Annotated in this window: 61 protein-coding genes, 1 tRNA gene and 1 pseudogene; 29 read left to right on the plus strand and 34 right to left on the minus strand. The window is 65.7% G+C overall.

Annotation, left to right across the window (positions count from 1 at the left end; all coding sequences use genetic code 11):
• Positions 1 to 100: 100 nt before the first annotated feature.
• The 14 genes and pseudogenes from IEV62_RS13490 to IEV62_RS13550 form a co-directional block, all read right to left on the minus strand.
• On the minus strand, positions 101 to 844 hold the full coding sequence (locus IEV62_RS13490) for an SDR family NAD(P)-dependent oxidoreductase (RefSeq protein WP_229733161.1): 744 nt from the start codon (positions 842 to 844) through the stop codon (positions 101 to 103).
• A gap of 32 nt (positions 845 to 876) precedes the next feature.
• Positions 877 to 952 (minus strand) — tRNA-Phe (locus IEV62_RS13495).
• 30 nt (positions 953 to 982) lie between these two features.
• A complete protein-coding gene (locus IEV62_RS13500; RefSeq protein WP_188448348.1) occupies positions 983 to 1168 on the minus strand; it encodes a DNA gyrase inhibitor YacG in 186 nt (61 codons plus the stop codon).
• Positions 1168 to 2124 carry a ribonuclease gene (locus IEV62_RS13505; protein ID WP_188448350.1) on the minus strand — a complete coding sequence of 319 codons (957 nt, stop codon included), beginning with the start codon at positions 2122 to 2124 and terminating at the stop codon, positions 1168 to 1170. The genes IEV62_RS13500 and IEV62_RS13505 overlap by 1 nt, the downstream gene beginning before the upstream one ends.
• Positions 2117 to 2698, minus strand: coding sequence for a Maf family protein (locus tag IEV62_RS13510; protein ID WP_188448352.1), 582 nt, complete (start codon positions 2696 to 2698; stop codon positions 2117 to 2119). Before IEV62_RS13510 ends, IEV62_RS13505 begins: the two co-directional genes overlap by 8 nt.
• A gap of 154 nt (positions 2699 to 2852) precedes the next feature.
• Positions 2853 to 3071, minus strand: coding sequence for a translation initiation factor IF-1 (gene infA, locus IEV62_RS13515; protein ID WP_010162480.1), 219 nt, complete (start codon positions 3069 to 3071; stop codon positions 2853 to 2855).
• A gap of 343 nt (positions 3072 to 3414) precedes the next feature.
• Positions 3415 to 3804, minus strand: a complete 390-nt coding sequence (locus tag IEV62_RS13520; protein ID WP_188448355.1) for a type II toxin-antitoxin system HicB family antitoxin — start codon at positions 3802 to 3804, stop codon at positions 3415 to 3417.
• A 13-nt stretch (positions 3805 to 3817) separates the two neighbouring features.
• Positions 3818 to 3967, minus strand: coding sequence for a type II toxin-antitoxin system HicA family toxin (locus IEV62_RS13525; RefSeq protein ID WP_188448357.1), 150 nt, complete (start codon positions 3965 to 3967; stop codon positions 3818 to 3820).
• A 49-nt stretch (positions 3968 to 4016) separates the two neighbouring features.
• Positions 4017 to 4550, minus strand: a complete 534-nt coding sequence (locus IEV62_RS18250; RefSeq protein WP_268234244.1) for a restriction endonuclease — start codon at positions 4548 to 4550, stop codon at positions 4017 to 4019.
• A 66-nt stretch (positions 4551 to 4616) separates the two neighbouring features.
• Positions 4617 to 5732: pseudogene (locus tag IEV62_RS13530) on the minus strand (DNA methyltransferase); the annotation flags it as partial.
• Complete coding sequence (locus IEV62_RS13535) at positions 5729 to 6067, minus strand: type II toxin-antitoxin system PemK/MazF family toxin (protein ID WP_229733144.1); 339 nt, start codon at positions 6065 to 6067, stop codon at positions 5729 to 5731. The gene IEV62_RS13535 and the pseudogene IEV62_RS13530, both read right to left, overlap by 4 nt.
• Positions 6054 to 6278, minus strand: a complete 225-nt coding sequence (locus tag IEV62_RS13540) for an AbrB/MazE/SpoVT family DNA-binding domain-containing protein (protein ID WP_188448361.1) — start codon at positions 6276 to 6278, stop codon at positions 6054 to 6056. The genes IEV62_RS13535 and IEV62_RS13540 overlap by 14 nt, the downstream gene beginning before the upstream one ends.
• A 146-nt stretch (positions 6279 to 6424) precedes the next feature.
• On the minus strand, positions 6425 to 8581 hold the full coding sequence (locus IEV62_RS13545; protein WP_188448363.1) for a sodium-translocating pyrophosphatase: 2157 nt from the start codon (positions 8579 to 8581) through the stop codon (positions 6425 to 6427).
• Positions 8582 to 8683: 102 nt separating this feature from the next.
• Positions 8684 to 9703, minus strand: coding sequence for a thiamine-phosphate kinase (locus IEV62_RS13550; protein ID WP_188448365.1), 1020 nt, complete (start codon positions 9701 to 9703; stop codon positions 8684 to 8686).
• 107 nt (positions 9704 to 9810) lie between these two features.
• On the opposite strand from IEV62_RS13550, the gene IEV62_RS13555 reads away from it, so the two are divergent.
• Both IEV62_RS13555 and IEV62_RS13560 read left to right on the plus strand, forming a co-directional pair.
• On the plus strand, positions 9811 to 10686 hold the full coding sequence (locus tag IEV62_RS13555; RefSeq protein ID WP_188448367.1) for a BPSS1187 family protein: 876 nt from the start codon (positions 9811 to 9813) through the stop codon (positions 10684 to 10686).
• Between the two features lie 119 nt (positions 10687 to 10805).
• Positions 10806 to 11627, plus strand: coding sequence for a universal stress protein (locus IEV62_RS13560; protein ID WP_188448369.1), 822 nt, complete (start codon positions 10806 to 10808; stop codon positions 11625 to 11627).
• Here the strand turns inward: IEV62_RS13560 and IEV62_RS13565 are convergent, their stop codons facing one another.
• The 4 genes from IEV62_RS13565 to hisG form a co-directional block, all read right to left on the minus strand.
• A complete protein-coding gene (locus tag IEV62_RS13565; RefSeq protein WP_188448371.1) occupies positions 11628 to 11804 on the minus strand; it encodes a DUF4169 family protein in 177 nt (58 codons plus the stop codon). It abuts the gene before it with no gap.
• A 2-nt stretch (positions 11805 to 11806) separates the two neighbouring features.
• On the minus strand, positions 11807 to 12289 hold the full coding sequence (gene nusB, locus IEV62_RS13570; RefSeq protein WP_188448373.1) for a transcription antitermination factor NusB: 483 nt from the start codon (positions 12287 to 12289) through the stop codon (positions 11807 to 11809).
• A 178-nt stretch (positions 12290 to 12467) separates the two neighbouring features.
• The gene (gene hisD, locus IEV62_RS13575) at positions 12468 to 13754 is read right to left on the minus strand and encodes a histidinol dehydrogenase (RefSeq protein WP_188448375.1); all 1287 of its coding nucleotides are present in this window, start codon (positions 13752 to 13754) and stop codon (positions 12468 to 12470) included.
• Positions 13751 to 14509, minus strand: a complete 759-nt coding sequence (gene hisG / locus IEV62_RS13580; protein ID WP_229733146.1) for an ATP phosphoribosyltransferase — start codon at positions 14507 to 14509, stop codon at positions 13751 to 13753. Before hisG ends, hisD begins: the two co-directional genes overlap by 4 nt.
• A 67-nt stretch (positions 14510 to 14576) precedes the next feature.
• On the opposite strand from hisG, the gene IEV62_RS13585 reads away from it, so the two are divergent.
• Positions 14577 to 15680 carry a DUF2332 domain-containing protein gene (locus IEV62_RS13585; RefSeq protein WP_188448377.1) on the plus strand — a complete coding sequence of 368 codons (1104 nt, stop codon included), beginning with the start codon at positions 14577 to 14579 and terminating at the stop codon, positions 15678 to 15680.
• 143 nt (positions 15681 to 15823) lie between these two features.
• Here the strand turns inward: IEV62_RS13585 and IEV62_RS13590 are convergent, their stop codons facing one another.
• From IEV62_RS13590 to IEV62_RS13605, 4 genes are all read right to left on the minus strand, one after another.
• A complete protein-coding gene (locus tag IEV62_RS13590) occupies positions 15824 to 16714 on the minus strand; it encodes an alpha/beta fold hydrolase (RefSeq protein ID WP_188448379.1) in 891 nt (296 codons plus the stop codon).
• Positions 16715 to 16843: 129 nt separating this feature from the next.
• Complete coding sequence (locus tag IEV62_RS13595) at positions 16844 to 17746, minus strand: pirin family protein (RefSeq protein ID WP_188448381.1); 903 nt, start codon at positions 17744 to 17746, stop codon at positions 16844 to 16846.
• Entirely contained in the window at positions 17743 to 18186 is a 444-nt protein-coding gene (locus IEV62_RS13600) for an NUDIX hydrolase (protein WP_188448383.1), read from the minus strand. Before IEV62_RS13600 ends, IEV62_RS13595 begins: the two co-directional genes overlap by 4 nt.
• Positions 18183 to 18473, minus strand: coding sequence for a BolA family protein (locus tag IEV62_RS13605; protein ID WP_188448385.1), 291 nt, complete (start codon positions 18471 to 18473; stop codon positions 18183 to 18185). The genes IEV62_RS13600 and IEV62_RS13605 overlap by 4 nt, the downstream gene beginning before the upstream one ends.
• 40 nt (positions 18474 to 18513) lie before the next feature.
• Here IEV62_RS13605 and IEV62_RS13610 point away from each other — a divergent pair, with 40 nt between their 5' ends.
• Positions 18514 to 19125, plus strand: coding sequence for a J domain-containing protein (locus IEV62_RS13610; RefSeq protein ID WP_188448387.1), 612 nt, complete (start codon positions 18514 to 18516; stop codon positions 19123 to 19125).
• A 490-nt stretch (positions 19126 to 19615) separates the two neighbouring features.
• On the opposite strand, the gene IEV62_RS13615 is transcribed toward IEV62_RS13610, so the two are convergent.
• Genes IEV62_RS13615 through IEV62_RS13635 form a run of 5 tightly spaced genes read right to left on the minus strand, consistent with a single transcriptional unit; the run spans position 19616 to position 22435 of the window.
• Positions 19616 to 20068, minus strand: coding sequence for an SRPBCC family protein (locus IEV62_RS13615; RefSeq protein ID WP_188448389.1), 453 nt, complete (start codon positions 20066 to 20068; stop codon positions 19616 to 19618).
• 11 nt (positions 20069 to 20079) lie between these two features.
• A complete protein-coding gene (locus tag IEV62_RS13620; RefSeq protein ID WP_188448391.1) occupies positions 20080 to 20733 on the minus strand; it encodes a glutathione S-transferase family protein in 654 nt (217 codons plus the stop codon).
• Between the two features lie 47 nt (positions 20734 to 20780).
• A complete protein-coding gene (locus IEV62_RS13625) occupies positions 20781 to 21605 on the minus strand; it encodes a VOC family protein (RefSeq protein WP_188448393.1) in 825 nt (274 codons plus the stop codon).
• A 1-nt stretch (position 21606) separates the two neighbouring features.
• Positions 21607 to 21957, minus strand: a complete 351-nt coding sequence (locus IEV62_RS13630) for a DUF1428 domain-containing protein (protein WP_188448396.1) — start codon at positions 21955 to 21957, stop codon at positions 21607 to 21609.
• 43 nt (positions 21958 to 22000) lie between these two features.
• Positions 22001 to 22435 (minus strand): VOC family protein, encoded by a 435-nt coding sequence (locus tag IEV62_RS13635; RefSeq protein WP_188448398.1) that lies wholly within the window; start codon positions 22433 to 22435, stop codon positions 22001 to 22003.
• A gap of 101 nt (positions 22436 to 22536) precedes the next feature.
• On the opposite strand from IEV62_RS13635, the gene IEV62_RS13640 reads away from it, so the two are divergent.
• The 18 genes from IEV62_RS13640 (at position 22537) to IEV62_RS13725 (ending at position 39286) form a co-directional block, all read left to right on the plus strand.
• Positions 22537 to 23199, plus strand: coding sequence for a winged helix-turn-helix transcriptional regulator (locus IEV62_RS13640; protein WP_229733149.1), 663 nt, complete (start codon positions 22537 to 22539; stop codon positions 23197 to 23199).
• Between the two features lie 33 nt (positions 23200 to 23232).
• Complete coding sequence (gene cobS / locus IEV62_RS13645; RefSeq protein ID WP_188448401.1) at positions 23233 to 24249, plus strand: cobaltochelatase subunit CobS; 1017 nt, start codon at positions 23233 to 23235, stop codon at positions 24247 to 24249.
• Positions 24246 to 24785, plus strand: coding sequence for a hypothetical protein (locus IEV62_RS13650; protein ID WP_188448403.1), 540 nt, complete (start codon positions 24246 to 24248; stop codon positions 24783 to 24785). Before cobS ends, IEV62_RS13650 begins: the two co-directional genes overlap by 4 nt.
• 7 nt (positions 24786 to 24792) lie before the next feature.
• Positions 24793 to 25227, plus strand: coding sequence for a methylmalonyl-CoA epimerase (gene mce / locus IEV62_RS13655; RefSeq protein WP_188448405.1), 435 nt, complete (start codon positions 24793 to 24795; stop codon positions 25225 to 25227).
• Between the two features lie 32 nt (positions 25228 to 25259).
• Positions 25260 to 25508, plus strand: coding sequence for a hypothetical protein (locus IEV62_RS13660; RefSeq protein WP_188448407.1), 249 nt, complete (start codon positions 25260 to 25262; stop codon positions 25506 to 25508).
• A 2-nt stretch (positions 25509 to 25510) separates the two neighbouring features.
• A complete protein-coding gene (locus IEV62_RS13665; protein ID WP_188448409.1) occupies positions 25511 to 25783 on the plus strand; it encodes a type II toxin-antitoxin system RelE/ParE family toxin in 273 nt (90 codons plus the stop codon).
• The gene (locus IEV62_RS13670; protein ID WP_188448411.1) at positions 25780 to 26562 is read left to right on the plus strand and encodes an enoyl-CoA hydratase-related protein; all 783 of its coding nucleotides are present in this window, start codon (positions 25780 to 25782) and stop codon (positions 26560 to 26562) included. The genes IEV62_RS13665 and IEV62_RS13670 overlap by 4 nt, the downstream gene beginning before the upstream one ends.
• A 167-nt stretch (positions 26563 to 26729) precedes the next feature.
• Positions 26730 to 28871, plus strand: a complete 2142-nt coding sequence (gene scpA, locus IEV62_RS13675) for a methylmalonyl-CoA mutase (protein ID WP_188448413.1) — start codon at positions 26730 to 26732, stop codon at positions 28869 to 28871.
• On the plus strand, positions 28868 to 29245 hold the full coding sequence (locus IEV62_RS13680) for a lysozyme inhibitor LprI family protein (protein ID WP_229733151.1): 378 nt from the start codon (positions 28868 to 28870) through the stop codon (positions 29243 to 29245). Before scpA ends, IEV62_RS13680 begins: the two co-directional genes overlap by 4 nt.
• Positions 29246 to 29250: 5 nt before the next feature.
• The gene (gene bioB, locus IEV62_RS13685; protein ID WP_373868596.1) at positions 29251 to 30345 is read left to right on the plus strand and encodes a biotin synthase BioB; all 1095 of its coding nucleotides are present in this window, start codon (positions 29251 to 29253) and stop codon (positions 30343 to 30345) included.
• 8 nt (positions 30346 to 30353) lie between these two features.
• A complete protein-coding gene (locus IEV62_RS13690; RefSeq protein ID WP_188448415.1) occupies positions 30354 to 30629 on the plus strand; it encodes a BrnT family toxin in 276 nt (91 codons plus the stop codon).
• The gene (locus IEV62_RS13695) at positions 30610 to 30909 is read left to right on the plus strand and encodes a BrnA antitoxin family protein (protein WP_188448417.1); all 300 of its coding nucleotides are present in this window, start codon (positions 30610 to 30612) and stop codon (positions 30907 to 30909) included. Before IEV62_RS13690 ends, IEV62_RS13695 begins: the two co-directional genes overlap by 20 nt.
• Before the next feature lie 306 nt (positions 30910 to 31215).
• Complete coding sequence (locus tag IEV62_RS13700; protein ID WP_229733155.1) at positions 31216 to 33330, plus strand: acetyl-CoA carboxylase biotin carboxylase subunit; 2115 nt, start codon at positions 31216 to 31218, stop codon at positions 33328 to 33330.
• 71 nt (positions 33331 to 33401) lie between these two features.
• On the plus strand, positions 33402 to 34862 hold the full coding sequence (locus IEV62_RS13705) for an efflux transporter outer membrane subunit (RefSeq protein ID WP_188448421.1): 1461 nt from the start codon (positions 33402 to 33404) through the stop codon (positions 34860 to 34862).
• The gene (locus tag IEV62_RS13710; RefSeq protein ID WP_188448423.1) at positions 34863 to 36233 is read left to right on the plus strand and encodes an efflux RND transporter periplasmic adaptor subunit; all 1371 of its coding nucleotides are present in this window, start codon (positions 34863 to 34865) and stop codon (positions 36231 to 36233) included.
• Positions 36234 to 36261: 28 nt separating this feature from the next.
• The gene (locus IEV62_RS13715; RefSeq protein ID WP_188448495.1) at positions 36262 to 36987 is read left to right on the plus strand and encodes an ABC transporter ATP-binding protein; all 726 of its coding nucleotides are present in this window, start codon (positions 36262 to 36264) and stop codon (positions 36985 to 36987) included.
• A complete protein-coding gene (locus IEV62_RS13720) occupies positions 36987 to 38195 on the plus strand; it encodes an ABC transporter permease (protein ID WP_188448425.1) in 1209 nt (402 codons plus the stop codon). Before IEV62_RS13715 ends, IEV62_RS13720 begins: the two co-directional genes overlap by 1 nt.
• A gap of 161 nt (positions 38196 to 38356) precedes the next feature.
• Entirely contained in the window at positions 38357 to 39286 is a 930-nt protein-coding gene (locus tag IEV62_RS13725; protein ID WP_188448427.1) for a 50S ribosomal protein L11 methyltransferase, read from the plus strand.
• Positions 39287 to 39291: 5 nt separating this feature from the next.
• Here IEV62_RS13725 and IEV62_RS13730 read toward each other — a convergent pair whose 3' ends face one another.
• The gene (locus tag IEV62_RS13730; RefSeq protein ID WP_188448429.1) at positions 39292 to 39642 is read right to left on the minus strand and encodes a hypothetical protein; all 351 of its coding nucleotides are present in this window, start codon (positions 39640 to 39642) and stop codon (positions 39292 to 39294) included.
• Between the two features lie 26 nt (positions 39643 to 39668).
• Positions 39669 to 40535, minus strand: coding sequence for a phenylalanine 4-monooxygenase (gene phhA / locus IEV62_RS13735; RefSeq protein WP_188448431.1), 867 nt, complete (start codon positions 40533 to 40535; stop codon positions 39669 to 39671).
• Positions 40536 to 40581: 46 nt separating this feature from the next.
• Between phhA and IEV62_RS13740 the strand changes: the two genes are divergently transcribed.
• On the plus strand, positions 40582 to 41271 hold the full coding sequence (locus IEV62_RS13740; protein WP_188448432.1) for an esterase/lipase family protein: 690 nt from the start codon (positions 40582 to 40584) through the stop codon (positions 41269 to 41271).
• A gap of 38 nt (positions 41272 to 41309) precedes the next feature.
• On the opposite strand, the gene IEV62_RS13745 is transcribed toward IEV62_RS13740, so the two are convergent.
• Positions 41310 to 41594, minus strand: a complete 285-nt coding sequence (locus tag IEV62_RS13745) for a hypothetical protein (RefSeq protein WP_188448434.1) — start codon at positions 41592 to 41594, stop codon at positions 41310 to 41312.
• On the minus strand, positions 41591 to 42688 hold the full coding sequence (locus IEV62_RS13750; protein WP_373868597.1) for a glycerophosphodiester phosphodiesterase: 1098 nt from the start codon (positions 42686 to 42688) through the stop codon (positions 41591 to 41593). The genes IEV62_RS13745 and IEV62_RS13750 overlap by 4 nt, the downstream gene beginning before the upstream one ends.
• Before the next feature lie 71 nt (positions 42689 to 42759).
• Between IEV62_RS13750 and IEV62_RS13755 the strand changes: the two genes are divergently transcribed.
• The 6 genes from IEV62_RS13755 (at position 42760) to IEV62_RS13780 (ending at position 50354) form a co-directional block, all read left to right on the plus strand.
• On the plus strand, positions 42760 to 43251 hold the full coding sequence (locus IEV62_RS13755; RefSeq protein WP_188448436.1) for a 2Fe-2S iron-sulfur cluster-binding protein: 492 nt from the start codon (positions 42760 to 42762) through the stop codon (positions 43249 to 43251).
• Positions 43248 to 44222 (plus strand): FAD binding domain-containing protein, encoded by a 975-nt coding sequence (locus tag IEV62_RS13760; protein ID WP_188448438.1) that lies wholly within the window; start codon positions 43248 to 43250, stop codon positions 44220 to 44222. The genes IEV62_RS13755 and IEV62_RS13760 overlap by 4 nt, the downstream gene beginning before the upstream one ends.
• Positions 44219 to 46447: a xanthine dehydrogenase family protein molybdopterin-binding subunit gene (locus IEV62_RS13765; RefSeq protein ID WP_188448440.1), complete on the plus strand. Its 2229-nt coding sequence runs from the start codon at positions 44219 to 44221 to the stop codon at positions 46445 to 46447. The genes IEV62_RS13760 and IEV62_RS13765 overlap by 4 nt, the downstream gene beginning before the upstream one ends.
• A gap of 30 nt (positions 46448 to 46477) precedes the next feature.
• Positions 46478 to 48697: a xanthine dehydrogenase family protein molybdopterin-binding subunit gene (locus tag IEV62_RS13770; RefSeq protein WP_188448441.1), complete on the plus strand. Its 2220-nt coding sequence runs from the start codon at positions 46478 to 46480 to the stop codon at positions 48695 to 48697.
• Positions 48698 to 48853: 156 nt separating this feature from the next.
• The gene (locus IEV62_RS13775; protein WP_188448443.1) at positions 48854 to 49774 is read left to right on the plus strand and encodes an XdhC family protein; all 921 of its coding nucleotides are present in this window, start codon (positions 48854 to 48856) and stop codon (positions 49772 to 49774) included.
• 4 nt (positions 49775 to 49778) lie between these two features.
• On the plus strand, positions 49779 to 50354 hold the full coding sequence (locus IEV62_RS13780; protein ID WP_188448445.1) for a nucleotidyltransferase family protein: 576 nt from the start codon (positions 49779 to 49781) through the stop codon (positions 50352 to 50354).
• A gap of 125 nt (positions 50355 to 50479) precedes the next feature.
• Here IEV62_RS13780 and IEV62_RS13785 read toward each other — a convergent pair whose 3' ends face one another.
• The 3 genes from IEV62_RS13785 to IEV62_RS13795 all read right to left on the minus strand — a co-directional run bounded on the left by IEV62_RS13785 (position 50480) and on the right by IEV62_RS13795 (position 54069).
• On the minus strand, positions 50480 to 51187 hold the full coding sequence (locus tag IEV62_RS13785) for an SDR family NAD(P)-dependent oxidoreductase (protein ID WP_188448447.1): 708 nt from the start codon (positions 51185 to 51187) through the stop codon (positions 50480 to 50482).
• A 139-nt stretch (positions 51188 to 51326) separates the two neighbouring features.
• Positions 51327 to 52694, minus strand: a complete 1368-nt coding sequence (locus IEV62_RS13790; protein WP_188448449.1) for a methyl-accepting chemotaxis protein — start codon at positions 52692 to 52694, stop codon at positions 51327 to 51329.
• A gap of 19 nt (positions 52695 to 52713) precedes the next feature.
• The gene (locus IEV62_RS13795) at positions 52714 to 54069 is read right to left on the minus strand and encodes a methyl-accepting chemotaxis protein (RefSeq protein ID WP_188448451.1); all 1356 of its coding nucleotides are present in this window, start codon (positions 54067 to 54069) and stop codon (positions 52714 to 52716) included.
• Positions 54070 to 54253: the final 184 nt, after the last annotated feature.

Raw genomic sequence — 54253 nt, forward strand, 5'->3', positions numbered from 1 at the left:
CTGGAAACGCATCGGCACCTTGCTCGACGCTTTCCCGCCTCAGGAATGCGCCAACTATCTCAGAAACTCCGGCTACGCTTCAACATAAATGGATCAGACTCTAGTTTCGCGCCACCGCGAAGCCCGCGAACGACTGGTTGACCGGCATCAGTTCCAGCGTGTTGATGTTGAGGTGCACCGGCAATTCGGCGACCCACAACAAGGTGGCGGCGATATCTTCGCCGGTCATCGGATCAACTCCGCCATAGAGTTTGTCCGAGGCCGCCCGATCGCCGCCGGTGCGCACGACGGTGAATTCGGTTTCGACCATGCCCGGCTCGATTGAGGTGACACGCACGCCAGTGCCGTGGAGATCGGCGCGCAGCCCAAGCGAGAATTGGCGCACGAACGCCTTGGTCCCGGCATAGACGTTGCCGCCGGCATACGGATAGTTCGCCGCGACCGACGACAGGTTGATGATCGCGCCCTTCGTATCGATCAAACGCGGCAGCAGCATCCGCGTCACCGCGACCAACGCCGAGACGTTGGTGTCGATCATCGTCTGCCAATCATCGAGATTGCTCTGCTGCGCGGGCGCGGTGCCGAGCGCGAGGCCGGCATTGTTGATCAGCAGATCGATGCGGGCGAAATCTTCGGGCAGCCCGGCGATAGCGGCGTCCATCGCGGCGCGGTCGCGTACGTCGACGTTCAGCGTGTGGACCGAATCCCCCAGCGAGTCGCGTAAAGCGCTCAGCCGCTCGGCGCGGCGGCCGGTGGTGACGACGCGCCAGCCCGAGGCGACGAACGCGCGGACCGCAGCCTCGCCAATGCCCGACGTGCCGCCTGTGATGAAGGCCGTGCGCATCACCTGAACTCCGTCGCTGTCTGAAAAGAAAATGGTGCCCGAGGGCGGATTCGAACCACCGACACTGCGATTTTCAGTCGCATGCTCTACCAACTGAGCTACTCGGGCACACCCGGAAAGCTCCGGGGGAGCGGCCTCTTAGTCACGCTCTGGCGTGGTGTCCAGCCCGTCTTCTTCTTCGCCGGGCGGCGTGCTGACCGGGATCGCATAACCCTCGCCCAGCCATTGCATCAGGTCGCGGTCGCGGCAGCCTTGCGAGCAGAACGGGGCGTGCGCCACGGAAGGCGGTTTGCCGCACAGCGGGCAGGGTTTGGAACGCGCCATTATCGTACCTCGAACGTGCAGGCCACGCCGGTACGCCGGGCGAGCGCGGCGATCCAGTGCGGATTGGCGGCGAGCGCCCTTTGCACAGCCGCCGAGACGCTGTGCACGGCGGGCACGGGTGGGGGCGTGCGCTCGATTCGGCGGAGCAGCGCGCGCGCCTCGGCGGCAGCGGGATCGGCGCGGAGCAGTTCGGGGAGCGCGATGCGAGTGCGCCGCCGCACGATCTGGACGAAGCCGAAGCCGTTCATCGCGGTGCGTTCGAACGGTTGCGGCAGCCCGGCGTCGATCGCGGCATCGACCGCGGCGCGCGCCGCCTTGCCTTGCAGCGTCGGGAAATCGACGCCGATCGACCCGCCGATATCCAACCGGACGATCGCCGCGGCGACGGCATGCGCGGCGGCCAGCGCGAGCGGCTCGAGCGGGGGATGGCCGTCGACGTCGAACAATGTCATCGCAGGCGTGGGGGACATGCGCAGCGCGCCGCCGGTTGGGCCGGCGAAGATGATGTCGCCGGTCAGCGCTTCCTCGAGCACTTCGGACCAGCCTGCGGCCTCAAGGTGATCGGCTTCGTGCGGCAAGCAATGGCGGACCGGGATGCCGGTCGCTTCGATCCGCTCCAGCAGCGTCGGGCCGGGGCGCTCGGGTCCGTCGGCGGGGGCGGCGCGGGGGAGTTTGTGGCGGCCCGGCTCTGGGATCGCTTCACGGATCAGTTCGATGTGGAGCGCGGCGCCTTGCGTGATGCCGGGGGGCAGAGGCGAGAGCAGCGCCTCGCCGCCGTCGAAGCTGACGCGGCCTTCGCGGCCCTTGACGGTGATCTCGACCAGGCGGGCGGGGAGGATCGCACCGATTCGGGGGCCGGGCCGGTCCAGTTCGATCCGCGCCTCGCGGATCGTGCCGTTCGCGACCAGCGCCGCGCGGGCCTCGCCGATTCCGGCCTCAAAGAGCCATTCAGCCAAGCGTCACGCCCGATGCCAGCAACAGCGCGCGCGTCTCGAACAAAGGCAAGCCCATCACCCCCGAATGCGAGCCCGAGAGGAAGCGCACGAACGCCTCGGCGCGGCCCTGGATAGCATAGCCGCCGGCCTTGCCCAACCCCTCGCCGCACGCGATGTAGCCGTCGATCTCGGACGCCGAGAGCGGTTTGAAAGCGAGAATCGTGTCGGACAGGCGGGTGCGGACGGTGCCGTCGGCGGCGATGACGCAGACCGCGGTGAGGCAATGATGGCGGCGGCCCGAGAGGAGCCCCAACATATGGCGGACGCTGGCATCGTCCTCCGCCTTGCCAAGGATGCGGCGGCCGAGCGCGATCGTCGTGTCGCCCGCCAGGATGATCTCACCGGACGCGCGGGGCACGGCGTGCGCCTTGGCGAGCGCGACGCGCTGGACATAGACGCGCGGCGATTCGGCCTTCAGCGGGCTTTCATCGACATCGGGCGCGGCGGCGCGCGACGGCACGACACCGAGCCGCGCGAGGAGCTCGGCGCGGCGGGGGGAGGTGGAGGCGAGGATTAGGTGCGGGTTGAGGGTCACGTCATTCCTTCCCCGTCAAACTACCACCCCGGCGCAGGCCGGCGCCCAGTTGCACAGGTCGAGGCAACGGAGCGCAGCGGCCAAACTCAGAGGCTTCGCGACTGGGCCCCGGCTTTCGCCGGGGAAGTGCATAAAAGGGAAGCCCGAGTGCCGCTTACTTGAACCGGTACGTGATCCGCCCCTTGGTCAGATCATACGGGGTCAGCTCGACCAGCACTTCGTCGCCCACCAGCACGCGGATGCGGTTCTTGCGCATCTTGCCGGCGGTGTGACCGAGGATCTCATGATCGTTCTCAAGCTTCACGCGGAACATGGCGTTGGGCAAAAGCTCCACCACCTGGCCGCGCATTTCGAGCAGTTCTTCTTTTGCCAAACAAACCTCTGGGGAATTTACGGGAATTCGTGAGCGCGGCGCATAGCGGATGGCCGCGCAAAAGGGAAGCGCGCGTGGGGCCGGGGTGCGGCGCGGAAGTTTAGGCTAAGTTTAGGGGTAAAACGATTGCGCGCGACGGGCGAACGGGGATGGGTGAAGGGCGGCAGGTCAGTGGAAGGTCACGCGAAACGCATATCTTCAACCGTTCGACACGAACGGATGGGGAAGCGGGCCAGCGGTGGGAAAGAGCGGGCCGACGCCGGGTGCCATTTGGGCTGGGGCGCGGGCCGGTGCGGAGTGTGCCGAAGGTTGGGGATGTAGGACAGCGCTTAATCCGGGCACCTTAAGCGTTCCGGGCGGCCAGCGCGACGCGGGCGGCATCGGCGAGAAAGCCCGAACGATTGGGCGCTACCCGGTCGATGCGAGCGAGCAACCCTTCGTCAATCGACACCTGAACGCGTACCGATCGCCCTGGCTGTTCCCCCCGAACGAGCATCCGCGCGGCCTCGATTACGTCGGGGTCGGGCGGGATGGCATCGAGGTCGCCCGGCACGGGGAAGGCGATTCCGTCCTCGGCCAGCCCGCTCAAATGCAGATCGAGCGCTTCCTCGGCATTGCGTGCTGCGTCCTGCAGCGTGTCGCCCGCCGACACACAGCCGGGCAAATCGGGGAAGAACACGCCATAGCCATGCGGCCCGCGTTCGATGATGGCGGGATAATAGACCGCCGTCATCGCGACACCGCGCTCAGCGCAGTTTGAGGCCCGATTGCCGTTCGATGCTTTTGAGCGTGCCGACCGGCAAAGCGGGGTGCTTGAATTGCTTGTGGCTGCCGGACTGACGCACTTCCAACCATCCCGCCGCTTCGAGCCTCCGGATCACATCGCCGCTACGCATGGCGGCATTCGTTGTGTATGTAATACACAACAAAGGCGGTGCCAAGCATCTACAGCAAACTCCCCTGGCTGCTCATATCCTCGCGGCCCGCACGTTTCATGCCGGCGGTGGGGTCGACATAGGGCATGTCGGGCTTCTTGCCCTGGAACAGCTCGGCGAGCGTGATGATCTGAAGCCGGGCGTAGCTTTTTCCGGTCGCCTCGGACTGGAAACGGCCGACCGCCGCCGCCTCGCGCTCCATCACGCTGGTCGGCAGCGCCTTGGTGATGAACACGCCGATCGGCGCCTTCTCGCGCTCCATGGCAGAGTGGAGATCGCGGATCATCTGCACGCCGACATTGTCGCCGCCCTTGACCGAGACGAGCGCCTTTTCGGTCTTCTTGCCGTCGGGCTTGAAATAGATGAGGCCGTCGATGCCGCCATCGGCCCCCTTCTTCTTGCCGCCGAAGGGCATCGCATCGACCATCGACACCGCCCACCATTGGAACTGATATTTGTCGCGTGTCGCCAGATCGACGGCGGAGGCGAGGTCCTTGGGCGTGCCCTCGACCGTGAAGGCGATGCCGGGGAAGGCGGCCTTCATGCGCTTTTCGATCAGGCTGATCGCGAGGTGGGTGATGTCGATGCCGATCCACTGCCGCCCGAGCTTCTGTGCGGCATGGACCGCGGTGCCGCAGCCGCAGAACGGATCGAGCACCACGTCGCCGGGGTTGGACGAGGCGGCGATGATGCGTTCGAGCAGCCCAACGGGTTTCTGCGTCGGGTAACCAAGGCGTTCCTCGTCGCCTTGAGCCGTCAGCCAACGGACGTCCTCATCGATGCCCTCGTGCGAACCGTACAGCGCACCACGAGTGTGGGGCTGATACGACCAGACATCCTGCAAAAGAAGTCCGGGACTTCGATCCAGGTATTGGCGATAGGTCGGGAGCGCCCCGCTGTCGGCAGGTGGAAAGTCAATCACTCCCATGTCGGCTAGCGCGTAGAGCTTCTCGTGCTGAGGGAGGTCGGGATCGATTCCCAGCGCGGTGACCAGATCGCTCGGCACTGCCCAATGCCGTTTTGCCGCCGTTGGATCATAACCGCGCCAAGGCTTTCCAGATTCTCCGTTTCGCAAGCCAGCGCCATGAATTGAGTTTCCCCAATAGCGACCGCGCTCATCGGACTTCTTGAAATAGCCATCCACGTGGCCTTGAGAATAGGGACGAAAAACCGGTCTGTGGACGTAACGTGGAGATTTGCGCACAAAATGGATCACGTCATGCACGGGGCCAAAACGGCGTGCATTGTTATGTTATCCGGTACGACGCCAGATGATTTCGTTCAGGTAATTGTCCGCCCCAAACACCCCATCCAGCAACAGCTTGAGGTAATGGCTCGCGGTCGGGTCGCAGTGGAGGTACAGGCTGCCGGTCGGCTTGAGCACGCGGTGCAGTTCGATCAGGCGGATCGCCATCATCGCGAGATACGCCATCATGTCGTTCTCGCCGAGGAAACCGCGCATCGCGTTCAAAAGGTCGAACGCCTTGGTGTTGCCGCTGCGCGCGACCTGGTCGAAGGCGTCCTCGGCATGGTCGTTCCAATGCCAGGTATCCTCGAACGCCTCGATCTGCGCGTCGGACGAGCTGCCGGTCGGCGATTTAAACAGGATGTTGTAATTGGCGTTCGAATTGAACGGCGGGTCGAGATAGACGAGATCGACGCTCTCGCTCTGCACGGACTCGCGCAGGACCGAGAGGTTGTCGCCGTAATAGAGCCGGTTGGTCATGGGGTTGCGATCCAGGCCAACGCTTCCGACAGGCGCGCGGCAATGTGGGTCATTTCCGGCCCGGGCATGTGTCCGATCACGTTCGCGCGAGAGACGGCGAGCGTTGCGATCTTACCGGTACGGACCTTTGACGGGATCGGTAGCCCCGCTGCTTCATGGTCGGTAATGACGACGTCGCCCGGCCATGCGGGTCGGGCCGCGTTGGTGATCATCGACGCCCAGCACAGGTTTGCCGCTTCCCCAAGACCAACCGCGACGATTACCGCCGGACGGGAACGCATCCGGTTGGTTTCGACATAGGGGTACGCGACCCAGACGATGTCACCGATCGCCAAGGACATCATAGGCCTTGTCGGCTTCGTCCGCCCATTCGGTGAACATCGCGAAGGGATCATCGAACGGATTGGCCGCGCGCCGTCGGCGGAGCACGACCCGATCGCCGTCAATCTCATATTCCAGCTCGTCGCCCTGATGCAGATCGAGCGCCGTGCGCACGGCGCGCGGAATGGTCGTCTGCGCCTTGCCGGAGATGCGAGAGTGGATCATTTCGCGCAAAGTAAGGAAAGTCCTTACCGGGGGCAAGGGGGAGATAGAGGGGGGGAGGGGTAGAAGGGGCGTCGTGGCAAAGCCACGCCGTCGGACGGGTGGCCGCTGGGCCACCCGCCGTCCGGTCGCGCTTGCTGAGCTTTCGCTCAGCCTGCGTTAGCAGCCAAGGCTGCTAACAGCAGCAGCGCGACGATATTGGTAATCTTAATCATCGGGTTCACCGCCGGGCCCGCCGTGTCCTTATACGGATCGCCCACCGTGTCGCCCGTCACCGCGGCCTTGTGCGCTTCCGAACCCTTGCCGCCGTGATGGCCGTCCTCGATATACTTCTTGGCATTGTCCCACGCGCCGCCGCCGCTCGTCATCGAGATCGCGACGAACAGCCCCGAGACGATCACGCCGAGCAGCATCGCGCCCAGCGCCGCAAAGCCCTCGGCCTGGCCCGCCACCAGCGTGATGAGGAAATACACCGCCACGGGGGAAAGCACCGGCAGCAAGCTCGGCACGATCATTTCCTTGATCGCCGCCTTGGTGACGAGATCGACCGTGCGCGCATAATCGGGCTTGGTCTCATACGTCATGATGCCGGGATTGTTGGCGAACTGATCGCGCACATCCTTGACGACTTCGCCCGCCGCGCGGCCGACTGCGGTCATCCCCATCGCGCCGAACAGATAGGGCAGCAGCGCGCCGAGCAGCAGGCCGACGATGACGTACGGGTTGGAGAGCTGGAAATTGACGGTGAGATCGGGGAAATCGCGCGCCAGATCGGAGGTATAGGCGTTGAACAGCACGAGGGCAGCGAGTGCTGCCGAGCCGATCGCATAGCCCTTGGTCACCGCCTTGGTGGTGTTGCCGACCGCGTCGAGCGCGTCGGTTTTGTGGCGCACGTCATCGGGCAGACCCGCCATTTCGGCGATACCGCCGGCATTGTCGGTGACCGGACCGTACGCATCGAGCGCGACGACCATCCCGGCCTGTGCCAGCATCGCGGTTGCGGCAAAGGCAATGCCGATCACGCCGGCGAGCTGATACGCCGCGATCACCGCGACGACGATGACGAGCGTGGGAAGTGCGGTCGATTCGAGGCTGATCGCGAGGCCCTGAATGACGTTGGTGCCGCTGCCGGTTTCCGATGCCTTGGCGATCGAGCGCACCGGGCGGAAATTGGTGCCGGTATAATATTCGGTGATCCACACCAGCAGGCCGGTGACGGCGAGGCCGATCATCATCGAATAGAACAGTTTCATGCCGGTGAAGCTGGTCGCGGCGATTCCGGCGGCGGCTTCGGGCGTGGCGCCGTCGAGGAAGCTGTTGCCGCCGAGCGTCGCGTTCATGTCGCCGAGCGTATATTGTGTGGCGAAGTAAATGGCCGGGATCGACAGGCCGATCGCAATCCAGAAGCCCTTGTAGAGCGCGCCCATGATGTTGTTGTTGCCGCCGAGGCGGACGAAATAGGTGCCGATGATCGAGGTGAGGATGCACACCCCGCCAACCGCGAGCGGCAGCGTCATCACTTGCAGCAAATGATCGGCATTCTTGAGCGCGAGCGCGACCGAGATCATCGTCACGCCGATCGTCACGACATAGGTTTCGAACAGATCGGCCGCCATGCCGGCGCAGTCACCGACATTGTCGCCGACGTTATCGGCGATCGTCGCGGGGTTGCGCGGGTCATCCTCGGGGATGCCGGCCTCGACCTTGCCGACCAGATCGGCGCCGACATCGGCCGCCTTGGTGAAAATGCCGCCGCCCAAGCGCGCGAAGATCGAGATGAGCGAGGCGCCGAACGCGAGCGCGGTGAGCGCCTTGACGACGACGGGTGCCCCTGCGTTCACGCCGTTCGCGCCCGCGAGATACCAGAAGGTGCCCGAAATCGCGAGCAGGCCGAGCCCGGCGACGAGCAAGCCGGTGACCGCGCCCGAGCGGAACGCCATCGTCAGGCCGCCTTGCAGCGAAGTCCGCGCGGCCTCAGCGGTGCGGACGTTGGCGCGGACCGAAATGTTCATGCCGACAAACCCGGCGACGCCCGACAGGATCGCGCCGAGCGCGAAGCTGACGGCGGAGACCGGTGCGCCGAGCCCGTCGAGGAACACCCAGACGAGCGCGAGGACGATCACGCCGACGATGGCAATGGTGCGGTACTGACGGCCGAGATAGGCCTTGGCGCCTTCCTGAATGGCGGCGGCGATGTCCTGCATCTTTTCGTTGCCGGCGGGGGCACGCAGCACTTGCTGACTGGTGATAATGCCGTAGGCGACGGCGATAAGCCCACAGATAATGGCGGCATAGACGATCGTCATGCGTATCCTTCCCTAACGTTTCGGTGGGGGTTCCGGATCTGCCGTGCCCCCACGCTTATCCCCGCAGAGTAGCGCCGGGGGATGGCTTGGCAACCCGCCGTCTCACCCGTGTTGAAAGCCGAGCCGCGCGGGCAGATCGAGCGGGGTGCCATGATCGGTGAGCGTCAAGCCGCTACCGGGCGCGAACGCGCCGATGCAGGTGGCGGCGACGGCGGGGAGGACGCCCGGCGGTAACGCGAACAGCAATTGATAATCGTCTCCCCACGTCACCGCGCGGAGGCGGTCGGTGGCGAACTCGGGCGGCACGGGGACGGCATCGAGCGCGATGGCGACGGCGAGATCACTGGCGGAAGCCATGCGCTGTGCATCGAGCAGGAGGCCGTCGGACACGTCCATCATCGCGGTGACATGCGGGGCGAGGCCGATGCCGTCGGCGATCCGCGCGACCGGGCGGCGACAGGCGTTGGGTTGGGTCTCTGGCCGCTGGAAGCCAAGCAGCGCCGCGCCGATCGTGCCGGTGACCCAAAGCAAATCGCCGGGCTTCGCGCCCGACCGGATCGGCACTGGGCTGTGCGTTGCGCGGCCGATCGCGGTGAGGGTGAGGACGCGCGGGGCGTGCGGCGGGATCGACACGGTATCGCCGCCGAGCAGCGGCGCGGCGTAGTGGGTGAGGACGTGGCCGAGTCCGTCGACGAAGGCGTGGTCCCAGTCGTCCTCTTGCCACCCCGGCGAAGGCCGGGGCCCAGCGGCGCTGTCCGAGCTAGTCTCGCGCTGCACGGCACCATCAGCCGCCCGCGACTGGGCCCCGGCCTTCGCCGGGGAAGGGGAAAAGCCGGGGAGTACGCTAACGCCGCCTCCCGCCCGCAACGGATAGTTGAGCAGCACCCCGACCGGCTCCGCCCCCTTGGCGGCGAGATCCGACAGCGCACACGCGACCAGCCGCCACGCGACATCGACGGGGGCCATATCGGCGGGAAAATGCACGCCTTCGACCATCGTGTCGGTGCTGAGCACGAGCGTGTCGTCGCGGGGCGAGAGCGTTGCAGCGTCATCGACCAACCCCGCCGCGCCGGGATGGAGCGGAAGAAGGCGCAAGGCGGTGAGGAACTCGGCTTCGGTCATGGGCGTTTTACTAGCTGCTACCGCACGGTCTGTCAGCGGTATGGCGGCACGGTTACAAAAGCGGGGTTGGTATGCGGCGCTTTCCACGGTCTCTTCTTGTCGGTGTGGTGGCTACGCTGCTGCCCCTGGGCAGCACCGCGCGCGCCGATGAGCGGTTGGTCGAGCATCGGTTTCAGCCGTCGGCCGCAGACCCCGCCGTCAAGCAATTCGACGATGCCAATGTCGCGATCGCACGGCGCGGCCTGTCAGCGGAGGCGCCGCTCGTCGTATTTTTGTCGGGGACGGGTGGTAAGCCGGAGAATGTCCGCGGGTTGCTGACGGTGGTCGCCGGGCAGGGGTATCGCACGCTCGGGCTGAGCTATGACAACGTCCCCGCCGTGGTGCAGGTGTGCCCGCGCGTGGCCGATCCCGATTGCTCTGCCAATTTCCGTCGCATGCGGCTCGACGGTAGCGGTCCGGGCGCGCCCGGCGTGTCCAATCCGGCGGCGGAGGGGATCATTGCGCGGCTGGTGTCGGCGTTGAAAGCGCTCGACCGGGGTGCGCCAGACGAGGGCTGGGGCAGCTACCTTGCGGGCGACACGCCGCGCTGGGACCGGATCGTCGTGTCGGGCCTCTCGCAAGGCGCGGGAATGGCAGCGTATATTGCGAAGTCGGTAAAGGTCCGGCGCGTCGTCTTATTTTCAAGCCCATGGGACTTTACGCAACCCGGGCGCAGCCTGGCACCGTGGATTGGAGGGGCGAGCGCAACGCCACCCGAACGGTGGTTCGCCGAATATCACAAGCGCGAATTGACCGCCGATCTGCTGGCGCAATCCTACCGCCTGCTGGGCATTCCGCCCGCGCAAGTGCTGGTGTTCGATCGGGATTTGCCCGCGAAGGACGGCGGGTCGCCCAATCCCTATCATGGCAGCACGGTGCGCGATCCCGGATATGTCGGGCAATGGCGGGTGCTGTACGGCAAAGCGGCGGACGCGCCCCGCTAGCTGGGTGGCATCGCCAACGGGTGACGCCGCGGCACCCCGTCCCCGCGTTATATCGATGGCGTCGCCGTACGATCCCCCCTATTCACCCCCCACCAGCGCGACAAAAAGCGGGAGATCCCATGATCCAATCCATCGCGCATCCGACCGATTTCTCCCCCGAGGGGCGGGCGGCTTTCGAACATGCGCTGTATCTGGCGCTGGCCAATCGCTGCCGGCTCAATCTGCTGCATGTCCACGATCCGCACGCCGACGCGCAATGGGATCGCTTTCCGCATGTGCGTGCCACGCTGCAGCGCTGGGGCTTGCTCGCGGCGGACGCGGAACCCGAGGACATTGCGACGGTGACGGGTGTCGACGTGCGCAAGGTGGAAATCCGCGATATCGAGACGGGCGACGGGCTGACGCGCTTCCTTGCCGATCATCGCCCCGATTTGATCGTGATGGCGAGCCATGGCCGGACTGGCCTCAGCCGCTGGCTCGCCCCCTCGGTCTCGACAGACATGGCGCGCGAGACGATCATCCCGACGCTGATCCTCGGCCCGCTCGCGCGGCCGTTCGTCGATTCGATGACGGGCACTCTCCACCTCACCTCGGTGCTCGTGCCGGTCGATCATGCACCCGCGCCGCAAGGCGCGGTGCCGCATCTCAAGGCGCTGCTCGAGAGCGTCGATGTGGCAATCGATTTCCTGCATGTCGGGCCGGTCGCGCCGGTCCTGCTCGACGGCCACGGCGCGCCGCTGGCAGTGCGGCGAGTCGAGGGGCCGGTGGTCGACACATTGCTCGATCAGGCGCGTCAGGCGAGCCTGGTGGTGATGCCGATGGCGGCGCGACGCGACTTGCTCGATCTCCTGCGCGGCAGCACGACCGACCGGGTAGTGCGCGAAGCGACGTGCCCGGTGCTGGCACTGCCGACGACCGGGGACGTGCCGATTTCGCTCTGATCAATCCGCGCGCTTCGCCCCGTCGAGCGTGCGATCGCGGCGGTTCGTTTCGAGCGCGAGCTTCGTCCGCTCGGCCTTGGTCGCGCCGAATTTGGCGCGGTTCGTGGTTGCGACCGCTTCCCCCTCGGCCCGGCGCTTCGCCTTGCGCGCCAGCCGCAGGTTGACGATTTCCGCCACGGCTAGGTGCGGACGTCCTTGGCGATCGCGTCGAGCAGGCCGTTGACGAAACCCGCCTCGCGCTTGTCGAAGAAAGCGTGGGCGACGTCGACATATTCGCTGATGACGGTGCCGACGGCGACATCGGCGCGCGCGAGCAGTTCGTAGGTGCCGGCGCGCAGGATCGCGCGCATCGCCTTGTCGAGCCGGGTCAGGCTCCAGCCCTTGGCGAGTTTGGCGGCGATCATCGTGTCGATCTCGGCGAGGCGCGCGTGCGTGCCCTTTACGACATCATCGAAGAAATCGACCTCGGGCTCGGCATATTCCATATCCTCGATCGTCGCGCCGAGGCGGTGATTGTGGAATTCATGGAGCAATTGCGTGACCGGAGTCGCCTCCATGTCATGCTGGTACAGCGCCTGAACGGCGGCGAGACGGGCGGCAGCGCGCGCTTTGGAGCGCTCGGCGGTGCGGGGGGTGGCCCGAGAGGTGGGGGAGGAGGACATGGCGCGGCCTTAGCGGAGGATGGGGGAAGGGGAAACCTCGCGATTTCCCTTGGCCGCTTCCCCGACGCAGGCCGGGGCCCAGTCGTGCTGGCCGAGGGTAACGGAGCGCAGCGCTTCCGATCCATCGTTTCGCGACTGGGCCCCGGCCTGCGCCGGGGAAGCAGAGATAGTCTAGGGGCTAGTTCAACCGCAAAGCCACCGACCTTGCATGCGCGGGCAGGCCCTCGGCTTCCGCCAGCGCGACGGCGGCGGGGCCGATCGCGGCCAGCCCTTGCGGCCCCAATTGCAGGAAGCTCGTCCGCTTCATGAAATCGAGCACCGACAGTCCGCTGGCAAAGCGCGCGCGGCGGCCGGTGGGGAGGACGTGGTTGGGCCCGGCGACATAATCGCCGATCGCTTCCGGGGTGTGGCGGCCCATGAAGACCGAGCCGGCGTGGCGGATCTGGTCGAACAACGCCTGCGGATCATCGCAGGCGAGTTCGAGATGCTCGGCGGCGAGCCGGTCGATCAGCGAGATCGCGTCCGCCAGGCTGGCGGTGACGATGATCGCGCCGTTCGCGTCCCACGCCGCGCGCGCGACCTTTGCCGTGGCGAGCGTGTCGATTTGGGCGTCGACTTCAGCGGCGACGGCATCGGCGAAGGCGGCATCGTCGGTGATCAGGATCGACTGGCTGGTCGGGTCATGCTCGGATTGGCTCAGCAAATCGGCGGCGATCCAGTCGGCGCGGTTCTGCCCGTCGGCCAGCACAACGATTTCGGACGGGCCAGCGACCATGTCGATCCCGACCACGCCGTACAGCTGGCGCTTGGCCTCGGCGACCCAGGCGTTGCCGGGGCCGGTGATGACGTCGACGGGGGCGATCCGGTCGGTGCCATAAGCGAGCGCGGCGATCGCTTGCGCCCCGCCGATCCGCCACAATTCATCGACCCCGGCGATGTGCGCGGCGGCGAGCACCAGCGGGTTGATCTCGCCATCGGGGGTGGGGGTGACCATCACGACGCGATCGACGCCTGCGACCTTGGCGGGGATCGCGTTCATCAGCACCGAGGAGGGATAGGCCGCGCGCCCGCCGGGGATGTAGATCCCGGCATTCTGGATCGCGTTCCAGCGCGCGCCGGTGCGAATGCCGTTGGCGTCGGTCGTGTCCGAGCCGACGGGCCGCTGCTTTTCGTGATAGGTGGCGATGCGTTGCGCCGCGAGGTCGAGCGCGTCGCGCAAGGCCGGGTCGAGCGCTTCGTACGCGGCGCGCCAGTCGGCGGGGTCGATTTGCCAGCCGGTGGCGTTCAGGTCGTGGCGGTCGAAGCGCTGCGTATAATCGGCCAGCGCGGCATCGCCTTCGTCGCGGACGCGCGCGATGATCGCGCGCACGTCACGCGCGACATCGGCATCGGCTTCGCGGCGGGCGTTGACGAGCGCGGTGAAGTCGGCGGCGAAGGTGGGGGATGTGGTGGTGAGGCGGATCATATCCCCCTCCCGCTTGCGGGAGGGGTTAGGGGAGGGGATGTCATGACGATTGAAGCGGCGAGATCGACAGGCCCTCCCCTAGCCCCTCCCGCAAGCGGGAGGGGAGAAGGGGCAACCGCGCGCCGGAACGCCTCGACCAAGGGTACGATCTCGCCGCGCGTCTTGAATGCGGCGCGGTTGACGATCAGCCGCGAGGTAACCTCCATGATCGTCTCGACCTCGACCAGCCCGTTTTCTTTCAACGTCCGCCCGGAGGAGACCAGATCGACGATGCGCGGCGCGAGGCCGAGCAGCGGCGCCAATTCCATCGCGCCGTTCAACTTGACGCATTCCGCCGACACGCCGCGGCGCGCGAAATAGGCTTCGGTGACGTGCGGATATTTGGTTGCGACGCGGACATGGCTCCAACCGCGCGGATCGTCCGTCGCCGCCAATTCGGCGGGCTCGGCGACCGACAAGCGGCAATGGCCAATGCCGAGATCGACCGGCGCGTACAGTTCGGAATAATCAAATTCCGCGAGCACGTCGGACCCGACGATGCCGAGTTGTGCGGCACCGTGCGCGACGAAGGTGGCGACGTCGAACGCGCGGACGCGGATCAAGTCGATTCCGGGGGTGTTGGTGGTGAAGCGCAGCGCGCGGCTATCCTCGTCGCTGAAGGCGGCTTCGGGGATGATTCCGGCGGCGGCGAGCAGCGGAATCGCCTCGGCGAGAATGCGGCCCTTGGGGACGGCGATAATGATGGGCTCGGGCATGATGGCCGGGGCTTTACTTGGGGGGCGAGGTGGGCGCAACAGATGCCGTCGGTGGAGAAAATCGATCATGGCGGACGAGAAAACCAATCGCGGCGCATTCCTGATCCAGCAGCATTATTGCGACGCCAATGCAGCACCCATTTATGGCCGGATGTGCGGCGCGCTGGCGGCGGGGCTGACGCGTGACTCCGCGCTTGGCGCGCGCATCCTCGATTGGCCGGGCGAGCCGACGCGGGATGCGCTGCCGCTGCGGCTGTTCGGCGGTTTTCATGCGCTGGTGCTCAGCGGTGCGGATGCGGGTTTGGCGGCGGTCTATGCGGGTGCGGTGACGGGGGAGGCGGAGATTTGCGCGATCTTAGAACGCGTGCTGGCCGAGCAGGAGGCGGCGTTGCTGCCGTGGCTCGACGGGCCACCGCAGACCAATGAGCCGGGGCGATCGGGCGCGCTGAAGTTGGGTCTGATCGCGCTTGCGCGGCAACATGGGCCGAAGATCGAGCTGCTGGAGATCGGATCGAGCGCGGGGCTCAATTTGCTGATCGACCGCTATCGCTTCGATCTGGGCGGGACGTGGTCGGGGCCGGCGGGTGCGGCGGTGACGATCACCCCGGAATGGAAAGGCCCGCCTGCGCCGGCGGTTCCGGTCGAGATCGTGTCGGTGCGCGGCTGCGACGTGAATCCGCTCGATGCGACCGATCCGGCGGTGGCGGCGCGGCTTGCGGCGTTCGTCTGGCCCGAAACGCCCGAACGGCTCGCGCGGGTGCGCGCGGCGATCGACATGCTGCGGGAGCGTGGCGTCGATTTGGTGCAGGCGGATGCGGCCGACTGGATCGAGGCGCGGCTCGCCGAACCGCAGGCCGAGGGTGTGACGCGCGTGCTGATGCATTCGGTCGTGTGGCAATACCTGCCCGAGCCGGTCGCCGAGCGGATTCGCGTGGCGATGAAGGCCGCGGGTGCGGCGGCGACGGCGGCGCGCCCGCTTGGGTGGGTGATGATGGAGCCGGATCGCGCGCTCGGGCATCAAGTGATTCGCGCGCGCTCCTGGCCCGGGGATGGCGCGTGGACGACGGTGGGGACGAGCCATGCGCATGGGACATGGATCGATACGAGCGGTACGACGGGCGATGCCGCGCCGGGCGTGGATTTGCCCGAAGCGGCGCGGGTTAGCGTTTAGCTCCTCCACGGAACGGGGAGGGGGACCGCCAGCCTTCTTCAGGCTGGTGGTGGAGGGGGCGTTGCTGGGCGCTGCGCTGCTTGACTACCCCTCCACCATTCGCTGAAGAAGCGAATGGTCCCCCTCCCCCGTTGGGGGAGGATTTAGCGGGGCAACCACCCCCGGATCGCCGCCACGACCGCATCCGGGTTCTCCCACGGCACGAAATGTCCGGCGTCGACCTTTACCAGCGTGAGGCTGGGCACATAGCGCTCCAGCCCCTCGAGCTGACTAGGCAGCAGCGCTGCATCGCCCAGGCCCCACACCACCAGCACCGGCTGTGGCATTGGCGGGAACGTCCCGTCAAGGAACGCCGGGCGCGTCGGGGTTTCGTCCATCGCAGGGACGATGATCGCGCTGGCACGATACCAGTTGAGCATCGCGGTCATCGCGCCGGGCTGACCCCATTGGTCGAGATAGATCGGCTTTTCGTCAGCGATCTTCTCGAAATCGGTGTGGCGCAGGAAGCTCGACTCGAAGAAGGCGGGCAAGCCGATCCGCGCGATATGCGCTTCGAAATCGGGGTTGCGGAAGGCGGTGATGTATTGGCTCGCGTCGCGCTGCGCCATGTCGTCGAACAGCGTCTTTTGGAAAATGAACGGGTGCGGGGCGTTGACGATGACGAGGCGCGTGATGCGCGCCGGGTTGTGCAGTGCTGCCATCCACGCGATCGCCCCGCCCCAATCGTGGCCGACGAGGGTGAAGGTGGTGAGGCCGAAATGATCGGCGAGCGCGAGCAGATCGGCGACGAGATGGGCGGGTTTGTAGGCTTCGATCCCCTCGGGCTTGGACGAGCGCGCGAAGCCGCGTTGATCGGGCGCGATGACGAAATGATCGCGCGCGAGCTGCGGGATCACGTGCCGCCAGGTGCGGTGCGATTCGGGGAAGCCGTGGAGCAGGATCATCGGCGGGTGCGCGGGGTCGCCTGCGGTGGCGACGTCGAGCGTGACGCCGGTGGCGAGGGGGATCGAGGTTAGGGTGAAGGCGTCTGGCAATTTATTCCCCTCCCGCTTGCGGGAGGGGCCAGGGGAGGGCCTGTCCTCAAGCGCCGCGCGGTCGGGTCAACATGCCCTCCCCCAACCCCTCCCGCAAGCGGGAGGGGAGCAAAAAGAGGGGAGACAGTTTTACGGATAGCTCACCGTCTTCGGCACCGCCGGAATCGGGATCCATTCCTGGTCGTCGCCCGGGACCTTGGCGAATTCGCCCGCGGTCCAGGCGCGCTTGGCTTCCGCGATGCGGTCCTGCCGGGACGATACGAAATTCCACCACACATGGCGCGGTGTGGTGAAGGCTTCGCCGCCGCATAGCATCGCGCGGGCACCCGTCGCCGAGCGTAGCGTCGCCGCGATGCCGGGCCTGAGAACGTAGAGCGTCATCGGGTCGAGCGGCATGCCGTCGAGCGTCGCTTCGCCAAGCGCAATATAGATCGCGCGCTCATCGGCGGCGGCATCGATCGGTATGCTGCCACCGGGATCGAGCACGATGTCGGCATAGATCGTCTCGGCATAGGTCGTGGTCGGCGCGGTGACGCCCCACAGGCTTCCCATCACGACGCGTGCCCGTGCACCGGCGGTTTCGACCGTCGGCAGATCGGCGCGCGCGACATGTTCGAACGCCGGGTCGATCTCCTCATCGGCCTCGGGCAGGGCGAGCCAGGTCTGGATGCCCGACAGTTCGGGGCCGACCGCGCGCTCGGCACTGGGCGAACGCTCCGAATGGACGATGCCGTGCCCGGCGGTCATCAGATTGACTGCGCCGGGTTCGATCACCGCGACACTGCCGACCGAATCGCGGTGCGCGATCGCGCCTTCGAACAGATAGGTGACGGTCGCGAGGTTGATGTGCGGGTGCGGCCGCACGTCGATCCCCTCGCCGACGGAAAGCCGCGCCGGGCCCATTTGATCGAAAAAGATGAACGGCCCGACCATCGTGCGTGGGCGCGAGGGGAGCGTGCGATGCACCTTGAAGCCGCCGAGATCATGCGTGACGGGGGTGATCGTTTGCAGGATCAGATCATCGTTGGTCATGCGGTCGCCTCCATCTGATCGAGGATCTCGGCCAGGTCTTCGGGAAAATAGGGTTCGTCGTGCGCGGCGAGGGCCGCTTGCGAAAACCACTGCCAGCGCGTCATCACGCGCTGTTCGAGCGCGGTGTGGCCGCCGGTGTCGATCTCCGCAGCATCCGTACGAACGAGGAAATAGCGTTCGTCGGCGCTGACCGGCACGCCCTCGATCGTGATGAACTCGACGTGGCGCTGGAAAAGCTCGGGGCCGCAATCGCAGTCTAGCCCGGTTTCCTCGCGGAGCTCGCGCCGTGCGGCGTGCGCATAGCTTTCACCCGGATCGACCGCGCCGCCCGGCGTGCACCAGAAGGGCGGGCGATCGCTCGGCGTGAAGCGGAACAGCAGCACGCGCCCGTGCGGGTCGAGCAGCAGGATGCGCGCGGCGGGGCGGAGTGCGCGGGTCATTCGCCGGGGGCGGTGGCGCGGATTGCCAGCGCGTGGATGCGCGTGGCGAGCAAATCGGCGAGCGCGGTGTTGATCAGCCGTTGCCGCGCGACGCGGGTGAGGCCAGTGAATGCGGCGCTCTCGACCGTGACCGTGAAATGCGATTCGCCGGTCCCGTCATCGCCCATATGCCCGGCATGCTGTGCACTGTCGTTGGAGACGAGGAGGCTGGTGGGGACAAGCGCAGCGTCGAGGCGCTCGCGGATTTCGTCGACGATCGGGCGGGGGGCGGTGGCGGGCTGGGTCATCGCGCCTATATAGACCGTTTTTGGATTTGAGGGAGCCGCGTTGGCGCGCGAAGACGACAAGAAACGCGAAAAGCCCTCACCCCGCTTCCACGGGCGGATCGAGGGCAGTGGCCGTGCGTGCGAGGAAGCCGGGTGCGATGCGCCGGGTGAATTCCGCGCGCCACCGGCCGAGGGGTCGAGCTATGGCGCGGAGGGGCCGCGACCGTATCGCTGGTTCTGCCTCGAGCATGTCCGCGCCTTCAACACGCGCTACAATTTCTTCACCGGGATGAGCGCTGAGGAAATCCACGCGCAACAACGCCCCTACGCCGGATGGGAGCGCGAAACCCGCGCGTTTGCGCATTCGGGGGCCGACGTACCACCGAAATGGGCCGATTTCACCGATCCGCTCGATGCGATCGGCGCGCGCTTTCGGCGTGCAGCGGAACCGGCACGCGCCGATGGGCGGCCCTTGTCGGAGCAGGATCGGCGATCGCTCAAGGTGCTGGGGCTGGCGGCGGACGTCGACCGCCGCGGCCTGCGGGTCCGTTATGCCGAACTGGTGCGGAAGTATCACCCCGATCGCAACGGTGGCGACCGCAGTTTCGAGGCGAAATTGCAGGACGTGATCGCGGCCTACACGCAACTGAAGGGCGCTGCGGCGTTTGTGTGAGGGGGCGGATGGCGGACGGACGATTGTTGCTCTAGCCTGGCCCGATGGACACAGACCCTGGATCCGCCAAACGCACTGCGAAATGGCCGATATTCGTCGGTCCTATTTTGGGTGCGGCTAGCTCGCAGATATTGGAGGCTTTCCTTCCACCCTTGAATGAAGCCGCGCGACAAAGCGTTGCAATCGTTGCGGCGATCGGGATTTCTGTCGTTTTGATGTATTTACTGGCGAAACTTGCGCGAGATTGGTGATCCGTACGGCGACCATGTTTCACCCAACCGCCACCCCGTCGTCACCCCGGCCTTGTGCCGGGGTCCACTAGGCAGCTTGGCGCTCGGGGTGCGGTTAAGAGCGCCGAGTGCACGGCGAGGCCTGCTACAGTTATGAAGCAGTTTGCGGGCGGCACGGTGGACCCCGGCACAAGGCCGGGGTGACGGCGAAGGTATTGCCTCCCCCCCCCCCGATTCAGCGGGAGGGGGGAGGAATCCGTTCACGCAATCCGCCTCGCCACCTCCTCCAATTGCTCGGCGACCTTGCCCCAACCCTCGGTGAAGCCCATCGCCTCGTGCTGCTGCATCGCCTCGGCGGTCCAGTGGCGGGCGGTGCCGGTGTAGCGGGTCTGGCCGTCCTCATCGGCGAAATCGAGGATGCCGACGATGAACGGCCCGGCGGGTTCCCAGCCGTGCGTGAAGGCATCGGTGAAGACGATCCGCTCGAGCGGGATCACCTCCAGATACACGCCATCCTGCGGTGATTCCTCGCCATTGGGCCCGCGCATAATCATCGCCGAGCGCCCGCCGGGGCGCAGGTCCTGTTCGACGATCTCGACGGTCCATGGGCGGGGGCACCACCATTCGGCGAGATGATCGGTGAAGGCGCGCCATACCGCTTCGCGCGGGGCGTCGATCAGGCGGCTAATCTTGAGCTCATGTAGATCGGCCATCGGCAGTCTCCTCAATCGCGGTCGGGCGCGCCGAGCGGGAAGAAGTGGCGGTAGGGGCGCGCTTCCTCGACGCAGCGCGCAAAGGGCGGCCAGGCGAGCAACTGCGCGCGATACGCTTTCAGTGCGGCGTAGCGCTCGGGGATCGGGTGCGCCCAATCGGCATAGAAAAGCGACGGTGCGGCGGCACAATCGGCGAGCGTTGGCGTGTTGCCCCCCGCCGCCCAAATCCGCCCGGCAAGCTGCGCGTCGAGCCAGGCATAAGCGGTGTCGAGCTTCTTTCGCGCCTCCTCGATGCCGGTCGGATCACGCTTGTCGAAGGGACGGATCGCGTTTCCGACGATCTTTTGCACTGGAGCCATGACGTTGTTGTCGAACACGCGGTCGAGCAGGCGGATTTCGAGCGCATCGCCCTCGGGCACGAAGCGCTGTGCGCCAGGGTGATGGGTGTCGAGATATTCGATGATGATGCTCGCCTCGGGTACGGTCCGCGCACCGTCGGCGAGCACTGGGAATTGCCCGAACGGCCAGCGCCGCGCCAGCTCGGTCGCGGTGTTGAGCTGATCGGGGCCGAGCGTTCGATATGTGAAGGGCGTGTCGTTGGCGTAGAGCGCGATCAGCACCTTCTGGCAGTAAGACGAGAAGGGGTGGGCGAAGAGCTCAAGCATTGGCCACCGATTGGCCTGTTACCGGGTTTGCCATGGCGATATTCCCTTCAGACTCTGGAACCGACCAACGCGAACACCGCCCCTTGCGGATCGACCCCGACCATTGAAAAATCGCCACCGGGAATTTCCGTCGGCGGCTGGACGATGCTGCCACCGTCCGCGGTGATCGCGGCGACGGCCACGTCGATGTCGGGCACGCGGAAGTAATAGGTCCAGGCCGAGACCGGCATGTGCGCCATCTTGGGCATGACCGCGCCGATCATCCCGTGGCCCGGGGGCGATCCGTCGGGCGCGCGGCCGGCGTGGCGCAGGAATTGGTATGTGCCGAGCGGACCCATGTCCATCTCGCCATCCTTCACCCAGCCGAAGCGCTGGCCGTAGAAATGGAGTGCGGCGGTCGGATCGGCCGACGCAAGCTCGTTCCACGCGCAATGGCCCGGGCGGGGCATGTCGTAAGAAAAGGACAGGCTGGTCGCGTCGGGCGCGTTGGCGGGCGGGGTCGGCTTCATAACGTAGAAGAGGGCACCTTGCGGATCGGCGACGAAGGCGATGCGGCCGACGCCGGGGATATCCCACGGGGCCATATGCACCGCGCCGCCGCCATCGGTGATCGACCGCGCCATGGCATCGACATCGTCGACCGAGACATAGCCGAGCCAGGCGGCGCGCGCGCCACCCGTCTGCATCTCGGGGGTCAGCGGCATCAGCCCGGCGACCGCGCCATTGGCGGAGGAGATCATGCGATAGTCGATCGGGCCACTGGGCGCGGCCTCGATTTCCCAGCCGACGACTTTTTGATAGAAGTCGCGCGCACCATCGGCATCGGGGGTGATCAGTTCATACCAGATGAAGTCGCCATGATGGTTGGTCACGTCATTTCTCCAGAATGACGACGGGATCGAACCCGCCGAAAATCATGCGTTTACCGTCGAACGGGACCGGCGTGTCGCGCATCCGCGGATCGTCGCGCATCTTTTCGAACGCCGCATCGCGTGTCGCCTTGTCGGGCCATTCGATCCACGAAAAGGCGACGGTCTCGTCGCCGGTCGCGGCGACCGCACGCGCGAAATCGGTGACCGTGCCCGCCGGCACGTCATCGCCCCAGCCTTCGACGATGCGCGTCGCGCCGAGTTCGAGGAACATCGCATCGACGATGCGCGCATGGTCGATAAAGGCCTGCTTCTTGTCGCTCGGCACCGGGATCGCAAAGCCATCGATATACATCCAGTGTCTCCTGCCTGTGTCGGTTTGATCGGCGAGGGCGAGTTCAGCTCGCAGCGGTTTCGGTCTCGCGCAGTGCGTCGGTCGCTGCATCCGGATCCATCCAGAACGGCCCAAAGCCGTTGCCGTCGGGATCCTCGACCCCGCGCGAATACATAAAGCCTTCGTCCTCCGCGCCGTGGACTTCGCGCCCGCCGGCGGCGAGCGCGGCAGCGGCGAAGGCGTCCACGGCCGCGCGCGATGCGAGCGAGAGCGCGAAGAGCGCGGCGCTCGACGCTTTCGCGTCGGCGATCGGTTTGGAGGTCAGTGTGCCGTAAAACGCGGGCGTGGCGAGCATGAAGGTGATCGCATCCGACCAATGCAGCGATGCGACGGCATCATTGGAAAAGTCGGAATCGCGCGTGCAGCCGATCGCTTCGTAAAAGGCGGTGGACGCGGCAATGTCGGCCACGGGCAAGCTGATGAAGATCCTCTTTGTCACGGCGCAATTCTCCTGTGCGACTCGCTGTTTGCGTTTGATGCCGTGGTACGTTACCAAAAGCAACCATGAAGTTAGAAAAAGTGACTGAAAATTCTACGGCGATGACGAAGCGCTGGTATGACGATGCCTGCGGCACCGCGCTGGCGATGGAATTGGTGGGGGAACGCTGGTCGCTGCTGATCGTGCGCGAATTGATGTTCGGGCCGCGTCGCTTCGGCGAAGTGCGCGGCGGCCTGCCGGGAATCAGCGCCAATGTGCTGACGCAGCGGCTCGAGGGGATGGAGCGCGTCGGAATCGTGGCGCGGCGCAAGCTGCCGCCGCCCGCCTCGGTGCAAGTTTATGAACTGACGGCGCTGGGCTATTCGGCCGAGGTTGCGATCCAGGAATTGGGGCGCTGGGCGGCGCAATCGCCGCTACATGATGCGACATTGCCGCTTAGTGCCGCCTCGGCGATGCTGTCGTTCCGCACGATGATCGACCGCAGCCGCAGCGGCACGTTCGGCGTGACTGTTGGATTCCGCTTTGGCCATGAGGGCTTCGTCGCGGTGCTGGATGCAAGCGGCATCGCGATTCGGCGCGGCGACCCGGCGGGGGAGGCTGCGGTGGTGTTCGAAACCGACCCCGCAACGCTCGCGTCAGTCGTTTATGGCGGGCGCCCGATCGGCGATGCCGAAGCCGCCGGGACGCTACGGATTACGGGCGACCGCGCGCGCGCCGAAACCTTCGTAACGCTATTCCCCTTGCCGACGAAGCTGGGTTCTTGAGTCCGCGCCCATCCTTGGCCTAAGGCTGTGGCTATGACGAACATTCCCAACACCCAGCCCGACAGCCGCGAGACGACGATCCTCGACGCGCCCGACCAGATGAAAAAGGTCCGCGACCTGTTCGGGATCGATTCAGACATGGAGGTCCCGGCCTTCTCGCTCGCCGATGAACGCGTGCCCGATCTCGACCCGGCCTATGTCTTCGACGGCGACACGACGCTCGCGATCTGCGCCGGCTTCGCGCACAATCGCCGCGTGATGGTGCAGGGCTATCACGGCACCGGCAAATCGACGCACATCGAACAGGTCGCGGCGCGGCTCAACTGGCCGTGCATCCGCATCAATCTGGACGCGCATATCAGCCGGATCGATCTGGTCGGGCGCGATGCGATTGTGCTGAAAGACGGCCAGCAAATCACCGAATTCCGCGAGGGGCTTCTCCCTTGGGCGTTGCAGACGCCGACCGCTTTGGTGTTCGACGAATATGACGCGGGTCGCCCCGACGTGATGTTCGTGATCCAGCGCGTGCTCGAGACCGAGGGCAAATTGACGCTGCTCGACCAGAACCGCGTGATCCGTCCGAACCCGTTCTTCCGCCTGTTCGCCACCGCCAACACGGTCGGCTTGGGGGATACCAGCGGGCTGTATCATGGCACGCAGCAAATCAATCAGGGCCAGATGGACCGCTGGAACATCGTCGTGACGCTGAATTACTTGCCCGCCAAGGTCGAGGCGCAGATCGTGCTCGCCAAATCGGGTGAGTACGACAAGCCCGAGGGCAAGGCGCAGGTCGACAATATGGTGCGCGTGGCCGATTTGACGCGGCGCGGTTTCATTAATGGCGACATTTCGACCGTGATGAGCCCGAGGACGGTGATTACCTGGGCGCAGAACACGCTGATCTTCGGTGATGTCGGCTTCGCGTTCCGCTTGAGCTTCCTGAACAAATGCGACGAGACCGAGCGCGCCTTGGTTGCCGAATATTATCAGCGCGTGTTCGGCAAGGATTTGCCCGAGAGCGTCGTCGGCGCCGGCAAGTCGGGGTCATGATCCTCGCCTTGCTGCTGCAAGCCGCCGTTGCCCCGCCCGCGCCGTGGGCGGTGACGACCAAGGTCGATGCGGCGAGCAAGGCGACGACGAGTTCGGCCTGGTCGGTCGACAACACCGCGCGCCTTGTCGTGCGGTGCGACGTGACGAGCGAGAAGATCGTTTCGATCCAGTTCATTCCTAAGCCCGGCTTCGCCGCCGCGCTGCCGCGCCCGGTATCGATCAAGGCCGACGACGATGGCTGGCTCGGCACCAACTGGCAGTTTCCCGGCACCGGCGCCTTTATCAGCCAGGACGTGATCGTCACCAATCTCGCGGTCGTGATTGCGCATGGCAAGACGATCCACGTCCGTGTGATCGACCCCGACAATGCCGTGGTCGAAGCGAGCTTTGCCGGCCCGGGCGAGGCTCCGATCCGGCAAGTGCTGAAGGCGTGCGACTATGAATTCGGCGTGGCTCCGGCACGTTTCGCAGTGCCGCTCGCCCCCGCCGCTGCGCCCGATGCGAAGCCGCGGCCCGACCCTGCCGATGACGAGTGAGAGCAACATGACGACATCCCCTGCGACTGCGGTGCTTGGTCGCTTGAACCATGTCGGCGTGGCGACGCCGTCGATCGAACGCTCGATCGCGATGTACCGTGATTTGCTCGGCGCGACCGTGATCGGCGCGCCGTTCGATTTGCCCGCGCAAGGCGTGAAAGTGTGCTTCATCGACACACCTAATACGCAGATCGAACTGATCGAACCGTATGACGAAAGCTCGCCGATCGCGGGGTTCCTGCGCAAGAATCCGGCGGGGGGGCAGCATCATGTTTGCTTCGAAGTGCCCGATATCGCCGCCGCCGTCGCCGACCTGAAGGCCAAGGGCGCGACCGTGCTGGGGGAACCGCGCATCGGCGCGCATGGCACGCCGATCGTGTTCGTCCATCCCAAGGACATGGGCGGCGTGCTGGTCGAGCTGATGGAAACGCCCGACCACTAGCGCCAGGCGCGCTAAGAGAATATCGTGGCGCGATGAACAAGCCTGTTCCCGATCTGCGCTCTGTGGACGACGATCTTGGTCCGCTGGACAAGCACGGCCAGCAAATCTGGTCGCCGAAAGAGGAGGCCGCGATCACGCGGTTGACCGCCGATCCCGAATATTGGGCCGGCGTCGAGGAGGGGCTCGCCGATATCGCAGCGGGGCGTTGCTACACGCCTGAAGAAGTCGCGACGCACATGGCGGACCTGAAGCAACGCTGGTTGGCCGAACGCGGCTTGTGAGGTTGGTCTGGACGGCGCGCGGTCGGGGCGATCTTGCCCGTATTTGGCTGTTTCTGGCCGAGCATGACACCGAAGTCGCTGACCGCGTCACCCGCGAGATTCAGGCGCGATGTGAACGCCTCGCTGACTTTCCGAGAATTGCGCCGGTCGTGGCGCGCAATATCCGGCAGTGGTCGATTCCGAAGCTTGGTTATCTCGTGACATATTGTATCGCAGACGACCATATCCGCATCGTCCGCGTTCATCACGCCCGCGAAAACAGGGAGGCCCCATGACCTACGAAATGATTCTGAGCGAACGGCGCGGCGATGTGCTGGTGGTGACGCTCAACCGGCCCGAGCGGCTCAACGCCGCACCACCGCAAGCGTTCGAGGAAATCGCGCATGCCATCGCCAATCTCGACGGCGCCCGCGCGGTGTTGTTCGCCGGCGCCGGGCGGGGGTTCTGTTCGGGGGCGGATGTCGGTGGCGCGGCGCTGGGCAGCGATGACCCCGGCAACACCACGTTCATCGCGCTGACCCAAGGCTACAACCCGACGATGGCGGCGATCGCCGAGCTCGGCGTGCCGGTGGTGAGCGCGGTGCGCGGGCCGGCCGCCGGGATCGGCTGCAGCCTGGCGCTGGCCGCTGATTTTTGCGTGGCGAGCGAGACGGCGTATTTCCTCCAGGCCTTCGTCAATATCGGTCTGGTGCCCGACGGTGGCGCGAGCTGGATGCTGCCGCGCCTGATCGGCCGCGCACGCGCGAGCGAAATGATGCTGCTGGGCGAGAAGGTCCCCGCGGCCAAGGCGCTCGATTGGGGCATGATCCACAAGGTCGTGGCCGACGACGCGCTCGACGCCGAGGCGTTGGCGCTTGCCGAGCGATTGGCGGCCGGGCCCACCGTGGCGCTGGGCCTGATGCGGCGGCAAATCCGCAGCGCGTATGAGAGCGACTATGCCTCGGCCATGCTGCAGGAGGCGGAAAATCAGCGCGCGGCGCGCGGTACGGCGGATTCGATGGAGGGCGGAATCGCTTTTCTGCAGAAGCGCAAACCGGCGTTTGCCGGCGCGTAAGCTGCCGTTGGCGTCCTTCCCACGAAGCGGCAGGAGCCTACGCAGCGCGCTGAGTTGTCAACCGCTGCGCGTCGCTCCATAGACCCTCGCAACTGGGCCAATGACGGGCCGGACCGTCCGTCGGACGATCCGGCCCGTCACTCGGTCGCCAGGAGGGCGGAAATGGTATGAGCGAAAAACTGACTTTGACGGATTGGGCTGCAGCTGCCGCCAAAGAGGTGAAGGGCCGCGACCTCAAGTGGCACACGCCCGAGGGCATCGTGGTCAAGCCGCTCTACACCGCCGACGACACTGCGGATATTGACCCGGGTCTGCCCGGCTTCGCGCCCTTTACGCGCGGCGTGCGCGCGAGCATGTATGCCGGCCGTCCATGGACGATCCGGCAATATGCGGGCTTTTCGACCGCAGAGGCGTCCAACGCTTTCTATCGCCGCAACCTCGCCGCCGGGCAGAAGGGCCTATCGGTCGCGTTCGATCTGGCGACGCACCGCGGCTATGATAGCGACCATCCGCGCGTCACCGGCGATGTCGGCAAGGCCGGGGTTGCGATCGACACGATCGACGACATGAAGATCCTGTTCGACGGCATTCCGCTCGACACGATGTCGGTCAGCATGACGATGAACGGCGCGGTGATCCCGATCCTCGCCTTCTTCATCGTGACGGGTGAGGAACAGGGCGTCCCTCAGGCGCAGCTCGACGGCACGATCCAGAACGACATCCTCAAGGAGTTCATGGTCCGCAACACCTACATTTACCCGCCTGAACCCTCGATGCGGATTATCGCGGACATCATTGCCTACACATCCGCGCACATGCCCAAGTTCAACTCGATCTCGATCTCCGGCTATCACATGCAGGAAGCGGGCGCGACGCAGCTGCAGGAGCTGGCGTTCACAATCGCCGACGGGCGCGAATACGCCAAGGCCGCGATGGCGTCGGGGCTCGATCTCGATGCGTTCGCCGGGCGGCTGAGCTTCTTCTTCGCGATCGGCATGAACTTCTTCATGGAAATCGCCAAGCTGCGCGCCGCGCGGAAACTGTGGCACCGCGTGATGACCGATCTCGGCGCGAAGGACGAACGCAGCAAGATGCTGCGCACGCATTGCCAGACATCGGGCGTGTCGCTGACCGAGCAGGACCCCTATAACAACGTCGTCCGCACGACCGTTGAGGCGATGGCGGCGATGCTGGGGGGGACGCAGAGCCTCCACACCAATGCGCTCGACGAGGCGATCGCGCTGCCGACCGATTTTTCGGCGCGCATCGCGCGCAACACGCAGATCGTGCTGCAGGAAGAGACGGGGATGACCAAGGTCGTCGATCCGCTCGGCGGCAGCTATTATATCGAGAGCCTGACCGAGGAGCTGGTCGACAAAGCGTGGGAGATCATCCAGCGCGTCGAGGCCGAGGGCGGGATGGCCAAGGCGGTCGCGGCCGGCTGGCCCAAGGCGATGATCGAGGAAGCCGCTGCCGGCCAGGCCGCGCGGGTCGACAAGGGCGAGCAAGTGATCGTCGGTGTCAACAAGTATAAGCTCGCCGAGCAGGACCCGATCGACATTCTCGATGTCGACAATGTTGCGGTGCGCGAATCGCAGATTGCGCGGATTGCGCGGTCGAAGGCGGGGCGGGATGAAGCGAAATGTATCGCCGCGCTCGACGCGCTGCGCGAAGGCGCACGGGGCACGGCGAACCTCCTGGCGCTCGCGGTCGAAGCGGCGCGGCAGCGCGCGACGCTCGGTGAGATTTCCTCGGCGATGGAAGATATCTTCGGGCGCTATGACACCGTCCCGACCCCGGTATCGGGCATTTACGGCGGCGCACACGCCTTCGATGCGGCGTGGCAGGGGCTGAAGGAAGGTGTGGTCTCACTGGAGACCCGCAATGGCCGCCGCCCGCGCATGCTCGTCGCCAAGATGGGGCAGGACGGGCATGACCGTGGCGCGAATCTGGTATCGTCGGCGTTCGGCGATCTGGGGTTCGATGTCGTGCCGGGGCCGCTGTTCCAGACGCCGTCTGAGGCGGCCAAGCTCGCGATCGAACGCGATGTCGACGTGGTCGGCGCCTCCAGCCTCGCGGCGGGGCACAAGACGCTGATCCCCGAACTGATCGGCCATTTGCGCGATGCCGGGCGCGGCGACATCAAGGTGATCGCTGGTGGCGTGATCCCCGCGCAGGATTACCAATATCTGCGCGATGCCGGCGTGCAGGGGATTTTCGGGCCGGGTACCAATCTGGTCGAGGCGGCGGGCGATGTGTTGCGGCTGTTAGGGCATAACATGCCGCCGGTTGAGGAGGCGGCAGAATGAACCGATTTTTTATGGCGCTTGCGACACTGTCGCTCGCTGCGCCCGTCTCCGCCCAGACCCAGGCGCACATGAACGCGAGCGCCGACGGGGCGTTTCACCGCGCGGACAATCTTATGGCGCAGCAGTGGAAGATCACGTTCGCCCGGATGAAGGCGCGCGACGCCGCCGATACATCGCGCGGCGGCGGGTTTGGCTATGCCGCGACGCTGCTTGCCAGCCAGCGGGCGTGGCTCGCGTTCCGCGATAAGGAATGCACGATCGAGGGTGGTGAATTCGCCGGCGGATCGCTGCAGGGCATGACGATCACGCAGTGCCGCACCGGACTGACCGAGGCGCGAACCCAGCAACTGCGCAAGTTGGAGTGGCGGCGGTGAGTGACATGATGCGCGTAAGCGCTCCTGCGAACGCAGGAACCCAGAGCCATGAGCGCAGCGCCAATGCCACTGGGCTCCTGCTTGCGCAGGAGCACGGCGGGGTGCGTATCGACTGGACTCGCGACGAGATTGCCGTTTTGTTCGATTTGCCCTTCGATGACCTCATGTTCGAAGCGCAGAGCGTCCACCGTGCGCATCACGCGGCGGGCGAGGTGCAGCTCTGCACGCTCTTGTCGATCAAGACCGGCGGGTGCCCCGAGGATTGCGGCTATTGCTCGCAGTCCAAATCCGCCGATAGCGGCGTCAAGGCGACCAAGCTGATGGATCCGCGTAGCGTTCTGCAAATGGCGGCGCAGGCCAAGGATAGCGGATCGCAGCGCTTCTGCATGGGCGCTGCATGGCGCAACCCCAAGGACAAGGACATGCCTGCCATTGTCGAAATGGTGAAGGGCGTGCGGCAGATGGGCATGGAAACCTGCATGACGCTGGGGATGCTGACGCCCGGGCAGGCGGCGATGCTGGCCGATGCCGGGCTCGATTATTACAACCATAACATCGACACCTCGCCCGAACGCTATGACAGCGTCATCACCACGCGGACCTTTGCCGACCGGCTCGAGACGCTCGAGCATGTGCGCGAGGCGGGGATCAACGTGTGCTGCGGCGGGATCGTCGGGATGGGCGAGACGCGCGCGGATCGCGTCGGCTTCGTCCATGCGCTGGCGACCTTGCCGCGGCACCCGGAGAGCGTGCCGGTCAACGCATTGGTGCCGGTGAAGGGCACGGTGCTCGGCGACATGCTGGCGGATACGCCGATGGCGAAGATCGACGATATCGAATTCGTCCGCACCGTCGCGGTCGCGCGGATCACGATGCCGCTGAGCATGGTGCGGCTGTCGGCTGGGCGCGAGAGCATGTCCGAGGCGACTCAGGCACTGTGCTTCATGGCCGGGGCGAATTCGATCTTCACCGGCGACAAATTGCTGACAGCGGGGAACCGCGGCGACAGCGCGGATGCGGCGATGTTCGAACGGCTGGGGCTCCGGCCGATGACGGGGGCGGAGCCGATGCGGGCGCTTGACGTAGCTGCGATTTTGTAGTTACATTTGTGGAGTGGGTTTGGGACGAGCAGAAGGCTGCGACAAATTATCGGGATCATCGTGTACGGTTCGAAACCGCGATGCTGGTGTTCGACGATCCGATGTTTCTAAGCGTTCCGGACCCACAGCCCGATGATGATCGGTGGCGAACGATCGGGATGGTCGGCGCGACTACCTTGTTTGTCGTCCATACCGTGATCGACGAGAACGGGGTAGGCCGTATCATCAGCGCCCGTCGGGCGACACCGAGGGAAAGGAGAGTGTATGAAGCGTCACGTTTCTAAGGGCATCACCCCCGAGATCGCCGCCAACCTCGCCGAAATTGCGGCGATGGACGACGCGAGCATCGACTTGTCCGACATGCCCGAAGTGACCGATTGGTCGAACGCGGTGCGCGGCAAATTCTATCGTCCGGTCAAACAGCAACTGACGCTGCGGCTCGATGCCGATGTGGTGCATTGGTTCAAGACGCACGCGGACGGCGAGCGTGGCTATCAGACCAAGATCAACGCTGCGCTCCGCCGGTTCGTTGAGGAAGAAATCGCGCGGGAAAAGGCGGCGTGATTTCAAACACCCCCACCCGTCACCCGAGACATGTTCCGGGGTTCACTCCTCCGCTTGATATGCCGTCCGTTGTGGCACAGTGGACCCCGGAACACGTCCGGGGTGACGAAGGGGTGGCGGCACCGTGAAAATTGCCGCCGTATATTGGCTGATCGTCATTGTTGGAGTGGCAATAACGTTCTTGGCCAGTAACTTCGCTGGTCCGTCAGGCACACCGACTTTTTATGGGTCAACGTTGGAAGCACTTGCGCTTGGACTTATCGTTTTCGCGCTGGGCTTTTTTATTCTCCGGCTCCGAAAGAAGCATTGATGTTCAAAAAAATCCTCGTCGCCAACCGTGGCGAAATCGCCTGCCGCGTCATGCGCACCGCCAAGAAGATGGGCATCGCCACCGTCGCGGTCTATTCCGACGCCGATGCGCGCAGCCCGCATGTGCTGATGGCGGATGAGGCGGTGCGGCTTGGGCCGCCGCCGGCAGGCGAGAGCTATTTGCTCGCCGATCTGATCCTCGCCGCCGCCAAATCCACCGGCGCGGATTGCATCCATCCCGGCTATGGCTTCCTGTCCGAGCGCGAGAGCTTCGCGCGGGCGTGCGCCGAGGCGGGGATCGCCTTTGTCGGGCCGCCGCCCAAAGCCATCGCCGCGATGGGCGACAAGATCGAATCGAAGAAGCTCGCCAAGGCGGCGGGCGTCAATGTCGTGCCGGGCTTCCTCGGCGAAATCGACAGCACCGATCACGCGGTCGAGATCGCCTCGGGCATCGGCTATCCGGTGATGATGAAGGCCTCGGCCGGCGGCGGCGGCAAGGGGATGCGCCTCGCCTATTCCGAGCAGGACGTGCGCGAGGGCTTCGAGGCGACCAAGCGCGAGGGGCTGGCGTCGTTCGGCGACGACCGTGTATTCATCGAGAAGTTCATCGAAAGCCCGCGCCACATCGAGATCCAGGTGATGGGCGATCAACACGGCAACATCGTCTATCTCGGCGAGCGCGAATGTTCGATCCAGCGGCGGCACCAGAAGGTGGTCGAGGAAGCGCCGTCCCCCTTCGTGACGCCGAAGATGCGCAAGGCGATGGGCGAGCAAGCCGTCGCGCTGGCGCGGGCGGTGGGGTATTTCAGCGCAGGGACGGTCGAGCTGATCGTGTCGGGCGCGGATACGACGGGGGAGGGGTTCTACTTCCTCGAAATGAACACCCGTTTGCAGGTGGAGCATCCGGTGACCGAGGCGATCACCGGGCTCGATCTGGTCGAACTGATGATCCGCGTCGCGGCGGGCGAGCCGCTCGGGTTCAGTCAGGACGATGTCGTGCTCAACGGCTGGGCGGTGGAGAATCGCGTCTATGCCGAGGATCCGTATCGCGGGTTCCTGCCGAGCATCGGGCGGTTGGTGCGGTACAATCCGCCGGAGAGCGTGGGGACGCCGTACAAATCCCCCTCCCGCTTGCGGGAGGGGCTAGGGGAGGGGCTGTCAGCGAGCCCCGAGCCCACGGAACATGCCCTCCCCCAGCCCCTCCCGCGAGCGGGAGGGGAGCAAGAAGGAGAAGCCTACACCCGCGTCGATGACGGCGTGCGCGAGGGCGGCGAGGTCAGCATGTTCTACGACCCGATGATTGCCAAACTCATCACCTGGGCGCCCACCCGCATCGAAGCGATCGATGCGCAGATCGACGCGCTCGACCGGTTCGAGATCGTGGGACCCGGCAACAATATCGACTTCCTTTCCGCGCTGATGCAGCATCCGCGCTTCCGCAGCGGTGCCATCACGACGGGTTTCATCGCCGAGGAATATCCCGACGGTTTTCACGGCGCGCCGCCGTCGCCCGAGCTGGTCGCGGCACTCGCCGCGATCGCTGCCTTTGCCGCCACCGCCGAGGCCGACCGCGCGCGGCGGACCGACGGGCAGCTCGGCAAGCGGTTGCGCCCGCCGTCGGACTGGTCGGTCAAGATCGGCGAGACCGAACATCTTGTCGCAATCTCGACGCGCGGCATCACGGTTGACGATTCGGACCTCGACATCGCGCTCGAATATACGCCGGGTGACCGCGTGGTGGAGGCCGAGCTCGACGACGCCCCGCTCACCGTCCGGATCGCCCGCACCCGCGCCGGCTTCAAGCTGACGACGCGCGGCGCGACGCATGTCGCGCGTGTCCTGCCCGCGCATGTCGCGCCCTATGCGCAGCATCTGATCGCGAAGATCCCGCCCGATCTGTCGCGCTTCCTGCTGTGCCCGATGCCGGGGCTGCTGATGCGGCTCGACGTGGCGGCGGGCGACAAGGTCGAAGCGGGGCAACCGCTCGCCGTGGTCGAGGCGATGAAGATGGAAAACATCCTGCGCGCCGAAAAAGCGGGCACGGTCAAATCGGTCAATGCGGCACCGGGCGACAGCCTCGCGGTCGACGCGGTCATTCTGGAAATGGAATAGTCGCCAGCCCGCGACACCTTACGACAATAAATCGGTGGACCGCGCACGGTGTGCTAGTCCAGAAGAACACCATGTCGCGTTTCAGCCCCATCCTTGCGCTGCTTGCCGGTGCGCTGCCGATGGCGGCGTGCACGGTCGGGCCGAACTATCACGCGGCCACGCCGGCGACGCTCGGCGTGCCCGACGGCTATTCGGTCGCGGCCGATGCGCGCGCGCAGGCCAATCTGACGCGATGGTGGACCAGCTTCGACGATCCACTGCTCGTCAGCATCGTCGAGCGCGCGCGGGCGAACAATCTCGATATCGCGCAAGCCGTGGCGCGGTTGCGGCAAGCGCGTGAATCGCTCGTGCAGTCGCGCGCGCAATTGCTGCCGACGGTTGGCAGTTCCGCGGGCTATACCCGCTCGCAAAGCATCATCGGCGGGACCACCACCTTGCCCGGCGGCGCGACGATCGTGACCGGGCGCGGATCGGGCGACACGCTCTCGCTCGGACTCGACGTGCAGTATCAGGTCGGCCTGTTCGGCGAAGTCCGCCGCACGGTCGAGGCGAGCCGCGCGCAATTCGCAGCGTCGGGCTATGATTATGCCAGCGTCCTGCTCTCGACCCAGGCCGAGACCGCGCGCAATTACATGCTGGCGCGGCTGTACCAGGCGCAACTCGCCAATGCGCAGAACTCGCTCGCGCTGCAGGACGACAATCTGGAAATCGCCGGGTTCCGCGTGCAGGCCGGCCTCGTCTCCTCGCTCGATGCCGAGCAAGCCCGCTCGCAGCGCGCTAGCACCGCCGCGACGATCCCGACGCTCGAGCAGAATTACAACGCCGCCGTGTCGCGGCTCGGCGTCCTGACCGGGCAGGCACCGGGTGCGCTGAAGGCCGAAATGGCGGCGGTGAAGCCGATCCCCGCCGGTCCCGACGGCATCGCGGTCGGCGTGCCGATCGATACGTTGCGCCAGCGGCCCGACGTGCGCTCGGCCGAACGCACTCTTGCCGCGGCCACCGCGCAGATCGGCGTCGCCAAGGCGCAGCTTTATCCCGCGCTGGCGATCAGCGGCAGTCTGTCGACCGACGCCGCGAAGATCGGCAATTTGTTTGAGACGATTGCGGGGCAAGTGTTCTCCGGGCTGACTCAGACGATCTTCAATGGCGGTCGGCTGCGCTCTGCGGTGCGTGGGCAGGAAGCGGCGGCGGATGGCGCCTTCTCGGCCTATAAATCGACCGTGCTGACGGGCCTTGAGGATGTCGAGAATGCGCTGGTCGCGCTCGACAGTGCCAAGCGGCGGGCCGAGCAGTTCACCATCGCGCTCGATGCGGCAAACAATACTGCTTTGTTATCGCGCAGTCAGTATCGCGCCGGTCTGACTGATTTCACCACGCTCAACACCGCCGAGAGCAGCTTGCTCACCGCGCGCAATGGCTTGGCCCAGGCGCAGGCCGATCGCGCCAATGCGCTGGTGCAACTCTATCTCGCGCTCGGCGGCGGCTGGGACAGCGCCGCCGACCCGACCGCTCTCGTCACGCAGGAACGCTAAATGGCCGATCCCGTTCGCACCGATCTCAACGACTTTCTGGGCGCGAAGCCGGTGCCCGCGTGGCGGAAGTGGGCGAAATGGGCCGGCGTCGCGGTTGGCGTCGTGCTGCTCTTGTTGTTGCTCAAGAGCTGCTTCGGCGGCGCGGGCAAGCCCGAATATTCGACCGAGGCGGTGACGCGCGGGTCGCTGTCGGTCAGCGTCTCGGCGACGGGCAAGCTTGCGCCGACCAACCAGGTGCAGGTCGGCTCGGAACTGTCGGGTCTCGTCACCAAAGTGGTGGTCGATGTCAACGACCGCGTCACCAAGGGGCAGCCGCTCGCACTGATCGATCCGTCGCGCTTTCAGGATACGGTGAACCAAAGCCAGGCCGCGCTCAACGCGGCGGTTGCGACGGTTGCGCAGAACCAGGCGACGCTCGCGCAATCCTCGGCACAGCTCGCACGGTTGCAGGAGGTGAGCCGCCTGTCGGGCGGGCGTGTGCCGGCGAAGACCGAGCTTGAACAAGCGATCGCCGATCGCGACCGCGCGATCGCCAATGTCCGCGCCGCGCAAGCGAACGTTGCCTCGGCGCGCGCGACGCTGTCGTCGAACCAGACGCAATTGGTGCGCGCCGTGATTCGGTCCCCGGTCGATGGCGTGGTGCTCGCGCGGCAAATCGAGCCGGGCGCGACGGTTGCGGCGTCGTTCAACACGCCGACGCTGTTCGTCATCGCCGAGGATTTGGCGACGATGAAGCTCGAAGTTGCAATTGACGAGGCCGATGTCGGATCGGTCAAGCAAGGCCAGAGCGCGACCTTCACGGTCGATGCGTTTCCGGGCAAGACCTTCCCAGCAGCGATCACGCGCGTCGATCTCGGATCGAACCTCAGCGCGCAGACGACGACCACGACCACCACCACCACCGGGCAAGTCGTGTCCTATGGCGCGACGCTGAGCGTCAACAATGCCGATCTGCAATTGCGCCCCGGCATGACCGCGACCGCCGACATCACGACTTCGGCCAAGACCAACATCCTGCTTGTCCCCAACGCCGCCTTGCGCTTCAAGCCGCCCGCGGCCGCCAACAGTGGCGGCGGCATCGCCGGGACGATCGTGCCGACCAGGCCACGGCGCGGCGCGGGCGGCGCCGGCAAGGACATTACGGTCAAGCGCGGCGGCGCGCAGACCGTCTATATCCAGGACGCGACCGGCACGCCCAAGGCGGTCGATATCACCACCGGCGAAACCAACGGCACGATGACCGAAGTGATCGGCGGCGATTTGAAGCCGGGCGACAAGGTTATCACCGGGCAGCTCGCCGCTGGTGTGACCGCTGGGTCGGGTGGCAGCAAGCGTCGTACGGGCGCGGCTGGGGCGAACGGTGGCCAGTAACGCCCGTCTCGCCACGGGTCATGCCGCACTGGCTGGGGACACAATCATCGCGCTGCGCGGGGTGACCAAAAGCTATGGCGAGGGCGCGACCGCGTTCCTTGCGCTGAAGGGCATCGACCTCGACATCACGCAAGGCGATTTCGTCGCGGTGATGGGCGCGAGCGGATCGGGCAAATCGACGACGATGAACATCCTCGGTTGCCTCGACGTGCCGAGCGCCGGGACCTTTCAGTTCAAGGGCGTCCATGTCGAGACGCTCGACCGCGACCAGCGCGCGCTGCTGCGGCGCAAATATCTCGGCTTCGTGTTCCAGGGCTTCAACCTGCTCGCGCGCACGTCCGCGCTCGAAAATGTCGAGCTGCCGTTGCTGTACCGCGGCGACGCCAAAAAGGCGCGACACGACACCGCGATGGCTGCGCTCGACAAGGTCGGGCTGGCGGATTGGTGGGATCATACCCCGGCGGAGCTGTCGGGCGGTCAGCAACAGCGCGTCGCCATTGCGCGCGCGATCGTGACGTCGCCGGCCGTGCTGCTGGCCGACGAGCCGACCGGCAACCTCGATTCGGAACGCTCGGTCGAAATCATGGAGTTGCTCTCGGGGCTCAACCGCGACAGCGGCATCACCGTGATCATGGTCACGCATGAGCCCGACATGGCGGCGTTCGCGCGGACGATCGTGCATTTCAAGGACGGGCTGGTCGAGCGGGTCGAGGCGCATAACTCTCCCTCCCGCTTGCGGGAGGGGAGTCAGTAATGCTCGGCACCACCTTCCTCCTCGCGATCCGCTCGATCGCACGCCACAAATTGCGCTCGATCCTGACCGCGCTCGGGATCATCATCGGCGTGGCCGCGGTCGTATCGATGGTGACGCTGGGCAAGGCGACGACCGCTGCGGTCCAGCAGTCGATCGCCTCGCTCGGCACCAACATCCTGCAAGTCCGCCCGGGCCAGGGCTTCGGTCGCGGCGGCGGCGGCCCGCGTCCGCCCGACTTCAAGCCCGAGGACGTGACCGCCATTGCCAATCAAGTCGCCGGCGTCACCGCGGTCGCGGCACAGGCGCAGGCCACCGCCACGGTCATTTACGAGGGTGCCAATTGGTCGACGACGATCAACGGTACCACCAATGGCTATTTCGATGTTCAGCCGTGGCCGCTGACGGCAGGGCGTGCCTTCACGCCGATCGAGGAAGCCGCTGGCAAATCGGCGTGCATCATCGGGAATACGGTGTCGAAGAATCTCTATCGGGGCGGTCAGGCGGTCGGCACGCGGATGCGAATCGGCGCGATCAGCTGCGACGTGATCGGCGTGCTCAGCACGCGCGGCCAATCGGGCTTTGGCGGTGATCAGGACGATGTCGTGATCATGCCGATCAAGGCGGTGCAGCGCCGCTTCACCGGCAACCGCGATATCCGCCTGATCCTGGTTGGCGTCGATAAGGCGTTCGCGAGCAGCACCGTGCAAGCCTCGATCGAGGATTTGCTGCGCGAACGGCGCAACATCACGACCGGCAAGGAGGATGATTTCTTCGTCTTCGACACCAAGCAGATCAACGATACGCTGACCGGCGCGACCACCGCGCTGACCAGTATCGTGACTGCGGTGGCGGGGATCAGCCTGATCGTCGGCGGGATCGGCATCATGAACATCATGCTTGTCTCGGTGACCGAGCGCACGCGCGAGATCGGCATCCGCCTGGCGATCGGCGCGGTGGCGAACGAAGTGCTGTTGCAGTTTCTGGTCGAGGCGATTGCTTTGTCGATGCTCGGCGGGGTGATCGGGCTGCTGCTCGCGCAAGGCGTGATCCTCGCGCTCGTGCCGGTGCTCAAGGTGACCTATCTGTTCGATCTGCAGATCAATCTGATCGCCTTCGCCATTTCCGCGCTGATCGGCGTCGTCTTCGGCTATTTCCCGGCGCGGCGCGCGGCCTCGCTCAACCCGATCGACGCGCTAAGACACGAATAAGCGCGGCACGAACCGCCGCGCGCAGCGCAATAGCACTCTTCTTCTTCGTGTCTTTGCGTCTTTGTGTGAGAAATTTTGGATCACACAAAGACGCAAAGACACGAAGGAAGGAAGATGGTCGCCGCTTGCGCGGTGGAGGGTTGGCGGGCAGGAGGCGCGGCATGACCAGCTGGAAATTGAGCTTGCCCTGCACGCGCGCCGAGGCCGAGGCGATCGATGCGTCGGACGACATTGCCGAAGGCATGGTGCTGATGACGACCGAACTGCACGAGGACGACCGCGAGCATTGGCGGCTCGATGCGTATCTCGAGGCCGAACCCGATGCCGCGACGATTGCCGCGATCCTTGCTTTGGTGCCGAGTGCGGCCGGGGCCGCGCCCGAAATCGAAGCCTTGCCCGAGGAGGATTGGGTCACGCTCAGCCAGCAAGGCCTCGAGCCGATCGCCGAGGGGCGCTTCGTCGTCCACACCTCGGCGCATCCGGTCGACCTGCCCGCAGGCGGCCGCGCGTTCCTGATCGAGGCGGGGCAAGCGTTCGGCACGGGGCATCATGCGACGACCTCGGGCTGTCTCGCGATGCTCGACGCGCTGCCGGGGCCGTTCGCGCGCATCATCGACATTGGCACCGGCACCGGGCTGCTCGCGTTCGCCGCGCGGTATTTGTGGCCTGAAGCAGCAGTGATCGCGACCGATATCGATCCGCGCGCGATCGTGGTGACGGCGGAAAACGCCACGCTGAATGCGATCGAAGGCGTCGAGCTGATCGTCGCCGACGGCGCGCTCGACGACCGCATCACCGACCGCGCGCCCTATGATCTGCTGATCGCCAACATCCTCGCCGGGCCGCTCGTCTCGATGGCCCCGGAAATTGCCGCGATCGCTGCGCCGGGGGCGACGATCGTGCTCGCGGGGCTCTTGGAGACGCAGCGCGGCGATGTCGTTGCGGCGTTCGCAGGCTGCGGCTGTGCGCTGGACGCGGTTGACCGGCGCGGCGACTGGTCGATCCTGCGGCTGACGGCGGGGGCGGTGCGCTATGTGCCGACCGCGCCGATCGACCCGAAGGGGCGCGACGGCTGGGCGCTGGATCTGTAGCCAGCTTATCTGGCGACTGGCTGCCACCCGTCGACTTCGGCTCTGAGCGACGCAACGAACGAATCGTAGATCACTTTCGCGCGGGCCAGGCCGGCCTGGCCGCGCCCCCGGTCGTCGATCGGAAGCTCCCCCTGCACGCCGAAGCCATCGCGCAGAAACTCGCGATCATCGTAGCGCGTCTTGAAGGCGTTTAGGAAATTGCGGCAGTCGGTCGCAATATCGGCCCGCTGCTGGAAATCGAGCGTGCCGAGCGTGCCGTCCACCGCGGACCGCAACGCCCTGACGCTACCGAAGGTATCGTCGGAGATGCGTTGCGACAGGAAGGCCTGCAAGTGCGGCCATTGCGCCTCGCCCAAGGCCCAGCGCTCCCGCTCGGCCCGGCTCACTTCTGCGCCAGCGCATAGGCTTGCGTCCCCAGCGTCAGCACCTGATCCTCCGGCAGCACCGTCGCCACCGGCACATCCGGTAACCGCGCCAGCTCCTCGTAGAGCGGCGCGAAATCGGTCTCCACCGTCAGCCGCAGCAATTCATCGAAGCTCGGGATCACGAAATAATTCTGCTGGAAATCGTCGATCCGGTACTCGGTCCGCATCACGCGCTTCAGATCGAAGGCGATGCGGTTGGGGCTTGCGTCGTCCAAAGCAAAGCGGCTTTCGGCGAAGCTCGATACGATCCCCGAGCCATAGATGCGCAAGCCCTCCGGCTCGGCGATCAGCCCGAATTCGACCGTGTACCAATAAAGCCGCCCGAGATATTTGAGCGCATCCAGCCCAAGCGCGCGTTGCCCGCCACGCCCGTATGCTGCGAGATAATCGGCGAACACCGGGTCGGCGAGCATCGGCACATGGCCGAACACGTCATGGAACACGTCGGGTTCCTGCAGATAATCGAGCTGATCCGCGCGCCGGATGAAATTGCCCGCGACGAAGCGGCGGTTGGCCATATGATCGAAGAACACATCGTCGGGCACCAGCCCCGGCACCGCGACGACTTGCCAGCCGGTCAACGCCATCAGCCGGTCGGATAATTCCTCGAAATCGGGGATGCCGGGCTTGCTCAGCTTGAGCACGTCGAGCCCGCGCAGATAGGCATTTGACGCGCGACCGGGCAGCAAGGCCGCCTGTCGCGCGAACAGCGTGTCCCAAACGCGGTGCTCCTCGGGCGTGAAATGCGCCCAATCCTGCGGGATCGTCCAATCGGCGGCGGCCCCCTCGGGTGGGTGGTCCAGAACATGCGTATCGTCGGCCATGTGCTTAGCCTATCATAGCTGCGCTGCAGCAGGAACCAGGTTACGAATGAAACCACCCTCGAAACGATTATGGGCGCTGGAAGTACCGCGTGGGGCGTACGGACTGGCGTCGCTCGCCTTTGCCAAGGGGATGCTGGCGCGGGGCCCGCGGGGTGACGGACGGCCGGTGATGCTGTTGCCCGGCCTGTTCAATGGCGACCGATCGAACGTGTTTTTGCGGCGCTATCTGACCTCGCTCGGTTACCGCGCCGAGGGCTGGGGGTTGGGGCGTAACCTTGGCGCGCGCGCGATCGGGGCGGAGGGCGACCGGCTGCTCGACCGGATCCGCGCGCTGCACGATGAAACGGGCGCGCGCGTAACGCTGGTCGGGGTCAGTCTCGGCGGGATCATGGCGCGGTTCGCGGCGCATCAAGCGCCCGATCTGGTGCGCGAAGTCATCACGATCAGTTCGCCGTTTGCCGGCAGCCCGCGTGCGACCAACGTCTGGCGCGCGTTCGAAGCGCTGACCGGTGAGCGGATCGATGCGCCCGCGGTGATCGCGCGATCGGCGCTGATCGCCCGCCCGCTGCCCGTGCCGACGACCGCGATCTGGAGCCGCAGCGACGGGCTGGTCAACGGGATGATCTGCCACGATGGCGATGGCCGCGCGGTCGAGGTGCGCAGCAGTCATATCGGCGTGCAGGTGCGGCCGCAGGTGTTGCTCGCGGTGGCGCGGGTGTTGGGGGGGAGCGTGTAGGTCTATTCTCTCCCCTCCCTTTCAGGAAGGGGAGGATCTCAATCCCGCGCCCGATACCCCTCATACCGATCGCAATCGTTGCGCTTGTGCTGGCGGCACTCCTTTTCCCACTGCTTGCGCTCGGCACCTTCGCGCTCTTCGGCCTTGCGCATTTTCTTGCCGTAATTGCGGTCTGCCTCGGACTGGCTCGTCGTGGTCCAATCGACCGCCTTGCCCGCTGCCTTGACCGGGAGCGTCACGACATCGAACGCGGCCTTGGCGACGCAGCCGCCGCTCAGCACGGGCAGCAGCAGGGTGGTGGCGAGCAGGGTTTTGCGGATCATTGGGTTGCCTTCGCTTTGGCGCGCCACGCGGCGCGCGCATCGACGCCGATATAGGCGAAATCGGTGAAGAAACCGTCGATGCCAAGGTCGAGAAAGCGCGTGATTTCGTCCGCCAGCCGACCGTGGACCGCGGGATCGGTGCCGGTGCGCAGACTTGGCGGCAGGAACACGTTCTCGGCGCGGAACGTCCAGGGATGCAAGCGCAGCCCCACCGCGTGCGCGTCCGCCACCAGCGTGGAGGGCGCATCGTCGCCCTTCTGGATCAAGTCCTTGTTGGGGCCGATGCCGTAGGCATAGCGTGCGACCGCGGTCAGGCCAGCTGGCGTCGCCATTGCGGCATAGCTGGGGGCGGCAGCGTCGGCGGGGGCACCGCTTGCGTCCATCAGCTGGATCAGCCGCAGACCCGTCATGGTGTGAAGCCGCTTGAGATTGTTCACCTCGAACGATTGGATGAATACGGGGTCGCCGGGCTTGCTCCACCCGGCCGCCTTCAATTGCGCGACGAGGCGGGCTTCCATCGGATGTCCGATCTGCGCGAAGTAGCTCGGATGCTTGGTCTCGGGGTAGATGCCGACCACCCGCCCGTTCGTGCTGTGCGTCTTGGCGAGCGCGATGACTTCGGCGAGCGTCGGGATTTCGAATTGCCCGTCATATTTCGCATTGTCGGGCCGCAGCTTGGGCAGCCGCTCGACCGCGCGGAGCGTCTTCAATTCGGCAAGCGTGAAATCCTCGGTGAACCAGCCGTTATGTTTCTCGCCATCGATCACCTTTTCGGTCCGGCGCGCGGCGAATTCGGGGTGCTTGGCGACATCGGTAGTGCCGGTAATGTCATTCTCGTGGCGGCACACGAACACGTCATCCTTGGTTAGCACCAGATCGGGCTCGATAAAATCCGCGCCCATCTCAATCGCCAGCGTGTAGGAAGCGATCGTGTGTTCGGGGCGCAATCCGCTCGCGCCGCGATGGGCGATGACGGTCGGGGAAGTAAGTGCTTGCGACATCGGCACAGTCTGCGCCGAAGCCGGCCCGGATGCCAGTGCCAGCACCACAGCAATGATATTTCGCTTGCGCAAGGACTGCGTAAAAAGTCTCATACTGCTACCTATCCCAGGAAACCGATTTCGCGCGACCGCGTTACCCCAAACTCACAGGAGCGGCGATCCTCATGCATTTCACGATCAACGGCACGGTTCACGAAGCCGAACCCGACATTCGCGCGTCGTTGCTCGACGTGCTGCGCGAACATGTCGGCCTGACGGGCACCAAAAAGGGCTGCGACCGCGGGCAATGCGGCGCGTGCACGATTCTGGTCAACGGTCGTCGGATCAATTCCTGTCTCACGCTCGCGGTCATGCATCAGGATGATGACATTCTGACGATCGAAGGGATCGGCAGCGCCGATAACCTGCATCCGCTCCAGGCGGCGTTCGTCAAGCATGACGGATACCAATGCGGTTATTGCACGCCGGGGCAGATTTGCTCGGCGGTCGGGATGCTCGATGAGGTGAAGAAGGGCTGGGCGAGCCATGTCAGCGCCGACCTCGACTCGGTCACGCTTGACGGACCTGAGATTTCGGAGCGGATGAGCGGAAACCTGTGCCGCTGCTCGGCTTATCCCAACATCGTCGACGCGATTTCCGAGGTAGCTGGCGCATGAAAACCTTCGACTATGCGCGGGCCGACAGCCCCGAGGCGGCGGTAGCCGCCGGTGGCCGCTTCATCGCAGGCGGCACCAATTTGCTCGATCTGATGAAATTACAGATCGAGACGCCCGAGAAGCTGGTCGACATCTCGCGGCTCGATCTGGCGCAGGTCGAGCGCCGCGAGGATGGCGGGCTGACGATCGGCGCGCTGGTGCCGAACAGCGACCTTGCGGCGAATGCACATGTCGTTGATGGCTATCCGGTGCTGGCGCGGGCGTTGCTGGCGGGTGCGTCGGGGCAGCTTCGCAACAAGGCGTCGACCGGGGGCAATTTGCTCCAGCGAACGCGCTGTTACTATTTCTACGACACCGCGATGGCGTGCAACAAGCGCGCGCCAGGTTCGGGCTGTTCGGCAATCGGCGGGTATAACCGCATCCTCGCGATCCTCGGCACCAGCGCGCAGTGCATCGCGACGCACCCGAGCGACATGGCGGTGGCGATGCGCGCGCTCGATGCGGTGATCGTGACATTGAAGCCGGATGGTGACCGGCGGCGGATTTCGATCCACGATTTCTACCGGCTGCCGGGGGATACGCCGCAGATCGAAACCGATCTCGAGGCGGGCGAGCTGATCACCCATATCGACCTGCCACCGCCCCCCGCCGGGCAGCAACTGTACCGCAAGGTGCGCGACCGCGCATCCTATGCGTTCGCGCTGGTCTCGGTCGCTGGAATCGTCTCGGTCGAGGATGGCAAGATCGCGTCCGCCGCGCTGGCGTTCGGCGGGCTCGGGCCGATGCCGTGGCGCGATCCGGCGGTCGAGGCGGCGTTGATCGGGCAAGCCCCGTCGGATGCGGTGTTCGCCGCTGCCGCCGACGCGTTGCTGGCGGAGGCTAAAGGGTTCGGATCGAACGATTTCAAGATTCCCCTCACGCGCCGCGTCCTCATCGCCTCCTTGCGCGAACTGACCGGAGCCTCGGCATGAGCGGCACCAATGCGCTGACGATGGACAAGCCGACCCCGACGAGCTTGCTCGACACGGGTGCGCAGGGGATCATCGGTAAGGGCCTCGACCGAGTCGACGGGCCGCTCAAAGTGTCGGGTTCGGCGACCTATGCCGCCGAACATGCGATCGATAACGTTGCGTATGGTGTGCTCGTCGGCAGCAAGGTCGCGCGCGGCAAGATCGTGTCGGTCGATGCGGACAGCGTGCGCGGCCTGCCCGGGGTGATCGACGTCGTCACCGATTTCGAAACCTTCGCGCGCAACCCGCAACAGGGCGGCGAGACGACTGCGCCGACGCAGGGCGTCAAGGACGTGCAGTATTTCGGCGAGATCGTCGCGATCGTGCTGGCCGAGAGTTTCGAAGCAGCGCGTGATGCCGCGCAGCAGCTTACCGTAGCGTATGAAGAAGCGGAGGGCCGCTTCGATTTCGACGCGCTGAAGGGCGAGGCCGAGAAACCGGCGGCATCGGATCAAGTCCCGCCGCATTTCTCCGAAGGCGATATCGACTCCGCGATGGCCAATGCGGCAGTGTCGATCGACGTCACCTACACCACGCCGAGCCAGAACAGCGCGGCGATGGAGCCGCATGCGTCGATTGCCGTGTGGGACGAGCATGGCGCGCTGACGCTCTACGGATCGTATCAGATGCCGACCTCGGATGCGCAGCAGCTTGCCAAGGCGCTCGGCGTCAGCGCGAAGAAGGTGCGGATCGTCGCGCCCTATATCGGCGGCGGCTTCGGCTCGAAGCTCGGCATCGCGCCCGAATCGGTCGCGGCGGCAATCGCCGCGCGCACCCTCGGGCGGCCGGTCAAGGCGGTGATGGCGCGGAGCCAAGTGTTCGACGCGACGGTGCGCCGATCCAATACCGAACAGCGCATGCGGCTCGGCGCCGATGCGAGTGGCAAACTGACCGCGCTCGGCCATGAGACACTGACCAGCAATTTGCCCGATGAAGGATTCTTCGAGCCGTGTGGGATCGGCACGCACTTCGCGTACGCCGCGCCGAACCGGCAGATCGACCATGACATCGTCCGGCTCGACTGGCTGCTGTCGGGGTCGATGCGCGCGCCGGGCGAGGCGTCGGGGATGCTCGCGCTCGAATGCGCGATGGACGAGCTGGCCGAGGCGGCGGGGATCGACCCGATCGAATTGCGCCGCATCAATGAACCCGAGAGCGACCCCGATACGCAAGCGCCCTTCTCGACGCGGCAATTGTTGCGTTGTCTCGATGAGGGTGCCGCCAAGTTCGGCTGGGACAAGCGCGGCAAGGCCGGCACGACGCGCGACGGTGAATGGCTGATCGGCATGGGCGTGGCGGCGGCGGTACGCGGCAATATGCTGATGGAATCCTCGGCCCGCGTTACGCTGACGCGCGGGGGTCAAGCGATCGTCGAGACCGCGATGACCGATATCGGCACGGGTTCGTACACGATCCTCGCGCAGATCGCGGGCGAGCTGCTCGGCCTCCCGATCGAGCGGGTGAGCGTGAAGCTGGGCGATACTGACTTTCCACCGGCCGCCGGTTCGGGCGGATCGTGGGGTGCGGGATCGAGCGGCTCGTCGGTCTACCTCGCCTGCGAGACGACCCGCGAGCAACTGGCAAAAGCGATGAAGGTCGACCCGGAGGCGCTGACGCTCAAGGACGGCGAAGCGATCGCCGACAATCGCAAGGTGTCGATCGGCGAACTGGCGGGGATCGACGGGATCGTCGCGACGGGCACGATCTCGCCCGGAAAACAGGAAAAGGTGACCAAGCAAGCGAGCTATGGCGCGCACTTCGCCGAAGTCGGTGTGAACGTGGTGACGGGCGAAGTCCGCGTGCGCCGCATGCTCGGCGTGTTCGCGGCGGGGCGCATCCTCAACGCAAAAACAGCGCGCTCGCAATGCATCGGCGGGATGACCTTCGGCATCGGCGCTGCGCTGACCGAGGATCTGATCCACGACCCGCGCAACGGCAAGCTCGTCAACCGCGATCTCGCCGAATATCACGTGCCGGTGAATGCCGACGTGCCGCAGCAGGACGTTGTCTTCCTCGAAGAACGCGACGTCCACGCCAATCCGATCCACGCCAAGGGCATTGGCGAGCTCGGCATTTCGGGCGCGGGCGCGGCAATTGCCAACGCGGTGTACAATGCGACTGGCGTGCGGGTGCGCGACTACCCACTTACGCTGGACAAGATTTTGGACGGCTTGCCCGCACTCTGAGCGGGCAAGCCAGGGGGGCGGAAAGCAATTATGGCCGAGTTTAAGATGGACGCCGATCACCCCGGCATCGCGATGGACCGCGGGGTTCAGGGTGTGCTCGGTGTCGGCCTCGACCGCAGCGAAGGCGCGCTGAAGGTCAGCGGCACCGCCCGCTACGGCTATGAACACCGCGTCGAAGGCGATGTCGCCTATGGCTATCTCATCACCGCGCCCGCCGCCAAGGGCACGGTGACGGGCTTTGATGCTGATGCAGCGCGCGCGCTGCCCGGGGTGATCGACGTGATGCTCGACGATCCGCGCATCCCGCGTCAGGCCGCGGCGTTCGGGCCGGCGCATGCCGGGAATGACGCGATCGACCATTGGGACCAAGTCGTCGGCGTCGCGATTGCCGAGAGTTTCGAGGCGGCGCGCGCGGCGGCGAAGGCAGTGGTGGTGCATGTCGAGCGCGAGCAGGGCCAGTTCGACACGATGGCAAACATCGCGCACGCCAACCCCCCGCCGCGCGATTCGCGTCTGCAGGATGTCGCCAAGGGCGATATCGACGCGGCGATGGCGGCGGCGCATGCAGCGGGCGGCGTGACGATCGATCAGGTCTACACCACCCCCAACCAGGTCCATGCCGCGATGGAACCGCATGCTTCGGTTGCGGTGTGGGACGGCGATCAATTGACGCTGCATTCGAGTTTGCAGATCCTCGCCGTCGCCAAGCCCATGCTCGCCAAGGCGATCGGCATTACGGCCGACAAGGTGCGGATCCTGTCGCCCTATATCGGTGGCGGGTTCGGGTCGAAAATGCTCGGGCCGGAAGCGGTGCTCGCCGCGATTGCCGCGCAGAAGATCGGCCGCCCGGTCAAGATCGCGATGGCGCGGGCGCAATTGTTCCACAACATTTACCGCCGCACCGATACCAACCAGCGCATCCGCCTCGCCGCCGACAAGGACGGCAAATTGCTGGGTCTCGCGCATGACAGCGTGGTGAGCCAATGCCCCGATGGCGGCTTTATGGAGCCGGTCGCGTTGGGGTCGTTGGCGTTGTACGACGCGCCGGTCCGCCAATTCACGCACAAGGTGGTGACGCTCGACATGGTGATGGCGGGTGCGGTGCGTGCGCCGGGCGAGGCGGTCGGCACGCTCGCGCTCGAAACCGCGATCGACGAAATCGCCGAAGCGCTGGGCCGCGATCCGATCGACTTCCGCAAGTTGAACGAGCCAGCGGTCGATCCGCTGACCGGCGCACCCTTTTCGACGCGCGCACTGGTCGAGTGCCTCGATCAGGGGGCGGAAGCATTCGGCTGGGCCAAGCGGTCGCCGACACCGGGGCAGCGGCGCGAGGGTGAATGGCTGATCGGCATGGGCGTGGCGGCGGCGGTGCGGATCAATCTGCTGGTCGATTCGGAGGCGCGCGTGACGCTCAAGCCCGATGGCCGTGCGTTGGTCGAAACCGACATGACCGATATCGGCACCGGCACCTATACGATCCTCGCACAAATCGCGGGGGAGGCGCTCGGCCTGCCGATGGAAAGTATCGACGTGGTGCTCGGCGATACCGATTTGCCGCCGGGCGCTGGATCGGGCGGGTCGTTCGGTGCGGCGAGTGCCGGGTCATCGGTTGCGCTCGCGTGCGAAGATGTCGTTGCGGTGCTGGCCGAGCGGATGGACGCCAAGCCCGAGGACATGACGCTCAAGGACGGCCATGCGGTAGCGGGCAACCGCCGCGTGCCTTTGGGCGATCTGGTCGGCGCGGAGGCTTTGGTTGGAAAGGGCAAGATTTCGCAAGGCTCGAACGCCAAGACCTTCAGCCAGGCCGCGCATGGCGCGCAATTCGCCGAGGTTGCAGTGAATGTGGTGACCGGTGAAACCCGCGTGCGGCGGATGCTTGGCGTGTTCGAGGCGGGGCGGATTCTCAACGCCAAGCTCGCGCGTAGTCAGGCGATCGGCGGGATGATCTGGGGCATCGGCTATGCGCTGATGGAGGATGCCGTGCTCGATCAGCGCTATGGCCAGTTCGTCAATCACGATCTCGGCGAATACCATATCCCCGCCCATGCCGACGTGCCGCCGCTCGACGTTTTGTTCATCGAAAAGATCGACCGGCACGCCAATCCGATCGGCGTGAAGGGGCTGGGCGAATTGTCGATTTCGGGCGCGGGCGCGGCGGTGACCAATGCGATCTACAATGCCTGCGGCGTGCGGGCGCGCGATTTTCCGCTGACGCTCGACAAGGTATTGGCGGGGTTGCCGGAAATCTAAATCCTCCCCGGAACGGGGAGGGGGACCGTGAGCATTCAGCGAACGGTGGAGGGGGTGTGCCGCAGGCGGAACGCTTGTGGATATCCCCCTCCACCACTCGGCAGAAGATGCCGAGCGGTCCCCCTCCCCGTGCCGGGTAGGATCAAGGAGTGAAGAATGCCCGATAACGATTCCGTCCTGACCGCCGCCGCCCAGTGGAAGGGCGAACCGCTCGCGCTTGCCACGGTGGTCTCCACCTGGGGTTCCGCGCCGCGCCCGCGCGGGAGCCACATGCTCGTCCATGCCGATGGCCGGTTCGAGGGGTCGGTGTCGGGCGGGTGCGTCGAAAGCGATATCCTCGCCACCGCCGCCGAGGTGATTGCCGGCGCGCCGTTCCAGCTCAAGAATTACGGCGTCGCCGATGCGGCGGCATGGGAAGTCGGTCTGCCGTGCGGTGGCGAGATTGCGGTGCTCGTCCAGCCGGTCTCGGCCGAGGGCTTCGACCCCGAACTGTTCGATCGCATCGCCGAGGCGCAAGCGGCGGGCAAGGCACTCAGCGTCTCAACCGATCTCGCCAGCGGCCAAAGCTCGCTGAGACCGTTCGAGGGGGCGGCGTTCGTCAACCGTTACGATCCGCCGCGCCGCTTGCTGATCGTCGGCGCGGTGCAGATCGCGCAGGCGCTCGCTGGGCTCGCGCGCGAACTCGGCATCGCCACGACGGTGATCGATCCGCGCGCGCGCTTCCTGACCGAGGAGCGCTTTCCCGGCGTAACGCTCGATGATCGCTGGCCCGACGAGGCGGTCGAGGCGCTCGATCCCGGCCTCGCCAGCGCGGTGGTGACCCTCAGCCACGATACCAAGATCGACGATCCGGGGTTGATCGCCGCGCTGGCGCGCCCGACCGCCTATGTCGGTGCGCTCGGCTCGCGCCGCAGCCACGCCGCGCGGCGCGAGCGGTTGGCGTCGGCTGGGGTATCGCAAGCCGATCTCGACCGAATCGACGCGCCGGTCGGGCTCGATATCGGCGCGATCGGCCCGGCCGAGATCGCGCTGTCGATCGCGGCAGCGATGGTCGCTGCATTCAATCGCAAGGATTGAGCCGATGATCGCGCCTCAGGATTGCGCGCTGGTGCTGCTTGCGGCGGGCCGGTCCGAGCGGTTCGGCGACGCCGACAAGTTGCAGGAGTCGTTCCTGGGCCAACCGCTCGCCTTCCATGTCGTCACCGCGCTCGAAGACATGCCGTTCAAGGCGCGTATTGCGGTGTGTTCGAACACCGATCTCGATTTCGCCAGTCGCGGGTACATTGTGGTGCAAAATGGTGCGCCGGAGGACGGCATGTCCGGTTCGGTCGTGCTCGGCGTTGCAGCGGCGCGCGCGCTGGGCTGCGAAGCGGTGGTGATCGCGCTCGCCGACATGCCGCGCGTGACCGCCGCGCACGTCCTGCGCTTGCTCGACGCCGCCGATGGGCCCGATAGCGTTGTCGCGTCGAGCAACGGCCTGCATCCCACCCCGCCCGCGCTGTTCGGGGCAGGGCAGTTCAGCACGCTGCTGCTGCTCGAAGGCGACTCGGGCGCGCGCGACCTGATCCGTGCCGGCCGCCGCGTGATCGCGCCAGAGGCCGAATTGCTCGATATCGACCGGCCGGAAGATCTGGAGCGGTTGCGGGCGCTGGTTTGATATCTGCGAAGCAGAGAAAGAGTTGTTCTCACACAAAGACGCAAAGGCACAAAGAAACGCTTCTTCTTCTTCCCCTTCGTGCCTTTGCGTCTTTGCGTGAGATAAATTTTCGCCGCTGCGCGGGACTACCGCACGTAACTCGCGCCATTCACGTCGAGCACCGCGCCGGTCATCGACGGTGGCGCGTCGAGCGCGAGGAAGCGCGCGATGTCTGCCACTTCCTCCGGCTGTGCGACGCGACCGAGCGGGATGTCGGCGAGCAATTTGTCGCCACCGCGGCTCGAAAGATAATCCTCAGCCATCCCCGTCATCGTGAAGCCGGGGCAGACCGCAAAGGCGAGGATACCCTCGGCGGCATAACCGCGTGCGATCGACTTGGTCATCGCGACCATCCCCGCCTTGGACGCGGCATAGTGCCAATGCTGTGGCGAATCGCCGCGATAGGCGGCGCGGCTGGCGATGTTGACGATCCGTCCGGCGCACGCGCGCGCCTGCCAGTGCAGCACTGCGAGGCGGCATAATTCGGCCGACGCGGTTAAATTGATGCGCATCGTACGCTCCCAACCCGTGACCCAGGCCGCATCGTCCAGCGCGATCGGGTTGGCGTCGAACACCCCGGCATTGTTGATCAGTACGTCGATCCGACCACCGAGCCGGTCGAGCGCGGCGTCCCAGAGCGCGCGTGGTGCGGCGGGGTCGGCGAAGTCGGCGGCGAGCGCGGTGGCGGTGGCGGTGGTCGCCTGGCCGATGACGGTTGCGCCTGACGCTTCGAGCGTGGCGAAGGTCGCAGCGCCAATGCCGCGCGAGGAACCGGTGAGGAGGATGTTGGTCATGGGGGAGGTTTAGCGCAAACCCTCTCCCTTAGGGAGAGGGTCGAGACGCGAATGCGGCGAGGGGTGAGGGTGAAGCGCGTCGCCCTCACCCTTCCGTCGCTTCGCTCCTCCCTCCCTCTCCCTAAGGGAGAGGGAATGATTAAGCCGCGACGGTCGCCGAGAAGGTATCCGCCGCGCCCTTCAGCCCGCTCAGCCGGTCGTCGACCTCGCCAAACTCATGCTCGAGCATGTCGATTTCCGCCGCGACATGTTCGGTATCCTCGCGAATCGCGGTGATCGTGCTCGACATCGAATCGGCGGCCAGCGCGGTTTCGTCGACCGCCGCCGTAATCGCGGTCACGGTCTGCGCTTGCGCTTCCATCGCATGGCGAATGCGGTTGGCGCTTTCCTGCACCTCGGCAACGGTGGCCTTGATCGACGCATTGGTCGCCACGGTCGATCGTGTCGCCGATTGGATCGCTGCGATTTTCGCCGCGATGTCGTCGGTGGCCCGCGCGGTTTGATTGGCAAGGCTCTTCACCTCCTGCGCCACCACCGCGAAGCCGCGCCCGGCATCACCCGCGCGCGCCGCCTCGATCGTGGCGTTCAAGGCGAGCAGATTGGTCTGTCCGGCAATGTCGCGAATGAGGCCGAGAATCGATTCGATCGATTTGGCATGGTCGGACAAGGTCTCCGACATGCCGACGGCAGCGCCCGCCTGCGACGAAGCGCGCGTCGCGATCTCGGCGGCGGCTTCGACCTCGGTGCGCGCGTCCTCGATCGCGCGGATCAAGCCAGCGGCGGTTTGCGCCGCCTCGCGCATCGCCATCGCCGATTCTTCGGCGGCGGCGGCGACTTCGGTGGTCTTGCTGATCATCCCGCGTGCCGACCGGGCCGCACCTTGGGCCTGAACCCGGATGCGGTTGCCAAGTGCTGCCGCGCCTTCGATCGAGGTGGCGATCGTCTCGCTGAAATCGGCCGAGCGCGCGCGGCGTTCGGTGCGGGCCTGCTCGGCGTCGCGCGCGCCGAGATGCGATGCCATCACATCGGCCTCGACCAGGCCGAGCCGCTGCACCGCGTCCGCGAGCACGCGCATGCGTGGCGATCCGACCCCGAGTTTTGCTTCGATCGTCTGCAACGTCCGGCTGTGCGCGAAGCTGAGCGACGCCAGCAACGCGGGCAAGGGAATGCCCGCCTTTTGCGAATCGGCGGCGTGGCGGTTGGCCATCCGCATCCACTCATTATCGAGCGCGGCGGCATATTTGGCGCGGGTATATTTGGCGCTCTGGCCGATGCGTGTCGCCCGATAATCGGCGGTAAAATACGGGCGGATATGCGCGCTCACCGACAGCGACAGATAATGCTCCCAGAATGCGCCGGCGATTTCGGTCTCATGACCTTCGATCAAGTGCGCGATTTCAACCGCGGCGGCAGCGATGCTGCCATCCCAGTCATATTCGCTGATGCGCTCGGCGGCCGTGCGGTTTTCCCCGCTCCAGCCCCCCAACCTTGCGCTCCCCTGCGCCATGTCTTTTCCCCTTCAAGGGTTATGCGGCAACTTTCGCGACGAACTCGCTCGCGCTGTTCTTAAGCATGCCAAGCTTATGATCGAGTGAATCGAACCCGCGCCCGACCCGGTCGATTTCGGAGGCGACGGTCTCGGTATCCTCGCGAATCGCGGTGATGGTGTTGGACATCGAATCGGCGGCAAGCGCGGTTTCGTCGACTGCAGCGGTAATCGCGGTGACGGTCTGCGCTTGCGCTTCCATCGCATAGCGAATGCGGTTGGCGCTTTCCTGCACTTCGGCGACGGTCGATTTGATCGAGGCGTTGGTCTCGACCGTTGAGCGCGTGGCGGACTGGATCGCCGCGATCTTGGCGGCGATGTCGTCGGTCGCGCGCGCGGTCTGGTTGGCGAGGCTCTTCACTTCCTGCGCGACGACGGCGAAGCCGCGCCCGGCATCCCCGGCGCGCGCCGCTTCGATTGTGGCGTTGAGCGCGAGCAAATTGGTCTGGCCGGCAATATCGCGGATCAGGCCGAGGATCGACTCGATCGATTTGGCATGGTCGCTGAGCGTTTCGGACATGCCGACGGCAGCACCGGCCTGGCCCGCCGCGCGCGTCGCGATCTCGGCGGCGGCTTCGACCTCGGTGCGCGCATCCTCGATCGCGCGAATCAGACCAGCCGCCGTCTGCGCCGCTTCGCGCATGGCAACGGCGGATTGTTCGGCGGCGGCGGCAACTTCGCTGGTTTTGCCCAGCATCCCGCGCGCCGAGGTGGAGGTCTTGACCGATTGGCCGCGCAGCACTTCGGATTCCTGCGTTGCTTGCTCAACCGTTGCGGCGATGCCTTCGCGGAAATCGGCCGCCAGCCGGTCACGCTTGCCCTGCGCGGTGAAGCCGCGGAAGGCGTTGTAAATTTCGACGGTAATCTCGGCTTCCAGCCCGCTCAGCCGCATCACCGTATCGATATAGACTGGCAGGCGCTGATTGTCGCCCTTCAGGCGCTTGAACAGAATATCGAGCGCGGCGCGATCGCTCGCGCACGTCATCGACAGCAAGGCCATGGTCGAGACCCCAGCCTTATACCCCGAAGCGACCGAGCGCTCCATCGATTCGACCCACAACCGCCCCGACACGTCACAAAAACGGTTGCGCAAATAGGTAACGCCCAGCTCGACCATTTTGGCTTCTTCATGCGGCTGCCAACTTTGTTCGCCTGGGCTCGCGCGCTTCCACTGCGCCCAGAAGGCGAGCGCGATCTCGCCCGCGTCGGGCTCGAGTACGCTCCACACTTCGCGCGCGGCCGATTCCAGCGAATTGTCGAAATCGAACGCGCGAAGCCGAGCCCGGATGTCGATCGTCGCGGCAACCAGGCCGGGGGCGGGGAGGGTATTGGGCAAAGCGAGGCTCCGTCTCTGTGCCGCGGGGCGTAACGTGCACGGCTCAACCCCTGACGTAGCCGGATTTGGTTAACGCGCCGTAAGCGTGCGTCCGCTGCAATCGCGTTGCCTGCTACAAACCTTGCATCATAATGTGCGCCGACTAAGAGGGCGGCACGTATCCACCGATCACATGACGAGGACG

The organism is Sphingomonas psychrolutea (assembly GCF_014636175.1).
Classification (GTDB): domain Bacteria; phylum Pseudomonadota; class Alphaproteobacteria; order Sphingomonadales; family Sphingomonadaceae; genus Sphingomonas; species Sphingomonas psychrolutea.

What these genes read in the sequence shown, in the direction of transcription:
- IEV62_RS13490 (WP_229733161.1), bottom strand. Translation starts at nt 844, where the DNA reads ATGCGCACGGCCTTCATCACAGGCGGCACGTCGGGCATTGGCGAGGCT.
- IEV62_RS13500 (WP_188448348.1), bottom strand. Translation starts at nt 1,168, where the DNA reads ATGGCGCGTTCCAAACCCTGCCCGCTGTGCGGCAAACCGCCTTCCGTG.
- IEV62_RS13520 (WP_188448355.1), bottom strand. Translation starts at nt 3,804, where the DNA reads ATGACGGCGGTCTATTATCCCGCCATCATCGAACGCGGGCCGCATGGC.
- IEV62_RS13525 (WP_188448357.1), bottom strand. Translation starts at nt 3,967, where the DNA reads ATGCGTAGCGGCGATGTGATCCGGAGGCTCGAAGCGGCGGGATGGTTG.
- IEV62_RS18250 (WP_268234244.1), bottom strand. Translation starts at nt 4,550, where the DNA reads ATGAAGGCCGCCTTCCCCGGCATCGCCTTCACGGTCGAGGGCACGCCC.
- IEV62_RS13540 (WP_188448361.1), bottom strand. Translation starts at nt 6,278, where the DNA reads ATGATCCACTCTCGCATCTCCGGCAAGGCGCAGACGACCATTCCGCGC.
- IEV62_RS13545 (WP_188448363.1), bottom strand. Translation starts at nt 8,581, where the DNA reads ATGACGATCGTCTATGCCGCCATTATCTGTGGGCTTATCGCCGTCGCC.
- IEV62_RS13550 (WP_188448365.1), bottom strand. Translation starts at nt 9,703, where the DNA reads ATGACCGAAGCCGAGTTCCTCACCGCCTTGCGCCTTCTTCCGCTCCAT.
- IEV62_RS13560 (WP_188448369.1), top strand. Translation starts at nt 10,806, where the DNA reads ATGATCCAATCCATCGCGCATCCGACCGATTTCTCCCCCGAGGGGCGG.
- nusB (WP_188448373.1), bottom strand. Translation starts at nt 12,289, where the DNA reads ATGTCCTCCTCCCCCACCTCTCGGGCCACCCCCCGCACCGCCGAGCGC.
- hisD (WP_188448375.1), bottom strand. Translation starts at nt 13,754, where the DNA reads ATGATCCGCCTCACCACCACATCCCCCACCTTCGCCGCCGACTTCACC.
- hisG (WP_229733146.1), bottom strand. Translation starts at nt 14,509, where the DNA reads ATGCCCGAGCCCATCATTATCGCCGTCCCCAAGGGCCGCATTCTCGCC.
- IEV62_RS13585 (WP_188448377.1), top strand. Translation starts at nt 14,577, where the DNA reads ATGGCGGACGAGAAAACCAATCGCGGCGCATTCCTGATCCAGCAGCAT.
- IEV62_RS13595 (WP_188448381.1), bottom strand. Translation starts at nt 17,746, where the DNA reads ATGACCAACGATGATCTGATCCTGCAAACGATCACCCCCGTCACGCAT.
- IEV62_RS13600 (WP_188448383.1), bottom strand. Translation starts at nt 18,186, where the DNA reads ATGACCCGCGCACTCCGCCCCGCCGCGCGCATCCTGCTGCTCGACCCG.
- IEV62_RS13605 (WP_188448385.1), bottom strand. Translation starts at nt 18,473, where the DNA reads ATGACCCAGCCCGCCACCGCCCCCCGCCCGATCGTCGACGAAATCCGC.
- IEV62_RS13615 (WP_188448389.1), bottom strand. Translation starts at nt 20,068, where the DNA reads ATGGCCGATCTACATGAGCTCAAGATTAGCCGCCTGATCGACGCCCCG.
- IEV62_RS13620 (WP_188448391.1), bottom strand. Translation starts at nt 20,733, where the DNA reads ATGCTTGAGCTCTTCGCCCACCCCTTCTCGTCTTACTGCCAGAAGGTG.
- IEV62_RS13630 (WP_188448396.1), bottom strand. Translation starts at nt 21,957, where the DNA reads ATGTATATCGATGGCTTTGCGATCCCGGTGCCGAGCGACAAGAAGCAG.
- IEV62_RS13640 (WP_229733149.1), top strand. Translation starts at nt 22,537, where the DNA reads ATGACGAAGCGCTGGTATGACGATGCCTGCGGCACCGCGCTGGCGATG.
- cobS (WP_188448401.1), top strand. Translation starts at nt 23,233, where the DNA reads ATGACGAACATTCCCAACACCCAGCCCGACAGCCGCGAGACGACGATC.
- IEV62_RS13650 (WP_188448403.1), top strand. Translation starts at nt 24,246, where the DNA reads ATGATCCTCGCCTTGCTGCTGCAAGCCGCCGTTGCCCCGCCCGCGCCG.
- mce (WP_188448405.1), top strand. Translation starts at nt 24,793, where the DNA reads ATGACGACATCCCCTGCGACTGCGGTGCTTGGTCGCTTGAACCATGTC.
- IEV62_RS13660 (WP_188448407.1), top strand. Translation starts at nt 25,260, where the DNA reads ATGAACAAGCCTGTTCCCGATCTGCGCTCTGTGGACGACGATCTTGGT.
- IEV62_RS13670 (WP_188448411.1), top strand. Translation starts at nt 25,780, where the DNA reads ATGACCTACGAAATGATTCTGAGCGAACGGCGCGGCGATGTGCTGGTG.
- scpA (WP_188448413.1), top strand. Translation starts at nt 26,730, where the DNA reads ATGAGCGAAAAACTGACTTTGACGGATTGGGCTGCAGCTGCCGCCAAA.
- IEV62_RS13680 (WP_229733151.1), top strand. Translation starts at nt 28,868, where the DNA reads ATGAACCGATTTTTTATGGCGCTTGCGACACTGTCGCTCGCTGCGCCC.
- bioB (WP_373868596.1), top strand. Translation starts at nt 29,251, where the DNA reads ATGATGCGCGTAAGCGCTCCTGCGAACGCAGGAACCCAGAGCCATGAG.
- IEV62_RS13695 (WP_188448417.1), top strand. Translation starts at nt 30,610, where the DNA reads ATGAAGCGTCACGTTTCTAAGGGCATCACCCCCGAGATCGCCGCCAAC.
- IEV62_RS13705 (WP_188448421.1), top strand. Translation starts at nt 33,402, where the DNA reads ATGTCGCGTTTCAGCCCCATCCTTGCGCTGCTTGCCGGTGCGCTGCCG.
- IEV62_RS13710 (WP_188448423.1), top strand. Translation starts at nt 34,863, where the DNA reads ATGGCCGATCCCGTTCGCACCGATCTCAACGACTTTCTGGGCGCGAAG.
- IEV62_RS13720 (WP_188448425.1), top strand. Translation starts at nt 36,987, where the DNA reads ATGCTCGGCACCACCTTCCTCCTCGCGATCCGCTCGATCGCACGCCAC.
- IEV62_RS13725 (WP_188448427.1), top strand. Translation starts at nt 38,357, where the DNA reads ATGACCAGCTGGAAATTGAGCTTGCCCTGCACGCGCGCCGAGGCCGAG.
- phhA (WP_188448431.1), bottom strand. Translation starts at nt 40,535, where the DNA reads ATGGCCGACGATACGCATGTTCTGGACCACCCACCCGAGGGGGCCGCC.
- IEV62_RS13740 (WP_188448432.1), top strand. Translation starts at nt 40,582, where the DNA reads ATGAAACCACCCTCGAAACGATTATGGGCGCTGGAAGTACCGCGTGGG.
- IEV62_RS13745 (WP_188448434.1), bottom strand. Translation starts at nt 41,594, where the DNA reads ATGATCCGCAAAACCCTGCTCGCCACCACCCTGCTGCTGCCCGTGCTG.
- IEV62_RS13750 (WP_373868597.1), bottom strand. Translation starts at nt 42,688, where the DNA reads ATGAGACTTTTTACGCAGTCCTTGCGCAAGCGAAATATCATTGCTGTG.
- IEV62_RS13755 (WP_188448436.1), top strand. Translation starts at nt 42,760, where the DNA reads ATGCATTTCACGATCAACGGCACGGTTCACGAAGCCGAACCCGACATT.
- IEV62_RS13760 (WP_188448438.1), top strand. Translation starts at nt 43,248, where the DNA reads ATGAAAACCTTCGACTATGCGCGGGCCGACAGCCCCGAGGCGGCGGTA.
- IEV62_RS13765 (WP_188448440.1), top strand. Translation starts at nt 44,219, where the DNA reads ATGAGCGGCACCAATGCGCTGACGATGGACAAGCCGACCCCGACGAGC.
- IEV62_RS13770 (WP_188448441.1), top strand. Translation starts at nt 46,478, where the DNA reads ATGGCCGAGTTTAAGATGGACGCCGATCACCCCGGCATCGCGATGGAC.
- IEV62_RS13775 (WP_188448443.1), top strand. Translation starts at nt 48,854, where the DNA reads ATGCCCGATAACGATTCCGTCCTGACCGCCGCCGCCCAGTGGAAGGGC.
- IEV62_RS13780 (WP_188448445.1), top strand. Translation starts at nt 49,779, where the DNA reads ATGATCGCGCCTCAGGATTGCGCGCTGGTGCTGCTTGCGGCGGGCCGG.
- IEV62_RS13785 (WP_188448447.1), bottom strand. Translation starts at nt 51,187, where the DNA reads ATGACCAACATCCTCCTCACCGGTTCCTCGCGCGGCATTGGCGCTGCG.
- IEV62_RS13790 (WP_188448449.1), bottom strand. Translation starts at nt 52,694, where the DNA reads ATGGCGCAGGGGAGCGCAAGGTTGGGGGGCTGGAGCGGGGAAAACCGC.